Source organism: Viridibacillus sp. NPDC093762 (assembly GCF_050279675.1).
Lineage (GTDB): Bacteria > Bacillota > Bacilli > Bacillales_A > Planococcaceae > Viridibacillus.
In genome coordinates this window covers 57672-99000 of record NZ_JBNNUK010000013.1, presented here as the reverse complement: position 1 = coordinate 99000, position 41329 = coordinate 57672, and the positions used below count along the sequence as shown (strand labels likewise).

Annotated in this window: 42 protein-coding genes and 1 riboswitch (1 of these 43 running past the window's edge); of the genes, 35 read left to right on the top strand and 7 right to left on the bottom strand. The window is 33.0% G+C overall.

What is annotated here, in order from left to right; genetic code table 11:
• The coding region (locus ACQKM9_RS15745; protein ID WP_427735302.1) for an IS3 family transposase at window positions 1-135 on the top strand (135 nt) is incomplete at its 5' end.
• 307 nt (window positions 136-442) lie between these two features.
• Window positions 443-4390 (top strand): hypothetical protein, encoded by a 3948-nt coding sequence (locus ACQKM9_RS15740; protein ID WP_427735295.1) that lies wholly within the window; start codon window positions 443-445, stop codon window positions 4388-4390.
• Window positions 4391-5250: 860 nt separating this feature from the next.
• Here the strand turns inward: ACQKM9_RS15740 and ACQKM9_RS15735 are convergent.
• Together ACQKM9_RS15735 and ACQKM9_RS15730 are read right to left on the bottom strand one after the other, a co-directional pair.
• The gene (locus ACQKM9_RS15735; protein WP_427735293.1) at window positions 5251-5883 is read right to left on the bottom strand and encodes a DUF3885 domain-containing protein; all 633 of its coding nucleotides are present in this window, start codon (window positions 5881-5883) and stop codon (window positions 5251-5253) included.
• A gap of 28 nt (window positions 5884-5911) precedes the next feature.
• On the bottom strand, window positions 5912-6556 hold the full coding sequence (locus ACQKM9_RS15730; protein ID WP_427735292.1) for a hypothetical protein: 645 nt from the start codon (window positions 6554-6556) through the stop codon (window positions 5912-5914).
• A gap of 563 nt (window positions 6557-7119) precedes the next feature.
• Between ACQKM9_RS15730 and ACQKM9_RS15725 the strand changes: the two genes are divergently transcribed.
• From ACQKM9_RS15725 to ACQKM9_RS15700, 6 genes are all read left to right on the top strand, one after another.
• Window positions 7120-7479: a hypothetical protein gene (locus ACQKM9_RS15725; RefSeq protein WP_427735290.1), complete on the top strand. Its 360-nt coding sequence runs from the start codon at window positions 7120-7122 to the stop codon at window positions 7477-7479.
• A gap of 164 nt (window positions 7480-7643) precedes the next feature.
• Entirely contained in the window at window positions 7644-8468 is an 825-nt protein-coding gene (locus ACQKM9_RS15720; protein ID WP_427735289.1) for a hypothetical protein, read from the top strand.
• A complete protein-coding gene (locus ACQKM9_RS15715; protein ID WP_427735287.1) occupies window positions 8468-9106 on the top strand; it encodes an ABC transporter ATP-binding protein in 639 nt (212 codons plus the stop codon). Before ACQKM9_RS15720 ends, ACQKM9_RS15715 begins: the two co-directional genes overlap by 1 nt.
• The gene (locus ACQKM9_RS15710; RefSeq protein ID WP_427735285.1) at window positions 9103-9867 is read left to right on the top strand and encodes a hypothetical protein; all 765 of its coding nucleotides are present in this window, start codon (window positions 9103-9105) and stop codon (window positions 9865-9867) included. Before ACQKM9_RS15715 ends, ACQKM9_RS15710 begins: the two co-directional genes overlap by 4 nt.
• Window positions 9868-9890: 23 nt before the next feature.
• Window positions 9891-10523: a hypothetical protein gene (locus ACQKM9_RS15705; RefSeq protein WP_427735284.1), complete on the top strand. Its 633-nt coding sequence runs from the start codon at window positions 9891-9893 to the stop codon at window positions 10521-10523.
• 403 nt (window positions 10524-10926) lie between these two features.
• Complete coding sequence (locus ACQKM9_RS15700; RefSeq protein ID WP_427735283.1) at window positions 10927-11646, top strand: hypothetical protein; 720 nt, start codon at window positions 10927-10929, stop codon at window positions 11644-11646.
• Between the two features lie 434 nt (window positions 11647-12080).
• Here the strand turns inward: ACQKM9_RS15700 and ACQKM9_RS15695 are convergent, their stop codons facing one another.
• Window positions 12081-12683: a nitroreductase family protein gene (locus ACQKM9_RS15695; RefSeq protein ID WP_427735282.1), complete on the bottom strand. Its 603-nt coding sequence runs from the start codon at window positions 12681-12683 to the stop codon at window positions 12081-12083.
• 125 nt (window positions 12684-12808) lie between these two features.
• Complete coding sequence (locus ACQKM9_RS15690) at window positions 12809-13459, bottom strand: DsbA family oxidoreductase (RefSeq protein ID WP_427735281.1); 651 nt, start codon at window positions 13457-13459, stop codon at window positions 12809-12811.
• 384 nt (window positions 13460-13843) lie between these two features.
• Between ACQKM9_RS15690 and ACQKM9_RS15685 the strand changes: the two genes are divergently transcribed.
• The 5 genes from ACQKM9_RS15685 (at window position 13844) to ACQKM9_RS15665 (ending at window position 17159) form a co-directional block, all read left to right on the top strand.
• The gene (locus ACQKM9_RS15685; protein WP_038188755.1) at window positions 13844-14059 is read left to right on the top strand and encodes a hypothetical protein; all 216 of its coding nucleotides are present in this window, start codon (window positions 13844-13846) and stop codon (window positions 14057-14059) included.
• Window positions 14060-14546: 487 nt separating this feature from the next.
• Window positions 14547-14684 (top strand): hypothetical protein, encoded by a 138-nt coding sequence (locus ACQKM9_RS15680; RefSeq protein WP_427735280.1) that lies wholly within the window; start codon window positions 14547-14549, stop codon window positions 14682-14684.
• 72 nt (window positions 14685-14756) lie between these two features.
• Window positions 14757-15665, top strand: coding sequence for an EamA family transporter (locus ACQKM9_RS15675; RefSeq protein WP_427735279.1), 909 nt, complete (start codon window positions 14757-14759; stop codon window positions 15663-15665).
• A gap of 567 nt (window positions 15666-16232) precedes the next feature.
• Window positions 16233-16694, top strand: coding sequence for a hypothetical protein (locus ACQKM9_RS15670; protein ID WP_427735278.1), 462 nt, complete (start codon window positions 16233-16235; stop codon window positions 16692-16694).
• Between the two features lie 15 nt (window positions 16695-16709).
• Window positions 16710-17159: an OsmC family protein gene (locus ACQKM9_RS15665; RefSeq protein ID WP_427735277.1), complete on the top strand. Its 450-nt coding sequence runs from the start codon at window positions 16710-16712 to the stop codon at window positions 17157-17159.
• Window positions 17160-17243: 84 nt separating this feature from the next.
• On the opposite strand, the gene ACQKM9_RS15660 is transcribed toward ACQKM9_RS15665, so the two are convergent.
• Entirely contained in the window at window positions 17244-17828 is a 585-nt protein-coding gene (locus ACQKM9_RS15660; protein WP_427735276.1) for a DJ-1/PfpI family protein, read from the bottom strand.
• Between the two features lie 140 nt (window positions 17829-17968).
• Here ACQKM9_RS15660 and ACQKM9_RS15655 point away from each other — a divergent pair, with 140 nt between their 5' ends.
• From ACQKM9_RS15655 to ACQKM9_RS15605, 11 genes are all read left to right on the top strand, one after another.
• Window positions 17969-18409, top strand: a complete 441-nt coding sequence (locus tag ACQKM9_RS15655; protein ID WP_427735275.1) for an Lrp/AsnC family transcriptional regulator — start codon at window positions 17969-17971, stop codon at window positions 18407-18409.
• Window positions 18410-19115: 706 nt separating this feature from the next.
• Window positions 19116-19289 (top strand): hypothetical protein, encoded by a 174-nt coding sequence (locus tag ACQKM9_RS15650; RefSeq protein ID WP_427735304.1) that lies wholly within the window; start codon window positions 19116-19118, stop codon window positions 19287-19289.
• A 107-nt stretch (window positions 19290-19396) separates the two neighbouring features.
• Window positions 19397-19765, top strand: coding sequence for a hypothetical protein (locus tag ACQKM9_RS15645; protein WP_427735274.1), 369 nt, complete (start codon window positions 19397-19399; stop codon window positions 19763-19765).
• A 144-nt stretch (window positions 19766-19909) separates the two neighbouring features.
• On the top strand, window positions 19910-21787 hold the full coding sequence (locus tag ACQKM9_RS15640) for a hypothetical protein (protein WP_427735273.1): 1878 nt from the start codon (window positions 19910-19912) through the stop codon (window positions 21785-21787).
• 21 nt (window positions 21788-21808) lie between these two features.
• The gene (locus ACQKM9_RS15635; protein WP_427735272.1) at window positions 21809-22435 is read left to right on the top strand and encodes an ABC transporter ATP-binding protein; all 627 of its coding nucleotides are present in this window, start codon (window positions 21809-21811) and stop codon (window positions 22433-22435) included.
• Window positions 22436-22749: 314 nt separating this feature from the next.
• Complete coding sequence (locus tag ACQKM9_RS15630) at window positions 22750-23337, top strand: accessory gene regulator ArgB-like protein (protein WP_427735300.1); 588 nt, start codon at window positions 22750-22752, stop codon at window positions 23335-23337.
• A complete protein-coding gene (locus ACQKM9_RS15625) occupies window positions 23330-23503 on the top strand; it encodes a hypothetical protein (RefSeq protein ID WP_427735271.1) in 174 nt (57 codons plus the stop codon). The genes ACQKM9_RS15630 and ACQKM9_RS15625 overlap by 8 nt, the downstream gene beginning before the upstream one ends.
• 18 nt (window positions 23504-23521) lie before the next feature.
• The gene (locus ACQKM9_RS15620; protein WP_427735270.1) at window positions 23522-24835 is read left to right on the top strand and encodes a sensor histidine kinase; all 1314 of its coding nucleotides are present in this window, start codon (window positions 23522-23524) and stop codon (window positions 24833-24835) included.
• Window positions 24816-25544 (top strand): LytR/AlgR family response regulator transcription factor, encoded by a 729-nt coding sequence (locus ACQKM9_RS15615; RefSeq protein WP_427735269.1) that lies wholly within the window; start codon window positions 24816-24818, stop codon window positions 25542-25544. The genes ACQKM9_RS15620 and ACQKM9_RS15615 overlap by 20 nt, the downstream gene beginning before the upstream one ends.
• 688 nt (window positions 25545-26232) lie before the next feature.
• Complete coding sequence (gene hutH / locus ACQKM9_RS15610) at window positions 26233-27720, top strand: histidine ammonia-lyase (protein WP_427735267.1); 1488 nt, start codon at window positions 26233-26235, stop codon at window positions 27718-27720.
• Between the two features lie 203 nt (window positions 27721-27923).
• Window positions 27924-28811 (top strand): 5'-3' exonuclease, encoded by an 888-nt coding sequence (locus ACQKM9_RS15605; RefSeq protein WP_427735266.1) that lies wholly within the window; start codon window positions 27924-27926, stop codon window positions 28809-28811.
• On the opposite strand, the gene ACQKM9_RS15600 is transcribed toward ACQKM9_RS15605, so the two are convergent.
• Complete coding sequence (locus tag ACQKM9_RS15600) at window positions 28794-29315, bottom strand: C39 family peptidase (protein ID WP_427735265.1); 522 nt, start codon at window positions 29313-29315, stop codon at window positions 28794-28796. The genes ACQKM9_RS15605 and ACQKM9_RS15600 overlap by 18 nt on opposite strands.
• A gap of 594 nt (window positions 29316-29909) precedes the next feature.
• Window positions 29910-30236 (bottom strand): thioredoxin family protein, encoded by a 327-nt coding sequence (locus tag ACQKM9_RS15595; protein ID WP_427735264.1) that lies wholly within the window; start codon window positions 30234-30236, stop codon window positions 29910-29912.
• 257 nt (window positions 30237-30493) lie between these two features.
• Between ACQKM9_RS15595 and ACQKM9_RS15590 the strand changes: the two genes are divergently transcribed.
• From ACQKM9_RS15590 to ACQKM9_RS15540, 11 genes are all read left to right on the top strand, one after another.
• The gene (locus ACQKM9_RS15590) at window positions 30494-32878 is read left to right on the top strand and encodes a 3-hydroxyacyl-CoA dehydrogenase/enoyl-CoA hydratase family protein (RefSeq protein WP_427735263.1); all 2385 of its coding nucleotides are present in this window, start codon (window positions 30494-30496) and stop codon (window positions 32876-32878) included.
• A gap of 31 nt (window positions 32879-32909) precedes the next feature.
• Window positions 32910-34082: an acetyl-CoA C-acetyltransferase gene (locus ACQKM9_RS15585; RefSeq protein WP_427735262.1), complete on the top strand. Its 1173-nt coding sequence runs from the start codon at window positions 32910-32912 to the stop codon at window positions 34080-34082.
• Window positions 34083-34109: 27 nt separating this feature from the next.
• A complete protein-coding gene (locus ACQKM9_RS15580; protein WP_427735261.1) occupies window positions 34110-35894 on the top strand; it encodes an acyl-CoA dehydrogenase family protein in 1785 nt (594 codons plus the stop codon).
• Window positions 35895-36002: 108 nt separating this feature from the next.
• Complete coding sequence (locus ACQKM9_RS15575; RefSeq protein ID WP_427735260.1) at window positions 36003-36359, top strand: arsenate reductase family protein; 357 nt, start codon at window positions 36003-36005, stop codon at window positions 36357-36359.
• Between the two features lie 78 nt (window positions 36360-36437).
• Entirely contained in the window at window positions 36438-36818 is a 381-nt protein-coding gene (gcvH, locus tag ACQKM9_RS15570) for a glycine cleavage system protein GcvH (RefSeq protein ID WP_427735259.1), read from the top strand.
• Window positions 36819-36897: 79 nt separating this feature from the next.
• Window positions 36898-37242: a hypothetical protein gene (locus tag ACQKM9_RS15565; RefSeq protein ID WP_427735258.1), complete on the top strand. Its 345-nt coding sequence runs from the start codon at window positions 36898-36900 to the stop codon at window positions 37240-37242.
• A gap of 11 nt (window positions 37243-37253) precedes the next feature.
• Entirely contained in the window at window positions 37254-37562 is a 309-nt protein-coding gene (locus ACQKM9_RS15560) for a thioredoxin family protein (RefSeq protein ID WP_427735257.1), read from the top strand.
• A gap of 56 nt (window positions 37563-37618) precedes the next feature.
• Window positions 37619-37725: riboswitch (SAM riboswitch) on the top strand.
• Window positions 37726-37851: 126 nt separating this feature from the next.
• The gene (locus ACQKM9_RS15555) at window positions 37852-38877 is read left to right on the top strand and encodes a methionine ABC transporter ATP-binding protein (protein ID WP_427735256.1); all 1026 of its coding nucleotides are present in this window, start codon (window positions 37852-37854) and stop codon (window positions 38875-38877) included.
• The gene (locus tag ACQKM9_RS15550) at window positions 38870-39538 is read left to right on the top strand and encodes a methionine ABC transporter permease (RefSeq protein WP_427735255.1); all 669 of its coding nucleotides are present in this window, start codon (window positions 38870-38872) and stop codon (window positions 39536-39538) included. Before ACQKM9_RS15555 ends, ACQKM9_RS15550 begins: the two co-directional genes overlap by 8 nt.
• 63 nt (window positions 39539-39601) lie before the next feature.
• Window positions 39602-40405 carry a MetQ/NlpA family ABC transporter substrate-binding protein gene (locus tag ACQKM9_RS15545; RefSeq protein ID WP_427735254.1) on the top strand — a complete coding sequence of 268 codons (804 nt, stop codon included), beginning with the start codon at window positions 39602-39604 and terminating at the stop codon, window positions 40403-40405.
• 256 nt (window positions 40406-40661) lie between these two features.
• Window positions 40662-41329, top strand: partial view of a dicarboxylate/amino acid:cation symporter gene (locus ACQKM9_RS15540; RefSeq protein ID WP_427735252.1) — the 5' portion only. The gene runs 499 nt beyond the window's last position; 668 of the gene's 1167 nt are visible here — the first part of the coding sequence; the start codon lies at window positions 40662-40664; its stop codon lies off the right edge, out of view.

Below are 41329 nucleotides of genomic sequence, written 5' to 3'. Positions count from 1 at the left end.
TATTTGAACTTTGAAACTGCAAAATTGTCACTCTTTCAGTACATTGAAAGTTGGTATAATCGCAAAAGAATTCACGGAGCAATCAACTACTTAACTCCAGCTGAATTAGAAAAATTATGTCGAGCAACAGCCTGACTTAACTTTTTTGTGTCCAATATATTGACTTAAATCCAATGTATATAAAGAATCTCATATTTACCTTATAGAAATTTGAGGAACTAGAACTAAAGCGACTATTTCTAAAAAGAATAGTTGCTTTTTTATATTTCTATTGTTAGTTAAATGGATTTAATAATATGCTAATTATTCCAAATTGCTGTTATAATTATAATTGCAAATGTTCCGAAGATGTTAAACAACGAACATTTAAAAGTTATGGAGAGTAAAACTTCTTTAAACTTATTCTTATTTCTTTACATAATAGATTTGGAGGTGGTCCTGATTGGAATTTGAGAGTTTAGTGCCTAATATAGATATAGAAGATAATAATAAGAAACCTTTTTTAGACGCTATGAGCTGGGCAATTTCTAATGAAAATAATAAAAACATAGCTATAACGGGCCCTTATGGAGCTGGTAAAAGTAGTCTAATTGATACGTTTATTAAAAAAGAAGAAATTAAAGATAAGACTGTAAAAATATCTATTGCAACATTTAGTAATGATACAAAAGATGCTACTACTAATAATAAGAGTCAAGATACAGATGTTCCTCTCGAAAATATTTTAGAACAACAAATACTACAGCAGTTAGTTTACAAAATCGAACCCGATAAGATACCATTCTCAAAATTCACAAGAATTTTTGACTTAGATAAGTATAAAACACTAGCTACGATATTTTTTATGCTCATTATGAGTTTAATAACTTATTCAATGTTTAAATTTAGCTGGCTACCTAAAGCATATAGTAAGTTTATTTCGGGTGACTTAAACTATACAGCAATGATAGTACTTATAGGAATATTCTTAGTGGCAGTGTATACATATTTCATATATATTTGCATTTTGATATTCCAAAAATTAGGATTAAGTAAATTTGGATTTGGAAGCACATCTATCGAGGTAGTTACAAAGGAAAATAACACGGTATTCAATAGATATTTAGACGAAATTATTTATTTTTTTAAGCAATCTAAGTTTCAGTATGTAATATTTGAGGATTTAGATAGATTTGAAAATATTAGTATATATGAAAGATTAAAAAGTTTAAACATTATATTAAACAATACAAAACAGTTGTCAGAGCAAAATATTGTATTTATATATGCTTTAAAAGATGATTTATTTATTAATAAAGATGGTTCTCATGAGATATATAACAGAACCAAGTTTTTTGACTTCATTATTCCAACGGTTAAAATTGTACATAGTTCTAATGCAGAAAATTTATTACTTAAAAGACTAAAAAGGGAATTTCAATCAGATGGTAAATTAGTTGGTTTATCAATCGAATTTATTGAAGACATAGCATTATATATTAATGATATGCGTATATTAATAAATATTTGCAATGAGTATAAAGTTTATAAAAATGCGTTGGTGAATAATGGTATAACGGCAGATGGATTATTTGCCGTTGTTGTATATAAAAACATTTATCCAGGTGACTATTCAAGTTTATTAAGTAATAAGGGAAAGGTTTATGAAATTCTTAACATAAAGGATTTGATTATAAACAAAATTAAGAAGAAGATTGAAACTATTCAAAATCAAATTGATTTAGGAATTATTTCAGAAACTTATAGTTCTGAAGAGATTGCTACGTTATTTTATCTAGAAAAAGATTTAAATGGCATAACTCAAATAGATGTAATAAATTCAGAAGGAATTACAAAAAATACAATTACAAAAAATAATAGTTCAAAATTTAAGTTTGAAGGGTTATTTGAAAGCTGTTTAGAGTTAGGAAATGATTTTAATTTACAATATCATTACTCATTTAATAGAAATGCAGAGATATTCAATGGATTAGGATTTTTTTCGATATCAAGCAAAATGAATTTTCTAGAAAGATACCGAGCAATCTATTATAAGGAAAAAGAGAATAGTTTAATAAGGGAAAAAGAAGATTTAGAGGAAAAAATAAAAATAATAAAATTAAATTCTATATCATTTTTAATAAAAAATGGTTATATGAATAGTGAAAAAATTTTAGACGAGATGCAAAAAGAGTATGACTTATTATATTTTTTAATTCGTAATGGCTGGATTGATGAATCTTATGAAGATTATTTATCATATTTTTATGAAGGTAGCTTGTCTAATAATGATAATAAACTTCTTAAAGCTATTCGAAATGGTTTAGCAGAAGACGAAAATCTAGATTTAAAAAATGTAACAAAAGTTATAAATAGAATAAAAATTGAAGAAATATCTTCTCCAAGTGTGTTTAACCGTAACTTATTAGAATTTTTAATTGAAAATAGACAGACACAACATGAAAAATTCAATGCAATGGTAGAACTTATCTTTAATTCTAAAATTGGTAAAGAGTATTACTTAAGATTCATTGAATATATGAGTGATAATGGAAATTTTAATGGAATTGGTGCTCTTATTTCTAAAGCAAATAAATTAGGTTTTAAAGTATTGGAAGATATCACTGTTAATTTAGATACTCCAAGAAAAGAAAAGTATGCTTATTCTATAATAAATAGTTGGTTATTCATAAATGATAAAAATTCATTGAAATTGATGAAAGGATTTATTGAACAGTTAGAACCACAGAAAATTTATGATAACTGTAATATAGAAGCAATTCAACAAATGTTAGAAGACTTAAATATTAAATTTAAAAATATTACTTCTGTAGATGGAAAAATAAAAGATTATGTAGCTAAACACAATTACTTCGAAATAAGCTCAATAAATATTCAACATGTGATAAAAAAGGTTAATATAAAAAACGTATTTGATAACGATTTAATTAATGAATATATAAAAGCTAATATTAAAGAGTTTATTGAAAGTGTAATCTTGAAATTAGGTAGTTATACTGAAGAGGAAGAAACGCTAATCAGCTTACTTAATGATGAAGAATTAGCTGGAAGTTTGAAATATGAACTAATTAAGAAATGTAATAATAGAATTGAAGATATTTCAAAAATAGATTCAGTTAAAAATTTAATTAGTCTAGACAAAATGCAATGTAATATTAATAATATAATTTCTCTAATTAGTCGTGAGGAATACGAGGAAGAGGAAGTAAGTTTAGATACAGTATTAAGTAATAAATCGAATTGGAATGAATTGTTACAACATAAGAATGAAATAAATCAAATTTCAGTTGATGCTTTTAATCTGATTACAGAAGAGTTCTTTAAATCTGAAATCGTGAGTGGAAAAGCGATGGAAAATCTATTCAAAGATACAGAAAGATATATCACAGTACCAAATGATTTATTAGAAAGTACAGATGAAAATCTATATGATAAGCTTTCTTCTTTAATAAAAGTATTAGGTTGGGATATAGAGGTTTATCGATTTATTAGTGAATATGATGACAATGAATTATTATTAAAGTATTTATTTGATGTCTTAAAAAATTATGAATACGATGAAATCAAGGACGATTTACTACATTTAAATTCAGAAGGCTTGTTACCTTGGTCGGAGGAATTAATAGGTAAATTAGATTTTGATGATGAAGAAAGAATAACGTACTTTAAACATGTATCTTCTAAAGTAACGGATCAATTTGTGCTAGATGAGACGTGTGCAACAATTCCACTAGATGCAGAACTAAATCTAAAATGGCAAGGTAGAGAAGCTAATACCTCATATTTTCTTGCTTTAGCAAATGAGGGTATTGAAGATTCTGTTATTGAAAGTACAATTGAAGAATTAGACTATTGGGATATACAAATTTTTAGAGTGTTAGAACAGTTTTCCGAAAAGTTTGCTTTGTCGTATACTAAGAAAAATGAGAAAGAATTATTTAATAACAGTGACTTTTCTCAAGATGAATTTAATATATTAACAAAAGGAAATTTAAGCGATGAATTAATTAAAAATCTATATAATTTTAATACATTTAAGCCAGAAGGCGAATTTCTTAATTGGTTAATAAATGAAGAACGGTATACGTCTTTGTTGGAGTTATATAATGAGAGGGAAATAATAGAATCCTATAAACAACAACAAAATATATCGATTATTTTATATTGGTATATTAATACTAAGAAGCTAAAAAGAGAAGAAATTTATGAATTGCTTAGTAATTTAAAACCACCATTTAACGAAATTAAAATTGGTAATGGAAATAATAAGAAATTTAAATACAATGAATGGACTGAAAAGCTAATGAAGTATTTAGAAAAAAAGAATGCCACTGCTACTGTTTATTGTAATGAAAATACAGGAATATACGTTAACAACAAACGAAAATAAATCATAAGAACATTACTGAGAAATTGGTAATGTTTTTTTTGTGTGCAGTATGTTTACCAAGTAACTGATGAAAGTTCAAGCGTTTTTTTGTTGAAGTTATCTTCTTTTCACTTTATTCACTTCTCTCTTCTTGAAAAAGATTACATCTAATTTTTCATCAACTATTTCTCGTACAAAGTTTCACCCTTTCTCTCATCAAGTTTCTAAAAAAACACAATAGGAAAGGTAATCACTAAAGCAGAGACAAAGAGAAGGAATCGATGCAGCTGGTAGACCACGAGTAGGATAGACAGAAAATCAAAAAGAGCAGTTTAGACAACTTTATCCAAGTTGGAAGGCTGGAGAAATAACAGCTACTGCTATGATGCGAGACGTGGGGTTAAAAAGGACAACATTTTATGGCAAAGTTAAAGAGTTTGAAAAGGTTAATAATAAGTAGAGTAAAAGGGAATAAATAATTTAATTACCGACAGGTAACATGTCTATACGTACCTATTCCACTCCAAGTCTACTTGTAATCTGATGAAAAGTAATAAGGTTATAACAGAAAACCCTCCACTTTATGTACGCTTATATAAGCGTTACTAACAACGTAGTCATAAATAAAGTGGAGGTTACACAGGTTTCTGCTATTTAATTACTTATTAAGTAATAACTAATAAAACTGGTTGATGAAATATCCATTTGGAACGCACATAAAGCATAGAATGGGGAAGGTTCATTGGGCTACCGCCCAACACATGTAGGCACATGCAAAAGAGCAAGGACGGAACATCGAAGTATTCGCACCTATCAACTTCTTAATTCTCAAAAAAAAAGAGAACTAAAAGAGTTCTCCTTCTTCCATTTGCCTGTGATACTTAATAATCTATATTTTTAAATCTTTTATCAATTTCTTTTTTATCATAAGATAATATCCAATCCTCGTGTAAATGATAAACATTTTCTAAAACATTTAAAGATGTAGCCACAACATCACAGCCTCTATCATCATAAACATTAAATATTAATTGTTTTGTTATATTTACAAAGAAGACATCGTGAGAAATAAATGGTTTAATGCCTAAATCTTGATTACAAACAGCTTTTATCAAGCCTACATAATCCACATCTGAAACTTTACATTTTAACCAAAATTGATGAGTGTTCAAATAATCATCTTCATCCACATTAGGCTTTTTCATTGTATTTAAACTATACAATGTTTTTTTATTTTTTATATAATTTGAATATACCTTTAATTTACCAGGTGCTTCTTTTTCAATTTCAGTATGTACATTCGTCACAATAAAAATTTCATCATCCACATCAAATAAATCTCTAAATATTGTTATAGACTTTTTATAAACTTCACTTCGATAATTAACATCATTATCTTTAAATTGCTCTTCACAACCAAGTTCAAATCTAATTCCAATAGGGTACTCATAAAACAAACCTAATTTTAATTTTAAATCAGGAAATTTTTTGTTTAAATAATTATCTAACTTCAAATTAATAATTCTCCTTCTTTTATTTACTTTAATCTGCTATTATATTACCTTTTTCATCGAGAGATGCTTTTCTTTTGTCATCTTTTTTTAATTTCCATTTTCTACCACCGTGATTAGCTGTATCTTTCGAAACGTTCCACTTTCCATTATTAAATGTACCAGAATTTTTATTTAGTGGAGTATTTCCATGTTTATCTTTAAAACTACCTAAATCAACAGTATTTCCATCTTTTTTTAGAGAATTAGGAATTGTAGCACCTATAACGTAAGGAACAACATAATCTTTTACAGAATTATATAACACACTACCAGCTTTAGCTACAACTCCTGCAATCACAACTCCGCTTGTATAAATATGAACAGCTCCTACGCCTACAACGTTAATAGTAGTAATCAAGCTCCCTATTCCTGGTTGTACGGCCACGGCACGCATCATTAAAATATTATCGTTCGTATTTAATAGGTCATTATCTTGTTGTTCTTCAATACTTTTATTAATGAATTCTACGTCGTTTGCCTCGATTTCTATACTTTCAATACTAGTATTCCATTGATAAACTGTATCAAAAGAAGCATTACTCTCCTCCTCAGCAAATGTAACAGTTCCTAAAACCGAGCTAAACAACATTGTTCCAGATAAAATACCAATAATAGATTTATTTCTCTTATTCATAAATATAACCACCCTTTAATATTGATGTCCAATCAATTAATATTTTTGGACATTAATAAAATAATACATTAATTTTTAAATAAAATCCAATATTATGTACATTTTATTGATTTTTAACAAAAAAATCATAAAAATACAATTGGAGAGAGATAAACCTAGATGCCACAAGGTTTGGCTACGTATGCGTGAAACCTCTGCCTTGTAAGATACACGCGTAGAAGCTTGAGTATTGGAGTTTCTGGACGCGGGTTCGACTCCCGCCGTCTCCATATGAAAGACAAGAAAACCGTTGAGGAATCAACGGTTTTTTTTGGGGGAAAAAATTTTTTTGATCTGCTTAATGCAAAATAAAAGTACAGACTTAAATAATGATTCAATGAATATATTAAAGTGTGTTTTAATCGTTTTTTTCAAAATGGTTTTAATTTTTGCCCGTATAGCATGTTTTATCTAGTTAATTCATCAAAATTTATTGCGAAGAAACATATTACACTATAAAAATTATCTTTTATATACATTTTCATATCTTTATGTTATTATTTGTAAAAAGAAGGTGAATATTGATGAAAAAGACAATAATTGTATTATTTACCATTTTAACTATTGTAGTTCCTATTTCTGCTTTTGCTGCTGATTGGTATGGTGATACGATCACTCTGCCACGCACAGGGGATTGGAGTACTATTAATAGAACAGCAGCATCCGACACTCAAGGTACATGGGTTAAGAAACCTACATATGATATTACATCATGGATTGAACTTAAAGATGGTAGTCGTACCGGTCCAATTCGATATTGGATAGGAGGGGCAGAGCAAGGCGCACAATACCATGAAACATCACTTAAGGGTGCAACTATACATGCAACTTTTAAGTCACAAACATGGTATACAAACCAAGTGTATTTAGAGTGGGCACCTTAGACAAAAATAAAATGTATCTCAAATTGATAAATTTGAGATACATTTTCTTATTTATAGAAAATTGATAAATTTGAGATACATTTTCTTATTTATAGAAAATCTATTATTAAGTGTTTGGAACTCTTATCTATATTTTATACATATAATGCAAAGGGGTGTATATGATGAAGAATACTACAGTAATTTCACAGGTAGGGGATGCTTTTTTAACGAATCGTTTGCTACAAATTCTTATTGCTGTACTTTCAGTTGGTAACTTACTTTCGAATTGGAAAATTAGCTTAGATGATAGCTGGGGAGGAGTTAATTCCATTTTATTTGAACCCTTCTTTGGAGTAGGATCAACTTTTGGACCATATTTCCCCTACGTCATGATTCTCTTTGTCATCTTGATTACGATGCAAATAAATGCGAAAGAACAATTAAGCAATGTCCGTTTTTGGAGTATTATTCGTGAAGGCTTTAAAGGCTATACGAAACGAATGCTTTCTGTAACACTTGCTACTGTTATTGCTTTCATATTAATTACCGATGTATTTTCAATTGTTTTATTAGTACTAAAACATGGATTTATTTTTGTTGTAGATCCAATTCTCATTTCAAATGGATTAGATGGAATTTTCGGACCAATTATGACGACATTAACCCTATTGTTTTTCCAACTACTGTATGCAGCAGGGTATACAATCGGTTCATTATTACTAATGCAATTTGTTACACGCTTATGGCAAACAATAGTATATCCTTTCATTTGGTTTGTGATTTTCCCACAGCTTGTAGCAGAACTTAGTATAGGGCTTGGATACAGCTCTCTTGCAAATTATTCCCCAGAAAGAATTACAAATCGAATAATGATTGCTTATCCAAATGAAACCGGCTGGCAAGCATTTAACTTAAATCTAGGTCTAAGCGTTGGAATGATATTGATTTATGGTTTGGCATTAATTGCAGCATGGAACTGGCAACGAAAGAGAGGAGGCATTTTATAGTGAATGTAAAATTAAATCAAGTACATAAAAGACTTAAGAAACGAACGATATTAGACGGAATTGATTTAGAAGTTCATGAGAATGAGATTGTAGGAATTGTTGGACCGAATGGTTCTGGAAAGACCACCATATTGAGATTGATAGCCGGATTAATGTATGCGGATCAAGGAGAAGTTTACGTTAATGAGCAAAAAATTCGGATTGGTGACTTTCCTAAAAATATTGGTATTCTCATTGAAACACCTAGTTTTATTGATAGTTTATCGGGGCTTGGAAACCTAATTTTACTTGCTCGTATTCAGCAACGCATTAGTGAAAATGAGATTCGTCAGTTGATGGAACAATTTAAACTCAATCCAGATTTAAAAGACCCAGTCAAGGTTTATTCTTTAGGAATGAACCAACGACTAGGACTCGTTCAAGCATTTATGGAACGTCCCGATTTATTATTATTGGATGAACCAACGAATGCATTAGATGAAGAGAGTAAACAGATTTTTTATCAACTATTAAAAGAAAGATGTACGAACGGCTCCTCAGCTATTGTCATATCTCACGATAGGGAAGAGGTGCAGCTTCTTTGCGATAGAGTTTATGCGTTAGAAGAAGGAAAACTTAAAGAAGTAGTGCCGGTATGATAAAGCATGTGATCAAACTATTTGTAAAAACGCATTGGGTAAGACTAATAGCCACCTTTGTATTAATTGGCACCGTAACATTTATATTTGAACCTGTGTATCTATTGTCTTCGGAGAGTATGTCTTGGAATGATTGGTTTTTAGAGATGAGCGGCTCTTTAATTGTTATGTATATAGTTGCTCCATTCTCTGTTGCACTAATAACATTTGATGTAACGAAATGGTTATGGTCTAACTTTGGAATATACACAATGATGCGTTTACAAAAAAGACAACAATTGTTTAGTGCTTACACGTTGCTAATGGTAATGGTTGTTTCATATATAATCTTTTCCATATTGTTTTGGACAGTCATTATTGGATTGTTTAAATTCGATTTAGTGACCGTCACTAATTATCATCCATTTTTCGAAAGCGGAAATTCACCTATTTTAATAATCGGTTTGCGATTTCTTCTTGATTGGTGGGCGCTATTGTTTATTGCTAGTTTAAGTTTACTTGGATCGTTTTATGGTAAAAGTACGCTTGTAGCCTTTGGTTGTAGTATCGTTTTCCCAATATTTTTAGCCATTGCATTTAAAACAAATATAACAGGAAAAGGTTATATCCCTGGTGCCGCTATGCAATTAGCTATTCATGAAGAGGGGACATCACTTCTTCTATTAACAATATTAAATGAATTATATGTTCTCATTTTGCTACTTATTATATATAGTATGATTCGCACTACAAATTTGAGCATAGGGAGAACCAAAAAATAATGGGGCTAAAAAGAGTTTTTAGAATGAAAAGCGTTTGGCTATTATTAGGTGTTCTCACGCTCTTTTTAAAGAGCTCATTTGATAGAACGGTTCAACAAAATGAAGGTGTCTCTCATGTGAACGCTGCTATTCCCTTCACAAATCATCTAATTGTTCGAGATGATCTCTTTTGGTTAGCTTTTTCCCTATTTGGTGCGCTTTTTGTCACCCATCATTTACGAGAAAAAGCGGTGTTGTATCCCTTTTTTGCAGGTAGAGTAACAAGTCGAATTCATATTATTAAACGGGAGATTATTGATATTTATCTTTGGACGAGTCTCTATGTTATAGTTGGAATCTTAGCCACTAGTTGGATGGGGAGCTTTACAAAGGGAACTTTTTTTACATACATTTATGTTTGGCTGGCTCAATGCTTGATAGTAATCCTACTCGTAATATTGGAGAACCGACATGAACACGCATTTTTCATATGGATATTCGTGCTGCTATTATCAACTGTTAAAATCCTATCTCCTTATGCTCCCTGGATGTACGGTCAAGCCTACCTTTTTTTTGCGAAAGGAAATGGTCTACTTGAAACTGGTATCCTGGTCGCACTTTCAATTATTGAAATTAGTTTGTATGTGACTACGAGAAAAAGATCAAGTTGGTTATAATGAGGCCGCTGAAAAAGTTTATATAATATAAATAAGATAGCCAATTTGGCTAAAACGGAGGATGGATACTCCGCCGTCTCCATATTTAAATTTAGCAGTAGAAATGCTGTAAAATCAACGTTTAAACAAGGTTAGGGTGATTTGATAGGAGTTATACTCTTATTGAATTGCCCTTTTTTGCAATTGGATAATAAGAGATGTATGCAATTTTAGTCTTAGACACACTTACTTACGAAGTAAAAATTCAAATAAATGAGCCAAACGAAATAACTTAAAATTATAGCCCATTACTCAATTTGTATAGGATTTAAAATTAGCATAATATTACATTTATAATAAATGTTTACAAATTTGTTATTCTGGTATAAAATATAAGATGTAATAAAATTTAGGGGGTATAAAATTGAAAAAATTAATCAGTATTTTATCTATCTTTTCTATTTTTTCTTTACTTGTATTATTAATCCCAACGCAAGCTGATGCTGCATCAACTGGTACGGGACCATACAGAAAGGCATTATCAAATTCAGGTTATTCGTGGATGTCTACAAATGTTTACATACCTGGTGGAAATGACGTACATTATGGTAATTCAACTGACACAGGTTATATTTATTTAGGTGGACATAATGGTTCGGTAGAAGTAGATGCGGGATTACAACATAGTCCAACACTAGACAATTGGGCCCCTTTTATTTCTGTGAATGGTAATCGCCCTTCAAGTGGTACGTCAACAACTCGTTTTAAAAGTGGACAAACTGTTTTTATGAAGTTTTATGTAACATCTGATAATACGGTTGAGCTTAGTGTAAGTGGAACTGCTACAGATGGGGTTAAGCGTACAGTTGTGTTAAATGCTACTGCAAATGGATGGAAAAAAAGTGGAAATGGCAATTCATTAAAACGTGTAACGTCAATTGCACAAATTGGTGGAGATAATTTTGCTTCTAAGTCTTATATGAAAAACGTGTATTGGTCAGACGCTACAATAGGAACAAGTTCTACTTCAAATGCAGTTTGGTCTGGAGTACATACGAATTCTTTCATTAGCTATCAATCACCTTATGTATCAGTTCAATATGTAAATCAAAGTAAAGAAACTGTAAACATAAACTTAAACTAGAAAATTATTAATCATGCTAATGAAGTTGGTATTCCACTGCATAAAAAGAGCGCCTAGCTTTATGCGAAGGCACTGAAAAAGTCCATAAAATGAATTTTAGTCATGGCGGAAACGATTAATCGTTTCTGCCATGGCTTTTTCTTCGTGGCCGTTAATTTCACTAAGAGGAAAAGATCAAGTTAATCATAACGATGCCACTGAAAAAGTCATATAGTATATACAAGATAGCCCATTCTCGCTAAATTCGAGGATGAGCTATCTGTTTTTCTGTATAATAGATGTACTAATTCCAGGTAGTGTTTTCGACAAAATATTGTTTTTATAGCGGTCGCACTCTCTATTTTTGACTTATCAGATGTCGAAGTTATTGAACGATTATAATATGATATGAACTTTAAATATTCTTTAGATATGGTGTCAGAAGACCGCGTCAATTAATAAAACTTCACAACATCTTCAAAAGGTAAGAATGTTCTTTCTCCTGGTTGTTCGTTTGGCTCACCAAATGGCATTTGTGCTACTAAGCTCCATTCTGCTGGGATATCCCAAGTTTGTTTTACTTCTTCATCAATAATTGGGTTATAGTGCTGCAGTGATGCGCCGATTCCTTCAGCCGTTAAAGACATCCATGTTGCGTATTGCAACATTGCACTACCTTGATGAGACCAAAATGGGAATTGTTCTTTATAAGATGGTGCATTTTCTTGCATTGTTTTTATTGTTCCTTGGTTTTCGAAGAATAGTACTGTTCCTACTCCATCGCGGAACCCTTGTAATCTTTCTGCAGTTGCCTCAAAATTCTCTGCTGGTACACGAGAGCGTAGTGTTTCTTTTACGATATCCCAAAACTTGTCATGTTCATTTTCCATTACTACGACGATACGTCCACTTTGCATATTAAATGATGTCGGAGCATATAAAGCTGTTTTTAATAGTTCACTGATTCTTTCTTTTGTAATGTTTTCATTTTTTTTCACCTTACGAATAGATCGACGGTTAATAATTGCTTCTTTTAAGTTTGTTGTAGTTAATGACATTTTAATTCCTCCAAATAAGTTTAATTTTAAAATAATATTTATACACATAGATTTTTCTGACAGAGCAAGCAGTTATTTAAAGTAAGGAAATACTTACAAAACTCCACTGTAGTTTAAATCTAGTATTAGCAATTCCCATTTATAGCGCATTGCATGCCATCAAAGTCATTTGTTTTCTTTTTTTTTAATTCCTTATCAATGACTTGAGCTAATCTTTCTTTGCTGGCTAATCCTTGAATCACTTCATCACCAATAATGAATGTCGGAACAGCCATAATTTGCGCTTCTTCATAGGCGTGATTTAGAGCTTTTTGATGAACCTCGCGATATTTGCGTGATACTAAAGCGTCCTTAAAATCATCCATAGACAAACCAACTTCACCTGCTAAATTTGTTAATACTTCTACGTTCTCTATGTTTTGTTCCTCTTGGAAAAACGCAGTAAATACTCTATGGTGAAATTCATTTCCTTTTCCATGTTCTTTTGCGAAATGACATCCTTCAAATGCCAAGTTGGTATATGGGTGTGGAGAAACACGTGGTAAACGCATGTCAACTCCTAGTTTTTTTGCAGTAGGTAGGATAAAGGAATCCCATGAACTTAATTTATCAGGTTCTTTCCATGGATCAATTTTAGAATGTGGACTTGGACGTAATTCAAATGGCATCCATTCTACTTCAACGTCTTTTTCCTTTACAATCTCATCTAAAGGACCTTTACCTAAAAAACAAAATGGGCATATAAAATCCGAATAAGCTTTAATTTTTACAGTCATCGTATATTACCTTCCTTTTTTAGTAGTAGTAGCACAATGTTGTAACTAACTAAGTTACAACATCTTCAAAAAAAATAGAAATCATAAATATTCTTACACTTTTACAGAGTATAATGTATTTTATTTTGTAGTGATGTTTTGAAAATCGACTACTATTTAAAATTTAACCTCCCTGTTGTAACTATTATAGTTACAGCTTTAACGAATGTCAATTATTTATTTTTGTATCTATATAGTTGTTCGTGATGATACCTATTATTGTAGGTTTTAAAACGATATGGAGAAAATAAAAAAGTATCCATTAGCGAGATTAAATAGAGCACAAATAGAGAAAGCTGTAGCCACAATTAAAACCAACATACAAGAAAGGTTAGGTGGCTACCGATGGAATTAGAGAAAAAACTATATTGCTACAATTGTAAGGAAGAAACGGTGTATCAAAAAAGACGGAATAATAACACGTATATGGAAAGTCATTGCAGGGAATGTGGTTGTTTTGAATGGCAGAATAGAGCCGTAGAAAGTGAAGTAAAGAAATGGGCAGAGTATAATCTAGTAAAAGGAATACCGAACTTTGAAGAAGTACAAAGAATTATTTAATCGAATAGCTTCAATCCGGGACAGAATGTTTTTTATATTTAAGAGATATCTGCTAAATAAACAACCCTCTTAAATTAATTCTTTTAAGAAGGCTCAGAGTGTTGACAAAAGGCATCGAGAAGTGAATTCTCGATGCCTTTTGTCATTTTTACATTCTTTTTTTAGGTTTAAACAATAGGATAATTCATTTAATTAAGCGTACTTTTCAATCAACTTCCCACTATTAAGCTGCTCGCCATGTCTAAGTGACGAGCTTTATTTTTTTCCGTCACCTCAAAAATATCGTTTATAGTATGCTGTAATAGTTACATATTTCAGTTGATTGGAGCGGAGAGCGGCCCCGCCCGCACGTAGCGGAAATCAACGTTCTTATTCTATTGTATAGAGGGCTTAAAGTCCTTGTGTAATTGGAAGCGCTATTATAAAAATACTTATTGTCAATGGGTGAAAAAATACATACAATTAGACAGAACGGAGGTATTTCTACATGAAAAAAGCTTTTTTAGCCAACGGTTTGTTCAGTTTAGGCAATCTATTTGTCAATGGACTTAATATCCAGAATGGTGTAATTGCTACTACGAAGCAAGAAGTAACCAAGGCTTTCAAAATGCATTACTCTCCATAATTTTAATGGTTATTTACCTTACTATTTATCCAAAATTACTAGGTTACCATTAAAAAGGAGTTTATTTAGATTATGTGGTTTTTATTTGCAATATTAACATGGCTCTCATGGGGAGCAGCGAACTTATTTTATAAAAAGGGCTCAGATACAAATGACAAAAATAGTCATATCAAAATAACCATTATGGTTGGTCTTGTTATGGGGATTCACGCAACGATCTATATGTTCGTGAAAGGTTTAGAATTCCATCCACAAGATATGTTAACGTATTTGCCTGTTTCTACATTGTACATTGTTTCAATGGTTTTTGGTTATGTTGGATTACGTTATTTAGAATTATCTATTGCAGCGCCAGTGCAAAATGCTTCAGGTGCGGTTACAACGATATTATTATATATGTTCTTTCCACAAGAAGTTACGTGGATACATTTTGCAGGGATCATTGCTATTACAGCTGGTGTTATTTGGATTGCTGTTATTGAAAAGCAACAGGATGATGCATTATTACGTTCTCAAAAAGTTAAAATCGAACGTAAATATCAATTTGGATTTTTCGCAATGTTATTCCCGATTTTATACGCATTAATAGATGGGGTAGGAACTTTTGCTGATGGTATCTATTTAGATGAGTTAACAATTATGACTGAAGATGCAGCGCTACTAGCATATGAATACACATTCTTTATCGTAGCAATTGTATGCTTTATCTATCTTCGCTTCTATAAAAAAGTGAAATTCAATGTATTTAAAGAGCGTGATCGCACATACGCAGCAGTTTTAGAAACGATTGGTCAGTTCTTCTATGTGTACGCAATTTCAGCATATGCGTTTATCTCCGCACCAATTATTTCATCATACTGTATTTTCTCAATTATACTATCGCGTATTTTCTTAAAAGAAAAACTAACAAAGAAACAATACTTCGTCATTGCAATTATTATGCTAGGTATTGTCATCCTCGGTCTAGCCGACGAATTATAATTGTAAAACGTCAATCGAATAATCGATTGGCGTTTTTTTGTTTTGAACAATAAAAGTAATATCACGACAAGCAAATATATGCTCATACTTATAAGAATAATTTTGCCCTAAAATCATAGTGATAAATCTTTTCTATTTTCTCTTGCCAACATTTATAACGAATGCACCAATGCATCGCCATGAATTTGAAATTACGTTTACATGTTCTGACCTGTCTTTGGGAACAATGATATTAAGGTAACCGTCTTTATACTAATAATCATAATCGATAGTATTCAAGCTCTTTGTCTTTTTCTCGTTGGCCTCATAATTTTCAGGCTTCACTACAACGCCAACATCAAACATCTTTTTCATTAGAAAAGCTATTGGTTTAGGCAAAAAGAGTACATAGAGTGTAAATAATAATAGGATCGTTGTGAATACGAAAATGCTTGTCCGATGTTTCTTCTATAAGAGTGACCGGTTTTCCTTCTACCAATCTGCATTCTATTATGGCATAATTTGTCGTGGGCTTCGAATGCTTTTTATTGAACATAGGATCTATAAATTTTTTGAGGTGAAACATAAATGTATAAGAGAAAACGACTTTTACAAGGAATACTTGTAATTTCAACATTACAGATGCTGTATTATTATTTTATAGGGAAAAAATATCTATTTATTAATGGTCTGGGAGATATGCCAGTTTATATTATTGGCGGTAATGTATTATTGTTCGTCGCTTACTTTATATTGGTTGAAAAAAGTAATATAAGAAAAAAGAATGTACTTATCATAATTGCATATGTACTTTTAATAATTGCACCTTTCTATTTCCAAAAGCATGTACCGAGTTTTAAAGTAGAAGATGCAGCGCAAATTATTTCGCGTACCGAGGGCGGGAAAGTTGTGAAAGACCGTAAATTTAGCGGGACAATTGTCGACTATTCGGGGCTAGAAATGTATATTATTACGCTTGAAAAGAATAAAGTAGTTACGCGTTATGCATTCGATCCATATACAGAAAAATACTATTCATTTGCGGATTAGAAATGAGGTTTAATCATGGCAGAACACAGTTTTAATTTGACTGCGAATTGGCCAGGTGGTCGTAATGAGGTAGGTACAATCGCATCTGGTCAACTACAAACAAAAGTATCGATTCCATCTGAAATGGATGGGCCTGGTATTGGTACAAATCCAGATGAGATGTTGTTAGGAGCTGCTGCGACTTGTTATATTATTACGTTAGCCGCTATGCTTGAGCGTTCAAGTATCGATGTAGTGAGTTTATCGATGCAATCTGAAGGAATCGTTGATGTAACGAATGGAGTCTTTACGTATAAGAAAATCATCCATAAACCAGAAATCACTTTATCAAACGGTTCAACGGCACGAGATGCTAGTCTAACGCAAAAACTTGCAGAAAAAGCAGAAAAAACATGTATGATCAGTAAGGCAATTCAAGGGAATGTGGCACTTGAGTTGCAAGTGCATTTAAAAATAGAAGAGTAAGATGAGCTGCTAAGTATTCGTTAAAGTCGATTACTTAGCAGTTTTTTAATGAATTGAAAACACATCAGCTTAATTTACCTTTGTTTAGGCAAATCCCATTAGATCTTTCACATGATGTGTATTTTCTTTTGTCGTTAGCATTTCAAGTAATAGGAAAGCGACATCAAAAGCAGTACCAGGATTGGATGATGTAATAATATTACCGTCTTGAACAATTCTCTCATTTTGTACGTTTACGCCAAAATCCTTTAACTGTTCTTTTCTTATACTTGTTGGGTGAGCATAAGTCGTTGCTTTTCTATTTGCTAGAATGCCACTTTTACCAAGTGCTAATGATGCAACACAAATGCTAGCAATAGGTTTTTGTTTTGCATCAAAATGCCGGATTACTTTCAAAAATGATTCACTAAATGCGTCTTCATAAAAGCCTGCCTCTTCAAATCCTCCGGGAATAGCCAATGCATCAAATTCATCTAATTGGATGTCATCAACTGTTTTTTCAGGTACAACGTTGAAATTCCAAGTGCAAGTTAATGTATCTCGAAGGCCAACTGTCACAACCTCAGTTGAGCCGTCGCCTTCCCATTTGTTCCAACCAAGCACATCTGTAAATACGCTCGCCTCTACTGCTTCAAAGCCATCTGCCAATAACAATAATATTTTTTTCATTTCTTTAATCCCTCCAATATCTTAATTTTAAATAAATAAAAAGTTATATTACATAATCTGAAAAAGGATATTTCTTTAATTAAATTTATATTATAAGGATTTTGAGTTATTCTATTTAATAAAAAAAGGTGAGTGAAAAAATGGATCAAATAGATAAAAAGATAGTAAGGGAATTACAGCTAAATGCCAAAACTTCTATGAAAGAATTAGCAGAAATCGTTCATTTATCGGCTCCTGCAGTTATAGAGAGAGTTCGAAAGCTTGAAGAAAAGCAAATTATTGAAGGTTATCATGCAAAAGTTGCTTTGAACAAAATGCATCGTCCAATGCGTGCGATTATTTTGTTCGAGTCAAAGGATTGTAAAGCATTAGCAAGTTTTTGTCATAATCATTCTGATGTACTTGAGTGTTACAGGGTGGCAGGAGAGATTAGCTATATTGTCAAAATAGCAACGCATTCTGTAGAGAGTTTAGAGCAATTTATTAATGACTCCATGCAATACGGCACACCTTCAACAAATATTGTGTTATCGTCCCATGAAAAAAGAGTAATAGAACCTTTTACGATGGAAGAAGAATAAAATGTAATCGTGTTTGGAGTTATTTTAAAACAATATCAATAACTTTATCATGCTAAAATACTACATTGATAGCTCATGGGGAATTTTTACTTGTTTTCAAAAAGTACTTAATTTGAAATAGATTTTATGTAGAATGAAAGTAGTGTTTTAGGAGAATTTCTCATTCGAATCGCCTTTTGGGTTCGTTCATATTCGGCGAATTGCTATAGAGTATTTTCAAAATGATACTAAGGATGTGACTGTTAAATGAAGTTAGAAACGATGTTGTTTTTTAAAAGCTTAATTTTTTAACGTTCTAAATCAACACGCTTTTCTTGAATAAGAATATTTACGATATATTCTTCTAAATTTGATAGTGTATCTATATATACCTCTATGTTATTACATAGGCATTGATAATTATAATAAACGTTGATAAATTCAGCTTAAATATCGTGAAAATAAAACTATCAGCGTTTAAGATGAAAATATTGCATTTTAGGAAAAAAATAGTTTTTGAGATAACTCGCTTGCTATAATTTACGTACCGACGTCGGCAAGCAATTATTACACAAGGATTTTAAATTCTTGATGTAAAATATAACATTCAATTTAAGGCGCATTCCTGTTAGATGGATTTTCAGGCTCTTGAATTAAAAAAGCCCTCTAGTATGATGTATGATTGTCAACCGCCATCGACCTATCATCACACATGAGGACTCCATTTATGAATTCTAAAACGAATCAAAAAATTAATCAAGTAACTGAAATTACACTCATCGTAGGTATAGATCTCGCTAAGCATAAACATTATGCTTGCTCAATTGATGAACGAGGTAGAGTGCTTCATTCGGTGGTTGAATTACTTCTTCCCAGAATGACTCAAGCTAAGCGTCCCTAAACTGATAATTAATTGAATATTGAATTACTAATATCTATTACAAAATCAAAAAATAATAACGGGTTTTACCGTTTGTACTTCAACAATTATAGAAGGAGATGGGAATAATGGATTTCAAAAAGATTAAAAAAGGTACTGTCGGTTTATTAGCAGCAGGTATGATGACTGCTGGATTTTCAGTAGTTGCTATGGCAGCTTCTGAATCTTTAAATGGTGGTGGTGCCACATGGTATGGTGGAGAAGATGGTGATGGTATACTCTATTCTAAACTTTGGGATAGAAAAAGTGATGGCGTTAAATATGAGGTTAGAGTTTGGGTTCAAGATGATAAAGGTCAAAAAAGTGAAAAAACAGGCACTACTAGCGGAGTAGATGCAGCAGGAGAAGTAAAAGTAACTAGAGCATCTACCCATTCAAATCCATTTGTACCAGAAAAATCTGGTTATAATGATTTTAAAGCAATCACTACTAAATAATACTTATTAACATATCTAAACTAATATACACTGTAAGGTTTCAAAACTTTACAGTGTAAACTTTGTTCACTTAAAATCACTTCCTTTATTTGTATAATTAATACGATCTAAAAAATATTAAAAAATAGGGACAGATGAATAAATATGAAAAAAATTTTTTATGGGATAGGTATATTAGTAGCAGTTTTCTCTTTTTCCTTTTTTTTATTAGTTGCGGATAAAATGGTATATCACAACGATGAGACAATTTATGATTTTAATTTATCTAAAAGTATTTCGGGTAAAGAATTAAAAGAAATGGCTGAAGATACAAATTTAATGATTAGATTGGCAAATTTTAAGAATAGTAGTTTTGGAAGAAATGAATTAGAAGTTACCTTTATTAACCCAACTTCAACCATCAATCTAGGAAAACAACCTAGTGTGTTTCCTGGAAATGAGATTATTTATTATGATTTTGATGAAAAAATGGACAAAAAAATTAAATTTTTCACTACTCAAAGCAATGAATATAAAAAAATAGAAAATCTAAAATCTACTCTTGAAAAAAAAGGATATAGTGTAAGTCTACTCAAGAACGAGCCACTAAATTTCACTTTAGGAATGCTTTTCTCTTCATTAAATATAAAATTTTTTTCATTGCTTATTCTATTAATAATATTAAGTATAGCAACCTATTATGTATATCGATTAAAAGAAATAGGGATTTTAAAGTTACATGGATGGAGTAATAGTAAAATTTCTTTTAGACTACTTTTTAAGCTGTTAATCCATTCCTATTTATCTAGTTTATTTTTAGCAATACCATTTAGTATATATATTGTTATAACCGATGTTGGAAAAATCATCCTATATGCTCGGATATATTTTTTATTATGCTTCTTTTTAGCACTAGTTTTTTTATTGTCTGCTTTTGTTGGAACTATATATATATATAAGGTAAATCAAGTAGGAGCTATAAAAAATAAACGAAATAATAAGTTACTATTTTATACTTTGATTATATTTAAATTTGTCATCGTAACCTTATTAGCATTTTCAATGAATACCTCTATTAAGGACATATATAAACTTAATGCAAATATTCAATCAATAAGTAAGCTACAGAATTATGATTTTTATAAGATACAAACATCCGTTGTACCTGATGCAGCAATACATACAAAATTAGATCAACTAATTGCATCTTTAGACGAAGGACAAGTATATAATTACTCACCTACAGACCACACACTTGATATAACCGAACTCAAGTTGTATCAATCTAGTGGTAAATTAAGAGATCGAGATGAATTTGCTTATACTTCTATTTCTCCGAATATATTAGAATTGTTAGATATTGTAGATGAAAAAAACAATAAAATTAATGCTTCACAAGTAAAGGCAAATACTTTATTAATTCCAATTCATATTAAGAACGATATTGAAAAGGTTCTTGACTATTTTCAATTAGAAAAAAACACAAAAATAATCTATATCAAAAACGGGCAAGTTCAGGATAATATTTTATGGCCAGGGAATTATATATATGACTCTATTTATTATATACATGAACCAAAAAGAACATTGTATTTGAATTCAGGAGAGATTTTACTGGATAAAAATGGTGCGGAAATTATCGAACAAGAATTAGTCCATTTAGGAATAGACACAAATAGTATGAGGATTGAACCCTTAAATAGTGACTATAATATTCTAAAAGGAAATTTAGAATTGAATCTTTTTGAATCCCTCTTTCATATGATAATCAACTTATTATCTTTTTTACTTTGTGTTTTATCAATAGTGACGATTTTCTTGGAACTACGAAAAAAAGAATTCGCAGTATATCGATTAGTTGGTAGGTATCCAATAAAAACAATTGGTAAATTTACGATATTAAACGGCATCATTACTATAGGAATTACACTAATTGTGAATCCAGCCTTCTTTTTTTTATTCTTCATAGAAGGAATTATTTATGGAGTTTTGTTACACCAATATATGAGAAGCAAGGCAGTGCTAGCATTAAAAGGTGAATAAATATAGAAGCGGAGAAAAATAATGAGTTTAATAAAACTTGAGAATATTACAAAATCATATAATGGCCATCTGATATTCAATAATCTTAATTTAGAAATAGAAAAAGGTGAATTTCTTGGAATAACAGGAAAGAGTGGAGCTGGAAAATCCACATTACTGAATATAATAGGACTACTAGAAGAATGCGATGGAAATGTAATTATTAATGGGAAAAAAATAAGTTATAGAGATACAAAAGAAGTACGTAAATTACTCAAAAATGAGATTGGTTATTTGTTTCAAAATTATGCATTAATCGATGATTTAACCGTGTATGAAAATTTAAGAATTGTTTTGGATAAAATCCCCCAAAAAGAAGGTAGAAAGTTGGCTTTACAAGAGTTAAATAAATTAGGGCTTGGTGATATTCTAGATAAAAAAATTTTTCAGCTATCTGGAGGTGAACAACAAAGAGTAGCAATTGCAAGATTAATATTACGTAAAAGTGAAATCATATTAGCAGATGAGCCCACAGGGAGTTTAGATCAGAAAAATGGAAAAATCATTATGAATTTGCTTAAAGAATTCCACAATCAAGGGAAGACAATTATAATGGTGAGTCATGATGAAAGTGCAATTTCAAATTGTTCGAGAGTTATAAATTTATAACATAGCTTATGGCGCTTACTATTAAATCTGTGGTAACTGATTTTTTTAGATTGTTACTACTAAACATTCAAATCTCTCCCTAGAATGATTGTTTTATGAATACGATTTAGAACTGTACCGTGTAATTTTTATTTATAAAATCTAGAATTTTCTGTTTCTGCAATAAAAAGATGGGTCAAATTAATAAAATAACGCTACGTACGATTATGATAAAAAAGTAAAAGTTTATTATGAAAAAAAACTAATTAATTAGGAAATTATGGTAGAATGTAAGTGGGACTATAGTATGAAATCGGGCTTCTTCTGTGAATCTTATGGAGGGGGTGAGAAGGATATATAGACTGGAAAAAACTCTATTCAACGTATTAAATCAAGACCAGTATTCTTTTCTTGAAAGAGAAAAATTAAAGTTTGGTATAAAAATTATTCTATCAGAATTTTATAAATTGCTACTAATATATTTGGCGGCATTTTTATTAGATTGTATGTTTCCAACTTTAATTACACATCTGTCATTCTTCCTTTTAAGACAAGTATGCTTAGGTTACCACTTCAAAAGTTTATTTACGTGTATTGGATGGAGTATGGTTGCATTTCCTATAGCAATTTATTATTTAGCCGATTTTTATGTGAATTTCTCAGCAATTTTATTAAACATCATTTTTTGTATTCTCTTAGTATCAATCTATACACTTGCACCAAAAGGCACTAAAAATCAACCAGTTTTTAGTAATGCACATCGTGAGCATTTAAGAAGGAAAATGAAAGTCCGATTATTACTCTTGGTGGGTGTATATTTTTTATGTCCAATAGTAGTTAAATTCTTTATTTTTTATGGATTATTTTTAGAAACAATCATGTTGGTTTTACAATCGATTAAAGGAGAGATTAAAGATGAATAAAGACAAAAAAGAATTAAATCTAAAGTTTTTTGTATCAAAGGTAGCTCAAATAGTTGTTGCGGTAGGAGGAATGGCAACTATCACATCATGTACTGCTCTATTTCATGAAAAAAAGGTTCCTAGCGAACTACTAAACAGTCACCCATTCGCATCTAATAAGGAATAAATTAATTCGGAGAAAAATATGGATTTTTTTACTTTAATAATTGAGTTTGTTTTAATATTTTGGGCCGTCACCTATGCAATACAAGTTAAGATTAGTATTAAGAGTACCTTAACTTATATTGTATTGATTATTTTTCCGACCACATTGATTTATGAATCTATTGGTCAGTGGCAAGGAATCATCTACTTAATTATTAGTTCTTTTATCTACTTTTTTTGGTTATCAAAGGATTTTCTTATTTTCATACATATTTGCTTTGTGTTGATTATTGGTATTTTAACAGACAATCTTACGCAATATGTAGTCGTAGCTATTCATTTTGAATTTATTCCTGATATTCAATTGCATTATTGCGTTTTTTTCGTTTTGTTTATAATAAGTATCTTGATGTATCGGATTCTAACACGGAAAATTTATATATTGATTGGCAAATTGAAGACTGCTTATATTCTTATCCTTTGTATTGCACTCGTAACGATGTGTACGTTTTATATCAATATCTATTTAACTAATTATTTTTCCAAAGATAGCCTTTTAAAGTTTAATATCATCACACAAATTATCTATTTTACCATTATGATTCTTGTTCTTTATATAACAATCATTAACATTAGAAAAGAAACCCACTTTCAAAAAATTGAGGTTGAAAACGCGCAATTTACAAACTATATGTATTCATTGGAGTTAATTAATAATGATATGCAGAAGTTCCAGCATGATTACACAAATATCTTGGTTACGATGCAAGGTTATATAGAAATAAATGATTTTGAAGGATTAAAGAAGTATTTTAATAAGCATATTTTCACTGCGGAAGAAGAAACATTAAAAAGAAATAAACGCATAGCCAATTTATCGAAGTTGCAAATTACAGGTATTAAAGGACTGATTATAACAAAGTCTTTACAAGCCGAAAAAGAGGGAATATCGGTCCAAGTTGAAATTTCCGATGAAATTGATGAAATTAGTATGAATGTAATTGATTTAACAAGAATACTAGGAATCTTTTTGGACAATGCAATTGAAGCTAATAACCAAAATGATATTCAGGAAGAAAAAGAAATTAATATCGCGTTTTTCAACAGCATATCTGGTTCTACCATTATAGTTATTGAAAATACCTTCAATAATGATTCTTTAATGATAGACCAAATTTTCACAAATGGCTTCTCAGAAAAAGGGAAAAATCGAGGGAAAGGGCTAAATAATGTTATTAACATTATTAAAAGTTATCCTAATGTAACATTAAATACAAATATAAATAAGCGCTTGTTCACCCAAATTATCGAAATCACAAAAAACGAGGGATTCAATGAAAGTTGTAATTTGTGAGGATAATCCACAACAACAAAAAATGCTTTACACTAAGTTAAAAAACTATGCCATGATTAATCATCCGAGTGTTGAAATTGTATTAGCCGCATCTAACGCGGAACAAGTTTTAAAATTTATGGAGACGAATAAAGCTGATTGCTACTTTTTAGATATTGAACTCGGAGAGGGGCAAAATGGCCTTCAACTCGCTGCTGAAATTAGAAAGCAAGATATCTTAGCCAGTTTAATATTTGTAACGGATTATTCAGAAGCACTAAAGTTAACATTTAAATACAAGGTAGCTGCATTAGATTATATAATAAAAAGAACTGATACAAGCTTTACCGATCAACTAATTAGTTCTTTTGAATGCTCTATTCAACGTTATGAACAATTAGGAAAAACTAATTCAGTTAATTTCTATCAGGTAAAGATAGGTGAAATAATAAAAAACGTTCCCTATGAAAATATTTATTATTTAGAAACATCAGAGAATTTTCATAAAGTTCGATTGTTTGAAAAGAATGGGGTATACGAATTTTACGGTAAGCTTAAGGAAATTGAACATATTCATCCAACGTTCTTTAGATGTCATAGAAGTTTTATAGTTAATCTTCAGCATGTATTCCAAATTAATAAAAAGGAAAAGTACATTGAATTGGTAAATGGAGCTAAATGCCCAGTTTCCACGCGAGCATTGCGAAATATACCAAATAAGACAAGATGAAGAAATTATAAAGCTCAAAAAATATTTTACAAAAGCGTTTAACCTGAATTATTCACCTCAACCTAAAATTTTATTTTGTGATAATCACAATAACATCTAATATTAGGCGGTTTTTTGTAAGCCCGTAATCAAATAACGCATTTAAACAACCAGGCACCTCCAGTACGATAGGCGTATCAATTAAAGGGGGGTGCTTTTTTATGTCAACTACCAAACTAACAAACTAACAATTGTCCCTGTCAAACTAGATCCCTTCACTGACAAGTCTTCTTTTATCAATTCATCGCAATTTCCCTCTGAGCCAAGCTGCGTGTACAAAATATCCATCTATTCGAAAAAAATTTTAGATAGATGGCCACTCGTCGTGCATACCGGAAAGATGCGCATATTTTTTATATTTCGGGCTTACTGTCCATTTTAATTTGGAAAATAAAATAGAAAACATAGCACTTGAATTGGAAGTTTATTTAAGAGGGAAAAGTTACTTTATCATGCTAAAATACTGCACTGATAGCATGTGAGAAATTTTTACTTTTTTACAAAAAGTACTTAATTTCAATTAGATTTTATGTAGAATGAAAGTAGTGTTTTAGGAGAATTTCTCATTCAAATCGCCTGTTGGATTCGTTCATATTCGGCGAATTGCTATAGAGTATTTTCAAAATGATAATAAGGATGTGACTGTTAAATGATTACATTAGATGGAAAGAACCTATCATTGGCGGATCTAAATATTATTCTAAATGATGACGTCAAAGTTAAATTAGATGAAAATGCGATAGAACTTGTTAAGAAAAGCCGTTTAGCTGTTGAGAAAATTGTCCGTGAAGATCAAACTGTTTATGGTATCAATACGGGTTTTGGAAAATTTAGTGATATGAAAATTGCAGAAGAGGATACGCGACAATTACAACTTCATTTAATTCGGTCACATGCTTGTGGTATAGGTGCTCCTTTTGCTGAAGTCGTTTCTAGAGCAATGATTGTTCTACGTTTAAATGCTTTATTAAAAGGTTTTTCTGGCATCCGGATAGAAGTGTTAGAACGCCTTGCATATATGGTAAATAATCGCATTCATCCAGTCATTCCTCAGCAAGGATCACTCGGTGCATCAGGTGATTTGGCACCATTATCACATTTAGCTTTAGTATTAATTGGTGAAGGTTTTGTCTGGCAAAAGAATGAACAAGTGCCGGCAGCTGAAGTATGGCAAGCACATAACTTGAAAGCGATTACATTAGAAGCGAAAGAGGGATTAGCGCTAATAAATGGAACCCAAGCAATGACAGCTCAAGGCGTTGTGAATTATTTAGCAGCAAGTAAATTGGCTTATGACAGCGAATGGATTGCTGCAATGACAATGGAGTCCTTATTTGGAATTGTCGATGCTTTCCATCCATCAGTTCATGAGGCGCGTGGCTATCAGGAACAAATGGACGTTGCAGAACGTATGCGGGATTGGTTAGCTGGTAGTCAATTAGCGACTAAACAAGGGGAGAAGCGAGTGCAAGATGCTTATTCTTTACGTTGTATTCCACAAATTCACGGGGCTAGCTGGCAAGTACTCAACTACGTGAAAGAGAAGCTTGAAATTGAAATAAATGCGGCTACGGATAATCCGCTTATTTTCGATGATGGTGATACAGTCATTTCGGGAGGGAATTTCCACGGTCAACCCATCGCGTTTGCTATGGATTTCTTGAAGATAGGTATGGCCGAATTAGCAAACGTTTCTGAACGTCGGATTGAACGTCTCGTAAATCCTCAGTTAAGTGAAGGGTTACCGGCATTTTTAAGCCCACAACCAGGTTTGCAATCTGGAGCAATGATATTACAATATGCAGCAGCAAGTCTTGTATCTGAAAATAAAACATTGGCACATCCAGCATCCGTAGATTCTATTCCATCTTCAGCCAATCAAGAAGATCATGTCAGTATGGGAACAATAGGCTCAAGACATGCCTATCAAATAATTGAAAATGCTAGAAGAGTGTTAACAATAGAAGCTATTTGTGCAGCACAAGCAGTTGAATATAGAGGCGTAGAGAAAATGTCTAAAGCGCTTTATACTAAATGGCAAGAAGTGCGCGCTGTTGTACCTACAATCAATGAGGATCGAATTTTTAGCGAAGATGTAGAAAAGCTCGCTGATTGGTTATCACCAATCAATCATTAAACAGACATAACGCGTCTAATTACTAGCAGTTACCTGCTAATAATAGACGCGTTTTTATATATGTACATTCATTTTTTAATACCCCCCTTACAAATCTATTCATATTTACCCATAGAATGCACAACATAATCATTCTATCTAGATATTTGTTATAATGAATGCTTAATAGATATTAAAGTGAACAGATTGAGAGGATATATATAATGAATGAGCAACCACATATTTTAGTAGTAGATGGAATGGCACTGTTATTCCGTTCGTTTTTTGCAACAGCTCCGATGAACCAGTTTTTTAGAAAAGCAGACGGTACCCCGACAAATGGAGTACAAGGTTTTGCACGTCATGTTTTGACTGCACAATCGATGATGAAACCGACTCATTTGGCCGTATGTTGGGATATGGGTGTACACACTTTCCGAAATGATCTATTTGATGGCTATAAAGCAAATCGTCCGAGTCCACCAGATGAATTGAAACCACAATTTGATATGGCGAAGGACGTTTCGGAAATGATTGGTTGGAAAAACTTTGGTGAAGTAGGAATGGAAGCAGACGATACAATTGGCTCAATGGTTGAAAAATGGAAAAACGATGCGAAGATAACAGTTGTAAGTGGAGATAAGGATTTACTACAGTTATTAAATCCTTCTACCACAATTGCCTTAACGAAAAAAGGCTATACAGAATATAATGTCTATGATGTACAACGCTTCGAAGAAGAATACGCGATTGCACCTGCATTATTTGCTGATGTCAAAGCATTTATGGGTGACTCAAGTGATGGCTATCCTGGTGTTAAAGGTATAGGTCCGAAAACCGCGTTGAACCTCATTCAAACATATGGTTCAGTTGATGGTGTATTAGCTGCTATTGATGAACTTAAACCAGCTCAACGTTCTAAAATCACTGAATATGAAGAGATGTTAAAGCTTTCACATCAGCTAGCAAAAATTCATACAGAAGTGCCAATTCATGCGACAATTGATGATTTATCTTTGCCATTACTAACGCAAGAAAAGCTTGATCAATTAACGTTGGATGGTTATTCATTGATTTCACGCCATGCAAAATCATTATTCCCAATTGGCTAAAGGTGTCATTTTTACAAAGCTAAGCACTTTTTGATTGGCTTTATATGAAATTTCGCGTATTTCACTATTGCGATTTTGTCCACCATTATCATGAACAATAAGAATGACATCATTCTCAACCTCTTCAAAACCGATGAGTGGTACCCAGTGATAGGCATATGTGGGATTTAAGTGAAAATGAAATGAAAAATATTTATCAAACTTCATTGCAACGGGTCTTCCCTCGCGCAATTCAAACAAAGCATCATGTAAGCTACAGCTTTGAATAGACCAATCTGGCCCAATTAATTTCCGCATATTACGAATGAAGCGGTACTTAAAAAGGCCGATTGGTGTCGTTCCGAGCTGTTTATAAAGCTGATTGATGCTTTTTGTTGTTTCATGAGGTAATAGGTAGTCCAACATGACCGCAGCGGTTGTTGGTCCACATGCAGAATTCCGGAATTTTTTAAGCACATTATCGGCATGTTGGGATTGCCCATTTACAGGTAATTGAATGCGCATATAATTCGCCTCCATAAAAAGAATGTATGAATATAAATGAGAAAGGATTCAACTCGTAGTTACTATTAGAAAAGATTTTAGATACAAACCATTTTCAGACAACAAAATATGTAAATTTGATTTGTTTTTTTAACATTATTATTGCAACGTAAGTATGTAATTGTTAGAACTTTTCATGAATAGAATACATAGTATATTACAATATAAACAAGAAAAAACGGATAGACACTAACTTACTTTCCATTTTTGAACTTGCCAAGTACAATTGGCGAGTTTCTTTAAATTCACAACAGCAAAAGTAAGTAAGGTTGGTCACCGCGTCCTCAGTTTTCCCTATAATATGTTCTTGGGTACTAGTTGATCCAAAGCAATCATTTCAATTTGATTTCTTTCGATATTTTTTTATTTCCCATCATCTTAAAAGATTTGTTTATATTACATGTGTAGTTGATTGGAGCGGAGGTGGCGCCCGCCCGCGGCAAGCGTCCATCGTAGCGGAAATCAACGTTCCTATCTATTTATTTTTTAAAAGAAAAAGACTGTAGACAAACTCGAAATTCTTCGAGTTGTCTACAGTCTATCCGTTAAACAATGTTATGCTTTTTCCTTTTGAGCTTCTAAAAACTCAGTTACTTGAGCTGGTGATTTAGCATTTGCACTGTGAAGGTGAGCCAACTTTTCGCCCTCTTTGAAGATCAGTAAGCTAGGAATACCCATTACATCATACTTTTCAGCAAGCTCTGGAAGCTCATCGCGATTTAATTCATACCAATCGTATTGATTGTATTCTTCGATAATAGGATCGATGAACATATCCATGCGTGTGCAGTCAGGGCACCATCCAGCGTGGAATTTTACGATCACAGGTTTTGTTGTCGCAGTAGTTGCATTAAATTGTTCGATAGTTGTAATTGGTTTCATAAGTAAATCCCTCCTATTGAAATAGTGTACACGTTTTTTGTTAGCCCTGAAAGCAACTTGTTTTAAAAAAGTGAGTCCCGCCTGTAAAAAGGAATATATTTAAAATTAAATCCATATTTTTGTATTTTCAGTGAATTTGATTATTGCGAAAATATAGAAAATAGTCTAAACTTATAAGCAGATAAGGAAGTTTTATTTTTTTTACTCATAAAATGAATGAGCATTCATTCAAAAAGGGGAAAAGGGAGGATTTGCTCATGGCTTATCAAATTAAGAAGGCAGCTGTATTAGGTTCGGGGGTAATGGGTTCGGGGATCGCAGCCCATTTAGCAAACATCGGTATTCCAACAATTTTACTTGATATCGTACCAAAGGAATTGACTAAAGAGGAAGAAGCGAAGGGGCTTACTATAGATAGTTCGATCGTTCGTAATCGATTTGCAGAAACTGCATTACAAAAGCTTTTAAAACAAAAACCAGCACCATTAACTGCAAAGAAAAACTTAGCACTATTATCGGTAGGGAATTTTGAGGATGATCTTGAAAAACTAAAAGAAGTGGATTGGATTATAGAGGTTGTCGTTGAAAACTTAGCTATTAAAAAGAATCTATATGAAAAAATTGATACAGTACGTCAACCAGGTACAATTATTAGTTCAAATACATCAGGCATAAGTATTGATGCAATGGCTGAAGGTCTTTCAGAGGACTTTCAAAAGCATTTCCTAGGCACTCATTTCTTCAATCCACCACGCTATTTGAAACTACTTGAAGTAATTCCGGCAAAGAATACTTGTCCTGATGTAGTGACATTTATGAAGGAATTTGGAGAAGACAAACTAGGAAAAGGTGTCGTTCTAGCAAAAGATACACCAAATTTCATAGCTAATCGGATTGGTACATATGGCTTGCTTGTTACTTTACGTGAAATGCAAGAGCGTGGTTTTTCGGTTGGTGAAGTAGATTCTGTTACAGGACCGTTAATCGGCCGTCCAAAATCAGCAACTCTTCGTACATTAGATGTTGTTGGCTTAGATACTTTCGTTCACGTAGCAAAAAATGTATATGATCAAACAACTGGCGAAGAGCAACAAGTTTTTGAAGTACCAGCTTATCTTCAGAAGATGGTTGATAATGGCTGGCTTGGAGCGAAGTCAGGTCAAGGGTTCTTCATTAAAAAAGGAAAAGAGATATTAGAGTTAAATACAGATACATTTGAATATGAACCAGTAAAAAAACTCCGCACTCCTTCAATTGAAATGGCAAAGCAACAAAAAGGATTAGCAGCGAAAGTGAAGTTGTTAACATATGCTGATGACCGTACAGGAGAATTATTGTGGAATGTGCTAGCACCAACTTTACTTTACTCAGCACAATTACATGGTGAAATTGCCGATGACATTGTCGCAATCGATAACGCCATGAAATGGGGTTTCGGCTGGACACAAGGACCTTTTGAAATTTGGGATGCAATAGGTGTCAAGAAATCAGTTGAGAAGATGACTGCTGAAGGTAAAGAAATTCCTAGTTTCGTAGAAGGCTTACTAGCAAAAGGCTATGAAACTTTTTATAAAGAACTAGAGGATGGATTAGCTTACTTTGACGGTGAAGATTACAAGCTAGTAGCGGTTAATGAAAAAGTAATCGATTTAAAGCGCTACAAGAAAAAACACGGTGTTATTAAATCCAACTCAGGAGCTAGCTTAATCGATATGGGGGATGGCATTGCGTTACTGGAATTCCATTCACAAGCAAACGCTATCGGTTTAGATGTAATACAAATGATTAATTATGCGATTGATGAGGTAGAAGCAAATTACAAAGGGCTTGTTATTGGTAACCAAGGGAAGAACTTCTGCGTTGGTGCCAACTTAGGAATGATTCTTATGGAAGCCCAAGATGACAACATTTTCGAATTAGACTTCACGATACGTGGTTTCCAAAATGCAATGATGAAAATTAAGTACAGTTCAAAACCAGTAGTGGCAGCACCATTTGCTATGACGCTTGGTGGCGGTTCTGAAGTTTGTTTACCAGCAGCTCATATTCAAGCAACAATGGAAACGTATATGGGGCTAGTGGAAGTAGGTGTAGGTCTAATTCCAGGCGGTGGCGGTAATAAAGAATTGTACTTAAAGCATTTAAAAGGATTACCAAATGGAGTACAAGTCGATTATCAAAATATCGCAAATAAAGTATTTGAATCTATCGCAATGGCGAAAGTTTCCACATCTGCTGAGGAAGCACGCGAAAATAATTTCTTGAATTTTGCAGATGGTATTAGCGTTAACTCTGAACACCAACTATATGACGCCAAACAAGCTGCATTGGCATTATATGAAGGTGGTTATACAGCGCCAATTAGAACTAAGGTGCCGGTTGTAGGTGAAACTGGTTATGCAACACTATTGTTAGGAGCACAAGGAATGTATCAATCAGGCTACATTAGTGAGCATGATTTGAAAATAGCGAAAAAGCTTGCGTATGTTTTAGCAGGCGGCAAAGTTCCATACGGCACATTAGTGGATGAACAATACTTACTAGATTTAGAGCGTGAAGCGTTCTTAAGCCTTGTTGCAGAGCCAAAATCACAAGCTAGAATGCAACATATGTTAGTGAAAGGGAAACCACTTCGCAACTAATTTTAGAGAAGTGATTAAGGGGGAATCTACTATGCGTGAAGCTGTTATTGTAGCAGGTGCAAGAACACCTGTTGGAAAAGCAAAAAAAGGATCTTTAGCAACTATTCGTCCTGATGATCTTGGAGCATTAGTTGTGAAAGAGACATTACAAAGAGCAGGTTATGAAGGGGACATAGATGATTTAATTCTTGGCTGCGCTATGCCAGAAGCAGAACAAGGGATGAATATTGCGCGTAATATAGGAGCGCTTGCTGGGCTACCTGATACAACACCAGCTGTAACAGTTAATCGATTCTGTTCATCAGGTTTACAATCAATCGCTTATGCTGCAGAACGTATTATGCTTGGACATTCAAAGGCTATTATTGCAGGCGGTATTGAATCTATGAGTCTAGTACCAATGATGGGTAATGTGATTAGACCTAATGCGACTTTAGCGGAAACTGCCCCACAATATTATATGAGTATGGGGCATACAGCGGAAGAAGTGGCTAAGAAATATGATGTTAGTCGTGAGGATCAAGATGCCTTTGCTGTTCGTTCACATGAATTAGCGGCAAAAGCAATTCAAGAAGGTAAATTCGTCGATGAAATCGTTCCAGTGGAAGTCGTGCAACGATACGTGGATGCGGGGAATAATTTGCAAGAGAGAAAATTCACTTTTGATATGGATGAAGGTGTACGTGTTGGTACATCTCAAGAAACACTTGCGAAATTACGCCCAGCGTTTTCAGTAACTGGAAGTGTAACAGCAGGTAATGCTTCACAAACTTCAGATGGTGCAGCAGCAGTACTTGTTATGGACCGTGAAGAGGCTGAAGCACAAGGCTTAAAGCCAATGGCGAAATTTTTATCCTTTGCAGTAGGTGGAGTCCCTCCTGAAATTATGGGGATTGGCCCAACAGTTGCTGTACCGAAGGCGCTGAAAATTGCGGGCCTATCTATTGAAGATATTGACCTATGGGAAATTAACGAAGCATTTGCTTCACAATCTATCCAAGTGGTACGTGAACTAGGCATCGACCTTGAAAAGGTGAATGTAAATGGTGGTGCAATTGCATTAGGGCATCCGCTTGGTGCTACAGGTTCCATCCTAACATTGAAGTTAATTCATGAGTTAAAACGTCAAGGCAAAAAGTATGGTGTAGTAACAATGTGTATCGGTGGCGGTATGGGAGCTGCTGGCGTATTTGAAATTCTATAAATAACACACAAAAGGGGAGCGATTATTATGACAGAGAAATTAGCGAATATCATTAAAGGCGGTAGCTTTTTAACTGAAGATGTAGAACTTGATCGTGTATTTACGCCAGAAGATTTCACAGAAGAGCATAAAATGATTGCTAAAACAACAGAGGACTATGTGCAAAATGAAGTATTACCAGTCGTCGAAAACTTAGAAAATCACGAGTTTGATCATTCCGTACGATTATTGAAAAAAGCTGGTGAACTGGGCCTTTTAGCTGCAGATGTACCTGAAGAATATGAAGGACTAGGCTTAGACAAAGTAACATCGGCATTAATTGCTGAGAAAATGTCAGTAGCTGGCGGATTCTCGATTACACACGGTGCACATGTTGGAATTGGTTCATTACCAATCGTATTATTCGGTAATGAAGATCAAAAACAACAGTACTTACCTAAGCTTGCATCTGGTGAGTTAATTGCAGCTTATGCATTAACAGAGCCAGGTTCTGGATCGGATGCATTAGGTGCTAAAACAGTGGCAAAATTAAATGCAGAAGGCACACATTATGTATTAAACGGCGAAAAGCAATGGATTACAAACGCTGGTTTTGCTGATGTATTCGTCGTATATGCGAAAATTGATGGAGATAAATTCTCAGCATTCATAGTAGAACGCAATTATCCAGGTGTTTCTGTCGGTGCAGAAGAAAAGAAAATGGGGATTAAATCTTCTTCAACTCGCACACTGATTTTAGAAGATGTAAATGTGCCAGTGGAAAACCTACTTGGTGAAGTAGGTCGCGGTCACATTATTGCATTTAACATTTTGAACATCGGTCGTTACAAATTAGGTGTTGGCTCAATTGGTGCATCAAAGCGTGCTCTTGAATTAGCGATTTCGTATACAAACCAACGTCAACAATTTAAAACACCTATTTCATCTTTCAATTTAACGAAAGAAAAATTATCAACAATGGCTTCAAAATTATACGCTACTGAAAGTTTAATCTACCGTACAGTAGGATACTTTGAAGATCGTATGGGCCAATTAAGTGAAAACGAACAAAAAGACGGCAAAGCGATTGCAGCATCAATTGCAGAATATGCTATTGAATGTTCTATCAATAAGGTTTTTGGTTCTGAAACACTTGACTATATCGCAGATGAAGCGGTGCAATTACATGGTGGATATGGTTTCATGCAAGAGTATGAAGTAGAGCGCATTTACCGTGACTCACGTATTAACCGAATTTTCGAAGGAACAAACGAAATTAACCGTTTTATCATACCGGGCACATTTATGAAAAAAGCAATGAAAGGTGAGTTACCTTTATTGCAACAAGCGCAGAGCCTACAACAAGAACTATTAATGCTAATGCCTGAAGAAATAGCTAATGAGCCATTAGCACAAGAAAAATATCTTGTAAAAAATGCGAAGAAAATCGCTCTATTAGCATCTGGTCTTGCTGCACAAAAATATGGCCCGAAATTAGATGCTGAGCAAGAATTACTAGTGAACATTGCGAATGTCGCTAACCAATTATTTGCAATGGAATCTACTGTGTTACGTACAGAAAAAGCTATTGCTCGTGATGGGTTAGATAAAGCAAGCCAAAAATTACTATACACTCAAATTTTCTGTCAAGAAGCATTTGAAGAAATCGAAAAAGAAGCAAAAGAAACAATCATTACAGCTGTTGACGGAGACAATGCTCGTATGATGTTATCTGCACTTCGCAAACTTACTCGTAACAATCCTTACAATGTCATTGCGAAGAAACGTGAAGCATCAGTTAAACTGATTGCTGCAGAAAAATTTGTTGTCTAAAATAAGCTAGTTGAGAATCCGAACACAACTATTGTGTTCGGATTTCTTGCTTGTAGACTATACTCCCACTACAATAGAATTAAATAGTTTGGAAAAAGGAGCATGTATATGTCTATTTTATTTATTCAATATCCAAAATGTACAACTTGTCGTAAAGCAAAAGCATGGTTAGACGAAAATGGGGTAAACTATACAGATAAGCACATTGTTGAAGAAACACCTTCTAAAGAGGAATTAAAACAGTATCTAGATGCTAGTGGTTTACCATTGAAGAAATTTTTTAATACTTCAGGTATGAAGTATAGAGAGTTGCAATTGAAAGATCGACTGGCTGATATGTCGGAAGATGCGCAATTAGAATTGCTTGCATCAGATGGTATGTTAATCAAGCGTCCAATCGTTACAGACGGTAAAAAAGTGACATTAGGATTTAAAGAATCAGACTTTGAACAGACATGGAAATAACACAGACATATGCTTGTTTTTACACTGGAAATATGTCAAACTTAAAGTGAAATTAATTACATATTTGGAGGGGTATTCATGAGCACACCAAAAGACTTACGCTATTCTGAAGAACATGAGTGGGTAAAAACTGAAGACGGAAAAGTACGTATCGGTATTACACATTTCGCACAATCAGAACTAGGTGATATCGTTTTCGTTGAACTTCCACAAGTAGGCGACGAATTAGTAGCAGACGAGCCGTTCGGCAGTGTTGAATCGGTAAAAACTGTATCTGAACTTTACGCTCCGATTTCTGGTAAAGTTGTTGAAATTAACGAAGAGCTAGAAGAAAGCCCAGAATTCGTTAACGAATCACCATACGAAAAAGCATGGATGGTTGTAGTAGAACCAGCAGATAACGCTCAAGTTGATGCATTATTAACTGCAGAACAATACGAAGCAATTATCGAAGAATAAGATCTAAAAACGCCGTGCATTTGCTCGGCGTTTTTTTAAACTTGGTAAACGGCAAAAAGTATTTGTTAGGAGGGTATATATGACTTTTAACAAGCTGATTATCGTGGAAGGGCGCCAAGATAAGTTGCGAATTGCGCCAATATTAGCAGAGAACATTCCGATAATATGTACGAATGGAACAGTTAGTGCGAGCCGATTAGAAGAAATCTTGGCACCATATGAGGACTGCGAAATGTATGCATTTTTTGATGCTGACTCATCGGGTGATAAGCTCCGTGCTCTTTTTAAAAGAGAGTTCCCAAATGCTCGTCATCTACACACCTCCTCTACTTATAAACAAGTAGAAGCTACTCCTAGAAGACATTTAGCTAGAATATTATTGGCGGCAAATTTTACAGTTCATAAAAAATATCTAATAGTATAGGAATGAAGAAGATGGAAGAATGGTCACGTGAACAATGGGAAGAAACTATGAAAACCACCTCGCTTTCGGCTTTTTATTTATACACACCATTATGTGGAACGTGTGCAGTTGCATCGAAAATGATGGAAGTAGTAGAGCATGTCGTAAGCCATATTCCTATTGGTAAAGCGAACTTAAATTATATACAAGACGTAGCATTTGATTATGAAATTGAAAGTGTCCCTTGTTTAATTATTTCAGAAAATGGTAAAATCCGCGATAAAATCTACGCATTTCAATCAGTACCTTATTTATTTGAAAAATTACAATTAAATGATTGACGTTAAAGTAATAGCGTGATAAAGTAGCAATCATAACTAATTAAATATTGTCGTTACTCTTATTTAGAGAGGTGGAGGGAAGTGCCCAATGAAGCCCGGCAACCGTCATATTTATATGGCACGGTGCCAAATCACACAAAGTATTTACTTTGGAAGATGAGAGAACGGTTTTACGTATATAGCTTTGCGTTGAACCCTTCTGTTAATCTGCAGAAGGGTTTTTTTAGTTTCTAAGAGATGCCAGTAGAAAGTGCATACTTTTTAGTTTTAAAATAAAGGTGGTATGACAGTGATTCAGTTAGAAAATGTTATGAAAAAATATAAAACCGCTAACGGAGAATTAACCGCTGTCAAAAATGTGAATTTATCTGTTGAAGACGGAGAAATATTCGGCATTATTGGATACAGCGGAGCGGGTAAAAGTACGCTCATTCGGTTATTAAATGGTTTGGAGCAACCGACAACCGGTAAAGTTGTTGTGAATGGTCAGGAAGTATCGTCGATTAAAGGAAGTGCGTTACGTAATGCGCGTCAAAAAATCAGTATGATCTTCCAACATTTCAATTTACTTTGGTCACGCACTGTAGAAGAAAATATAGCATTTCCATTAGAAATTGCAGGTTTATCTAAAGCGGAGAGTCAAAAGAAGGTATTAGAGCTTATTGAATTAGTTGGTTTAAAAGGAAGAGAGAAGGCATATCCTTCTCAATTATCAGGTGGTCAAAAGCAACGTGTAGGTATTGCTAGAGCACTGGCAAATAACCCAGAAGTATTGCTTTGTGATGAAGCTACTTCAGCACTTGATCCTGAAACAACGGATTCGATTTTAGATTTACTAGTCGATATCAATGAAAAATTAGGCTTAACTATTGTACTTATCACACATGAGATGCATGTCATTCGTAAAATTTGTCATCGCGTGGCGGTAATGGAAGCTGGACAAGTTGTTGAGAATGGTGATGTCCTAGATGTATTCCAATCACCACAAGCAGACGTTACAAAACGATTTGTTTCTCAAATTACAGATACGATTGAACGTAAAGAATCAATTGAACAAATTATTGAAAACTACCCATCAGGAACACTTGTAAAATTAATGTTTGTAGGCTCTTCAACTGGCCAGCCAGTTATTTCACATTTAAGTCGTGAACTTAATTTAGACGTGAATATTGTCCATGGTAATATTTCGCAAACGAAAAGTGGACCATATGGAACGCTGATTATACAGCTAGATGGCAATAATGATAATGTACAAAAAGCAGTCACATATATGAATGAACATGGAGTAAAAACGGAGGTGATCGAAAATGCTTAATGATCTCTTCCAGAATGTACAATGGGACAGAATGTGGGAAGCAACTATAGAGACACTGTATATGACAGGCGTTGCTACAATTTTCACATTTGTCATTGGTTTAGCTTTAGGTATTTTGCTGTTTTTGACAAGCCCTCAGCAATTATGGGCAAATAAATTAGTAAGTTGGTTAACAGGTTCGATCGTGAATATTTTCCGTTCGATTCCATTCATTATTTTAGTGATTCTATTAATACCATTTACGAAGCTATTATTAGGCTCAATTCGAGGTCCCAATGCCGCATTACCAGCATTAATCATTGGAGCAGCACCTTTTTATGCACGTATGGTTTTAATTGCGTTAAAAGAAATTGATAAAGGTGTCATTGAAGCGGCACGTTCGATGGGTGCCAAAACTTCTACGATTATCGGTAAAGTGTTAATCCCAGAATCATTACCCGCATTAGTTTCGGGTATTACTGTAACAGCTATTGCACTTGTTGGTTACACAGCTATGGCGGGTGTTATTGGGGCAGGCGGACTGGGGACATTAGCGTTTTTAGACGGTTTCCAAAGAAGTCAAAGCGATGTAACTTTTGTTGCAACAATCCTTATTTTAGTAGTGGTATTTGTTATTCAATTTGTCGGTGACCTTATTACGACGAAGATTGATAAAAGATAATTTAAGCTTATACGGGTAAAACCGATCACATATAACTAAACAGTAAAAAGGAGCGTTAAGAACATGAAGAAACTTGTAGCAGGAATCCTTACAGGAGTGTTAGCCCTAAGCTTAGCAGCTTGTGGTAAATCAGAAGAGGAATTAGTAATCGGTGCAGCTAATACTCCGCATGCTGAAATTTTAGAAAAAGCAGAGCCCTTACTAGAAAAAGAAGGTATCAAGCTTAAAATCGAAAGGTATCAAGATTATGTTTTACCGAACAAAGATCTTGAAAATGGCGATTTAGATGCAAACTACTTCCAACATATCCCTTATTTAGAGCTTCAGAAAAAGCAAAATGGATATGATTTTGTTAATGTTGGTGGAGTGCACATCGAGCCAATCGGTATCTATTCTAAAAAATATAAAAAACTCGAAGATCTTCCAGAAGGCGCAACAATTCTTCTAAGTAACTCAGTTTCAGACCATGGACGTATGTTATCACTACTTGAAGCGAAAGGTCTTATCACATTAAAAGAAGGTGTAGATAAAACTGCAGCCGAAATTAAGGATATCACTAAGAACCCAAAAAACTTAAAATTTGATGCAAACACTGCACCTGAAATGCTTGTACAAATGTATAAAAACGACGAAGGTGATGCAGTATTAATCAACTCTAACTTCGCTATTGACGCAGGTATAAGCCCAGGAAAAGACGCAATTGCATTAGAAGATAAAGAATCAGAGTACATTAATGTGATTGCTGTTCGTAAAGAAGATGAGAATAACGAAAAGATAAAAAAATTAGTTAAAGTACTCCATTCAAAAGAAATGCAAGACTATATATTAAAAGAATGGAACGGGGATATTGTTCCTGTATCTGAATAAGAAAGAATTGAAACACCCAAGCTGAATAAGCTTGGGTGTTTTTATGTATTTATAAGATAAATAACAATATTTAGGGATTATGCTACATGAATATTGTAAACCATGCAATTAGTTGATTAACACAATATTAATTTTAATAATTTGAAAATACTTAATATTCCGGATTATCGTTGTGCTATTCACTTTAATAAGTGGGTGTGATAGAGTGTGCATATACTTTTAGAAAAGACATATGTATTTATCGGGAGGACATTTTATGAAGATCAAGTTTGGTTTATTGCCACGAATTATCGTCGCGATAATTTTGGCAGCGTTACTAGGTACTATTATGCCGGAAGATGGCGTTCGTATATTTGCTACATTCAATGGTATATTCGGAAATTTCTTAAACTTCGTTGTACCGTTATTAATCGTCGCATTTATTGCACCGGGAATTGCACAATTAGGTAAAGGGTCTGGAAAACTGTTAGGATTAGCTACTTTCTTTGCTTACTTTTCTACTTTAATAGCTGGATTCTTTGCATTCTTTGTTGCTTCAAATGTTTTACCTAAGTTAATTTCAACTTCGGGTAGTGAACAATTTGCTAATCCTGAGGAATCATTGGCGCAAACATTCGTAACAATTGAAATGCCTCCACTTATGGATGTTATGACTGCTTTAATATTAGCTTTCATCTTAGGGATTGGTATGGCAGCTATCAATAGTGAAATTATGAAAAAATTCTTTGATGAGTTTAATTTGATTATTGATAAAGTAATTTCGAAAATTATTATTCCTTTACTACCTATCCATATTTTTGGTATTTTCTTAAATATGACTTTCGCTGGTCAAGTGGCAAAAATTCTTTCGGTTTTTGCATTAGTATTTTTATTAATTATTTTAATGCATTTATGTATCTTGGTATTACAATATGTAGTAGCAGG

Coding starts and splice junctions, on each gene's coding strand:
- ACQKM9_RS15680 (WP_427735280.1), top strand. CDS start 14,547: ATGAAAAAAGCTTTTTTAGCCAACGGTTTGTTCAGTTTAGGCAATCTA.
- ACQKM9_RS15595 (WP_427735264.1), bottom strand. CDS start 30,236: ATGAAACCAATTACAACTATCGAACAATTTAATGCAACTACTGCGACA.
- ACQKM9_RS15625 (WP_427735271.1), top strand. CDS start 23,330: ATGAATAAAGACAAAAAAGAATTAAATCTAAAGTTTTTTGTATCAAAG.
- ACQKM9_RS15565 (WP_427735258.1), top strand. CDS start 36,898: ATGACTTTTAACAAGCTGATTATCGTGGAAGGGCGCCAAGATAAGTTG.
- ACQKM9_RS15720 (WP_427735289.1), top strand. CDS start 7,644: ATGAAGAATACTACAGTAATTTCACAGGTAGGGGATGCTTTTTTAACG.
- ACQKM9_RS15675 (WP_427735279.1), top strand. CDS start 14,757: ATGTGGTTTTTATTTGCAATATTAACATGGCTCTCATGGGGAGCAGCG.
- ACQKM9_RS15710 (WP_427735285.1), top strand. CDS start 9,103: ATGATAAAGCATGTGATCAAACTATTTGTAAAAACGCATTGGGTAAGA.
- ACQKM9_RS15605 (WP_427735266.1), top strand. CDS start 27,924: ATGAATGAGCAACCACATATTTTAGTAGTAGATGGAATGGCACTGTTA.
- ACQKM9_RS15600 (WP_427735265.1), bottom strand. CDS start 29,315: ATGCGCATTCAATTACCTGTAAATGGGCAATCCCAACATGCCGATAAT.
- ACQKM9_RS15545 (WP_427735254.1), top strand. CDS start 39,602: ATGAAGAAACTTGTAGCAGGAATCCTTACAGGAGTGTTAGCCCTAAGC.
- ACQKM9_RS15725 (WP_427735290.1), top strand. CDS start 7,120: ATGAAAAAGACAATAATTGTATTATTTACCATTTTAACTATTGTAGTT.
- ACQKM9_RS15645 (WP_427735274.1), top strand. CDS start 19,397: ATGGATTTCAAAAAGATTAAAAAAGGTACTGTCGGTTTATTAGCAGCA.
- ACQKM9_RS15580 (WP_427735261.1), top strand. CDS start 34,110: ATGACAGAGAAATTAGCGAATATCATTAAAGGCGGTAGCTTTTTAACT.
- ACQKM9_RS15695 (WP_427735282.1), bottom strand. CDS start 12,683: ATGTCATTAACTACAACAAACTTAAAAGAAGCAATTATTAACCGTCGA.
- ACQKM9_RS15590 (WP_427735263.1), top strand. CDS start 30,494: ATGGCTTATCAAATTAAGAAGGCAGCTGTATTAGGTTCGGGGGTAATG.
- ACQKM9_RS15665 (WP_427735277.1), top strand. CDS start 16,710: ATGGCAGAACACAGTTTTAATTTGACTGCGAATTGGCCAGGTGGTCGT.
- ACQKM9_RS15655 (WP_427735275.1), top strand. CDS start 17,969: ATGGATCAAATAGATAAAAAGATAGTAAGGGAATTACAGCTAAATGCC.
- ACQKM9_RS15620 (WP_427735270.1), top strand. CDS start 23,522: ATGGATTTTTTTACTTTAATAATTGAGTTTGTTTTAATATTTTGGGCC.
- ACQKM9_RS15560 (WP_427735257.1), top strand. CDS start 37,254: ATGGAAGAATGGTCACGTGAACAATGGGAAGAAACTATGAAAACCACC.
- hutH (WP_427735267.1), top strand. CDS start 26,233: ATGATTACATTAGATGGAAAGAACCTATCATTGGCGGATCTAAATATT.
- ACQKM9_RS15660 (WP_427735276.1), bottom strand. CDS start 17,828: ATGAAAAAAATATTATTGTTATTGGCAGATGGCTTTGAAGCAGTAGAG.
- ACQKM9_RS15630 (WP_427735300.1), top strand. CDS start 22,750: ATGGAGGGGGTGAGAAGGATATATAGACTGGAAAAAACTCTATTCAAC.
- ACQKM9_RS15690 (WP_427735281.1), bottom strand. CDS start 13,459: ATGACTGTAAAAATTAAAGCTTATTCGGATTTTATATGCCCATTTTGT.
- ACQKM9_RS15685 (WP_038188755.1), top strand. CDS start 13,844: ATGGAATTAGAGAAAAAACTATATTGCTACAATTGTAAGGAAGAAACG.
- ACQKM9_RS15650 (WP_427735304.1), top strand. CDS start 19,116: ATGAATTCTAAAACGAATCAAAAAATTAATCAAGTAACTGAAATTACA.
- ACQKM9_RS15640 (WP_427735273.1), top strand. CDS start 19,910: ATGAAAAAAATTTTTTATGGGATAGGTATATTAGTAGCAGTTTTCTCT.
- gcvH (WP_427735259.1), top strand. CDS start 36,438: ATGAGCACACCAAAAGACTTACGCTATTCTGAAGAACATGAGTGGGTA.
- ACQKM9_RS15615 (WP_427735269.1), top strand. CDS start 24,816: ATGAAAGTTGTAATTTGTGAGGATAATCCACAACAACAAAAAATGCTT.
- ACQKM9_RS15730 (WP_427735292.1), bottom strand. CDS start 6,556: ATGAATAAGAGAAATAAATCTATTATTGGTATTTTATCTGGAACAATG.
- ACQKM9_RS15705 (WP_427735284.1), top strand. CDS start 9,891: ATGAAAAGCGTTTGGCTATTATTAGGTGTTCTCACGCTCTTTTTAAAG.
- ACQKM9_RS15550 (WP_427735255.1), top strand. CDS start 38,870: ATGCTTAATGATCTCTTCCAGAATGTACAATGGGACAGAATGTGGGAA.
- ACQKM9_RS15575 (WP_427735260.1), top strand. CDS start 36,003: ATGTCTATTTTATTTATTCAATATCCAAAATGTACAACTTGTCGTAAA.
- ACQKM9_RS15670 (WP_427735278.1), top strand. CDS start 16,233: ATGTATAAGAGAAAACGACTTTTACAAGGAATACTTGTAATTTCAACA.
- ACQKM9_RS15585 (WP_427735262.1), top strand. CDS start 32,910: ATGCGTGAAGCTGTTATTGTAGCAGGTGCAAGAACACCTGTTGGAAAA.
- ACQKM9_RS15635 (WP_427735272.1), top strand. CDS start 21,809: ATGAGTTTAATAAAACTTGAGAATATTACAAAATCATATAATGGCCAT.